The organism is Streptomyces nojiriensis (assembly GCF_017639205.1).
GTDB lineage: Bacteria > Actinomycetota > Actinomycetes > Streptomycetales > Streptomycetaceae > Streptomyces > Streptomyces nojiriensis.
On the sequence record NZ_CP071139.1, the window covers coordinates 8,182,347 to 8,238,383 of the forward strand.

General features: G+C 73.2%; 51 protein-coding genes, 1 pseudogene and 4 riboswitches (2 of these 56 running past the window's edge). Of the genes and pseudogenes, 19 read left to right on the plus strand and 33 right to left on the minus strand.

Going from position 1 to position 56,037, the window contains the following annotated elements; all coding sequences use genetic code 11:
• Nucleotides 1–984, plus strand: the 3' portion of a protein-coding gene (locus JYK04_RS36975; protein ID WP_189745309.1) for a hypothetical protein. It extends 234 nt beyond the left edge of the window; only the last 984 of its 1,218 coding nucleotides appear in the window; its start codon lies beyond the left edge, outside the window; it ends in the stop codon at nt 982–984.
• On the opposite strand, the gene JYK04_RS36980 is transcribed toward JYK04_RS36975, so the two are convergent.
• Nucleotides 981–2,015, minus strand: a complete 1,035-nt coding sequence (locus tag JYK04_RS36980; RefSeq protein WP_189745308.1) for an NADP-dependent oxidoreductase — start codon at nt 2,013–2,015, stop codon at nt 981–983. The genes JYK04_RS36975 and JYK04_RS36980 overlap by 4 nt on opposite strands.
• Before the next feature lie 111 nt (nt 2,016–2,126).
• On the opposite strand from JYK04_RS36980, the gene JYK04_RS36985 reads away from it, so the two are divergent.
• The gene (locus JYK04_RS36985) at nt 2,127–2,699 is read left to right on the plus strand and encodes a TetR/AcrR family transcriptional regulator (RefSeq protein WP_189745306.1); all 573 of its coding nucleotides are present in this window, start codon (nt 2,127–2,129) and stop codon (nt 2,697–2,699) included.
• 33 nt (nt 2,700–2,732) lie between these two features.
• On the opposite strand, the gene JYK04_RS36990 is transcribed toward JYK04_RS36985, so the two are convergent.
• From JYK04_RS36990 to JYK04_RS37005, 4 genes are all read right to left on the minus strand, one after another.
• On the minus strand, nt 2,733–3,218 hold the full coding sequence (locus JYK04_RS36990; protein ID WP_189745304.1) for a hypothetical protein: 486 nt from the start codon (nt 3,216–3,218) through the stop codon (nt 2,733–2,735).
• Between the two features lie 95 nt (nt 3,219–3,313).
• Nucleotides 3,314–3,796, minus strand: a complete 483-nt coding sequence (locus tag JYK04_RS36995) for a VOC family protein (protein WP_229876740.1) — start codon at nt 3,794–3,796, stop codon at nt 3,314–3,316.
• 75 nt (nt 3,797–3,871) lie between these two features.
• On the minus strand, nt 3,872–4,501 hold the full coding sequence (locus JYK04_RS37000; RefSeq protein ID WP_189745303.1) for a SpoIIE family protein phosphatase: 630 nt from the start codon (nt 4,499–4,501) through the stop codon (nt 3,872–3,874).
• 472 nt (nt 4,502–4,973) lie between these two features.
• Entirely contained in the window at nt 4,974–5,189 is a 216-nt protein-coding gene (locus tag JYK04_RS37005) for a hypothetical protein (protein ID WP_189745300.1), read from the minus strand.
• 478 nt (nt 5,190–5,667) lie between these two features.
• Here JYK04_RS37005 and JYK04_RS37010 point away from each other — a divergent pair, with 478 nt between their 5' ends.
• Nucleotides 5,668–7,713 (plus strand): nuclease-related domain-containing DEAD/DEAH box helicase, encoded by a 2,046-nt coding sequence (locus JYK04_RS37010; protein WP_189745298.1) that lies wholly within the window; start codon nt 5,668–5,670, stop codon nt 7,711–7,713.
• Nucleotides 7,714–7,810: 97 nt separating this feature from the next.
• A complete protein-coding gene (locus tag JYK04_RS37015; RefSeq protein WP_189745296.1) occupies nt 7,811–8,605 on the plus strand; it encodes a peptidoglycan recognition protein family protein in 795 nt (264 codons plus the stop codon).
• A gap of 30 nt (nt 8,606–8,635) precedes the next feature.
• Here JYK04_RS37015 and JYK04_RS37020 read toward each other — a convergent pair whose 3' ends face one another.
• Together JYK04_RS37020 and JYK04_RS37025 are read right to left on the minus strand one after the other, a co-directional pair.
• Nucleotides 8,636–9,094: a hypothetical protein gene (locus JYK04_RS37020; protein WP_189745294.1), complete on the minus strand. Its 459-nt coding sequence runs from the start codon at nt 9,092–9,094 to the stop codon at nt 8,636–8,638.
• Nucleotides 9,081–9,569, minus strand: coding sequence for an Ohr family peroxiredoxin (locus tag JYK04_RS37025; RefSeq protein WP_202185956.1), 489 nt, complete (start codon nt 9,567–9,569; stop codon nt 9,081–9,083). Before JYK04_RS37025 ends, JYK04_RS37020 begins: the two co-directional genes overlap by 14 nt.
• Before the next feature lie 75 nt (nt 9,570–9,644).
• Nucleotides 9,645–9,707: riboswitch (guanidine-III (ykkC-III) riboswitch) on the minus strand.
• Between the two features lie 122 nt (nt 9,708–9,829).
• On the opposite strand from JYK04_RS37025, the gene JYK04_RS37030 reads away from it, so the two are divergent.
• Entirely contained in the window at nt 9,830–10,045 is a 216-nt protein-coding gene (locus JYK04_RS37030) for a hypothetical protein (RefSeq protein ID WP_373297505.1), read from the plus strand.
• Nucleotides 10,046–10,067: 22 nt separating this feature from the next.
• Here the strand turns inward: JYK04_RS37030 and JYK04_RS37035 are convergent, their stop codons facing one another.
• The 6 genes and pseudogenes from JYK04_RS37035 to JYK04_RS37060 all read right to left on the minus strand — a co-directional run bounded on the left by JYK04_RS37035 (nt 10,068) and on the right by JYK04_RS37060 (nt 15,775).
• Complete coding sequence (locus JYK04_RS37035; protein ID WP_189745290.1) at nt 10,068–10,259, minus strand: hypothetical protein; 192 nt, start codon at nt 10,257–10,259, stop codon at nt 10,068–10,070.
• Nucleotides 10,260–10,420: 161 nt separating this feature from the next.
• Nucleotides 10,421–11,605 carry a vWA domain-containing protein gene (locus JYK04_RS37040; protein WP_189745288.1) on the minus strand — a complete coding sequence of 395 codons (1,185 nt, stop codon included), beginning with the start codon at nt 11,603–11,605 and terminating at the stop codon, nt 10,421–10,423.
• Nucleotides 11,606–11,620: 15 nt separating this feature from the next.
• Nucleotides 11,621–12,820, minus strand: coding sequence for an AAA family ATPase (locus JYK04_RS37045; RefSeq protein ID WP_189745286.1), 1,200 nt, complete (start codon nt 12,818–12,820; stop codon nt 11,621–11,623).
• Nucleotides 12,817–14,496, minus strand: a complete 1,680-nt coding sequence (locus JYK04_RS37050; RefSeq protein WP_308431123.1) for an ankyrin repeat domain-containing protein — start codon at nt 14,494–14,496, stop codon at nt 12,817–12,819. The genes JYK04_RS37045 and JYK04_RS37050 overlap by 4 nt, the downstream gene beginning before the upstream one ends.
• Nucleotides 14,493–15,629, minus strand: coding sequence for a leucine-rich repeat domain-containing protein (locus JYK04_RS37055; protein ID WP_189745284.1), 1,137 nt, complete (start codon nt 15,627–15,629; stop codon nt 14,493–14,495). The genes JYK04_RS37050 and JYK04_RS37055 overlap by 4 nt, the downstream gene beginning before the upstream one ends.
• Nucleotides 15,630–15,702: 73 nt before the next feature.
• Nucleotides 15,703–15,775: pseudogene (locus JYK04_RS37060) on the minus strand.
• A gap of 202 nt (nt 15,776–15,977) precedes the next feature.
• Here JYK04_RS37060 and JYK04_RS37065 point away from each other — a divergent pair.
• The 7 genes from JYK04_RS37065 (at nt 15,978) to JYK04_RS37090 (ending at nt 27,723) form a co-directional block, all read left to right on the plus strand.
• On the plus strand, nt 15,978–18,293 hold the full coding sequence (locus JYK04_RS37065) for a bifunctional serine/threonine-protein kinase/ABC transporter substrate-binding protein (protein ID WP_189745282.1): 2,316 nt from the start codon (nt 15,978–15,980) through the stop codon (nt 18,291–18,293).
• A 374-nt stretch (nt 18,294–18,667) separates the two neighbouring features.
• Nucleotides 18,668–19,726, plus strand: a complete 1,059-nt coding sequence (locus JYK04_RS37070) for a 3-oxoacyl-ACP synthase III family protein (protein ID WP_189745280.1) — start codon at nt 18,668–18,670, stop codon at nt 19,724–19,726.
• A gap of 3 nt (nt 19,727–19,729) precedes the next feature.
• Nucleotides 19,730–20,584 (plus strand): beta-ketoacyl-[acyl-carrier-protein] synthase family protein, encoded by an 855-nt coding sequence (locus tag JYK04_RS37075; RefSeq protein WP_189745278.1) that lies wholly within the window; start codon nt 19,730–19,732, stop codon nt 20,582–20,584.
• 5 nt (nt 20,585–20,589) lie between these two features.
• Entirely contained in the window at nt 20,590–22,650 is a 2,061-nt protein-coding gene (locus tag JYK04_RS41650; RefSeq protein ID WP_229876739.1) for a fatty acid CoA ligase family protein, read from the plus strand.
• Entirely contained in the window at nt 22,635–23,792 is a 1,158-nt protein-coding gene (locus JYK04_RS37080) for an NAD-dependent epimerase/dehydratase family protein (protein WP_229876738.1), read from the plus strand. The genes JYK04_RS41650 and JYK04_RS37080 overlap by 16 nt, the downstream gene beginning before the upstream one ends.
• A complete protein-coding gene (locus tag JYK04_RS37085; RefSeq protein WP_189745274.1) occupies nt 23,789–27,010 on the plus strand; it encodes a non-ribosomal peptide synthetase in 3,222 nt (1,073 codons plus the stop codon). Before JYK04_RS37080 ends, JYK04_RS37085 begins: the two co-directional genes overlap by 4 nt.
• A complete protein-coding gene (locus JYK04_RS37090) occupies nt 27,007–27,723 on the plus strand; it encodes a formyltransferase family protein (RefSeq protein WP_189745272.1) in 717 nt (238 codons plus the stop codon). The genes JYK04_RS37085 and JYK04_RS37090 overlap by 4 nt, the downstream gene beginning before the upstream one ends.
• On the opposite strand, the gene JYK04_RS37095 is transcribed toward JYK04_RS37090, so the two are convergent.
• Together JYK04_RS37095 and JYK04_RS37100 are read right to left on the minus strand one after the other, a co-directional pair.
• Nucleotides 27,692–28,093: a hypothetical protein gene (locus JYK04_RS37095; RefSeq protein ID WP_189745270.1), complete on the minus strand. Its 402-nt coding sequence runs from the start codon at nt 28,091–28,093 to the stop codon at nt 27,692–27,694. The two genes, JYK04_RS37090 and JYK04_RS37095, sit on opposite strands and share 32 nt — an antisense overlap.
• A gap of 95 nt (nt 28,094–28,188) precedes the next feature.
• Entirely contained in the window at nt 28,189–28,968 is a 780-nt protein-coding gene (locus JYK04_RS37100) for an NAD(P)H-dependent oxidoreductase (protein ID WP_189745268.1), read from the minus strand.
• A 138-nt stretch (nt 28,969–29,106) separates the two neighbouring features.
• On the opposite strand from JYK04_RS37100, the gene JYK04_RS37105 reads away from it, so the two are divergent.
• Nucleotides 29,107–30,033, plus strand: a complete 927-nt coding sequence (locus JYK04_RS37105) for a helix-turn-helix transcriptional regulator (protein WP_229876737.1) — start codon at nt 29,107–29,109, stop codon at nt 30,031–30,033.
• A 38-nt stretch (nt 30,034–30,071) separates the two neighbouring features.
• Here JYK04_RS37105 and JYK04_RS37110 read toward each other — a convergent pair whose 3' ends face one another.
• Nucleotides 30,072–30,824 (minus strand): ferritin-like domain-containing protein, encoded by a 753-nt coding sequence (locus JYK04_RS37110; RefSeq protein ID WP_189745266.1) that lies wholly within the window; start codon nt 30,822–30,824, stop codon nt 30,072–30,074.
• Between the two features lie 81 nt (nt 30,825–30,905).
• Entirely contained in the window at nt 30,906–32,342 is a 1,437-nt protein-coding gene (locus JYK04_RS37115; RefSeq protein WP_189745264.1) for an amidase, read from the minus strand.
• A gap of 127 nt (nt 32,343–32,469) precedes the next feature.
• On the opposite strand from JYK04_RS37115, the gene JYK04_RS37120 reads away from it, so the two are divergent.
• The gene (locus JYK04_RS37120; protein ID WP_189745262.1) at nt 32,470–33,063 is read left to right on the plus strand and encodes a TetR/AcrR family transcriptional regulator; all 594 of its coding nucleotides are present in this window, start codon (nt 32,470–32,472) and stop codon (nt 33,061–33,063) included.
• Between the two features lie 22 nt (nt 33,064–33,085).
• Here JYK04_RS37120 and JYK04_RS37125 read toward each other — a convergent pair whose 3' ends face one another.
• From JYK04_RS37125 to JYK04_RS37135, 3 genes are all read right to left on the minus strand, one after another.
• Nucleotides 33,086–34,030, minus strand: a complete 945-nt coding sequence (locus JYK04_RS37125) for a 5'-nucleotidase (protein WP_189745260.1) — start codon at nt 34,028–34,030, stop codon at nt 33,086–33,088.
• Between the two features lie 202 nt (nt 34,031–34,232).
• Complete coding sequence (locus JYK04_RS37130) at nt 34,233–34,628, minus strand: hypothetical protein (RefSeq protein WP_189745258.1); 396 nt, start codon at nt 34,626–34,628, stop codon at nt 34,233–34,235.
• 325 nt (nt 34,629–34,953) lie between these two features.
• Entirely contained in the window at nt 34,954–35,175 is a 222-nt protein-coding gene (locus JYK04_RS37135; RefSeq protein WP_202185957.1) for a S1 domain-containing protein, read from the minus strand.
• A gap of 279 nt (nt 35,176–35,454) precedes the next feature.
• Between JYK04_RS37135 and JYK04_RS37140 the strand changes: the two genes are divergently transcribed.
• Nucleotides 35,455–36,171: a hypothetical protein gene (locus tag JYK04_RS37140; RefSeq protein ID WP_189745257.1), complete on the plus strand. Its 717-nt coding sequence runs from the start codon at nt 35,455–35,457 to the stop codon at nt 36,169–36,171.
• A 31-nt stretch (nt 36,172–36,202) separates the two neighbouring features.
• On the opposite strand, the gene JYK04_RS37145 is transcribed toward JYK04_RS37140, so the two are convergent.
• The gene (locus JYK04_RS37145; RefSeq protein WP_189745255.1) at nt 36,203–37,126 is read right to left on the minus strand and encodes a LysR family transcriptional regulator; all 924 of its coding nucleotides are present in this window, start codon (nt 37,124–37,126) and stop codon (nt 36,203–36,205) included.
• Nucleotides 37,127–37,215: 89 nt separating this feature from the next.
• On the opposite strand from JYK04_RS37145, the gene JYK04_RS37150 reads away from it, so the two are divergent.
• The gene (locus JYK04_RS37150) at nt 37,216–38,136 is read left to right on the plus strand and encodes a zinc-binding dehydrogenase (RefSeq protein ID WP_189745252.1); all 921 of its coding nucleotides are present in this window, start codon (nt 37,216–37,218) and stop codon (nt 38,134–38,136) included.
• The gene (locus JYK04_RS37155; RefSeq protein WP_189745250.1) at nt 38,133–39,137 is read left to right on the plus strand and encodes an alpha/beta hydrolase family protein; all 1,005 of its coding nucleotides are present in this window, start codon (nt 38,133–38,135) and stop codon (nt 39,135–39,137) included. The genes JYK04_RS37150 and JYK04_RS37155 overlap by 4 nt, the downstream gene beginning before the upstream one ends.
• A gap of 91 nt (nt 39,138–39,228) precedes the next feature.
• Here JYK04_RS37155 and JYK04_RS37160 read toward each other — a convergent pair whose 3' ends face one another.
• Nucleotides 39,229–40,572, minus strand: coding sequence for a YhgE/Pip domain-containing protein (locus JYK04_RS37160; protein ID WP_189745248.1), 1,344 nt, complete (start codon nt 40,570–40,572; stop codon nt 39,229–39,231).
• Nucleotides 40,573–40,711: 139 nt separating this feature from the next.
• Between JYK04_RS37160 and JYK04_RS37165 the strand changes: the two genes are divergently transcribed.
• A complete protein-coding gene (locus tag JYK04_RS37165) occupies nt 40,712–41,386 on the plus strand; it encodes a MerR family transcriptional regulator (protein WP_189745246.1) in 675 nt (224 codons plus the stop codon).
• Nucleotides 41,387–41,404: 18 nt separating this feature from the next.
• Here JYK04_RS37165 and JYK04_RS37170 read toward each other — a convergent pair whose 3' ends face one another.
• The 9 genes from JYK04_RS37170 to JYK04_RS37210 form a co-directional block, all read right to left on the minus strand.
• Entirely contained in the window at nt 41,405–42,229 is an 825-nt protein-coding gene (locus JYK04_RS37170) for an ABC transporter ATP-binding protein (RefSeq protein WP_189745244.1), read from the minus strand.
• On the minus strand, nt 42,226–43,221 hold the full coding sequence (locus tag JYK04_RS37175) for a FecCD family ABC transporter permease (protein WP_189745436.1): 996 nt from the start codon (nt 43,219–43,221) through the stop codon (nt 42,226–42,228). Before JYK04_RS37175 ends, JYK04_RS37170 begins: the two co-directional genes overlap by 4 nt.
• Nucleotides 43,222–43,316: 95 nt before the next feature.
• Nucleotides 43,317–44,303, minus strand: a complete 987-nt coding sequence (locus tag JYK04_RS37180) for an ABC transporter substrate-binding protein (protein ID WP_189745242.1) — start codon at nt 44,301–44,303, stop codon at nt 43,317–43,319.
• Between the two features lie 63 nt (nt 44,304–44,366).
• The gene (gene tsaD / locus JYK04_RS37185) at nt 44,367–45,437 is read right to left on the minus strand and encodes a tRNA (adenosine(37)-N6)-threonylcarbamoyltransferase complex transferase subunit TsaD (protein ID WP_229876736.1); all 1,071 of its coding nucleotides are present in this window, start codon (nt 45,435–45,437) and stop codon (nt 44,367–44,369) included.
• A gap of 72 nt (nt 45,438–45,509) precedes the next feature.
• Entirely contained in the window at nt 45,510–46,322 is an 813-nt protein-coding gene (locus JYK04_RS37190) for an ECF transporter S component (protein ID WP_189745240.1), read from the minus strand.
• Nucleotides 46,319–47,974, minus strand: coding sequence for an ABC transporter ATP-binding protein (locus JYK04_RS37195; RefSeq protein WP_189745238.1), 1,656 nt, complete (start codon nt 47,972–47,974; stop codon nt 46,319–46,321). The genes JYK04_RS37190 and JYK04_RS37195 overlap by 4 nt, the downstream gene beginning before the upstream one ends.
• Nucleotides 47,971–49,167, minus strand: a complete 1,197-nt coding sequence (locus JYK04_RS37200) for an energy-coupling factor transporter transmembrane component T (protein ID WP_189745236.1) — start codon at nt 49,165–49,167, stop codon at nt 47,971–47,973. Before JYK04_RS37200 ends, JYK04_RS37195 begins: the two co-directional genes overlap by 4 nt.
• A 4-nt stretch (nt 49,168–49,171) precedes the next feature.
• The gene (locus JYK04_RS37205) at nt 49,172–50,110 is read right to left on the minus strand and encodes a RodZ family helix-turn-helix domain-containing protein (RefSeq protein ID WP_189745234.1); all 939 of its coding nucleotides are present in this window, start codon (nt 50,108–50,110) and stop codon (nt 49,172–49,174) included.
• Nucleotides 50,107–52,878, minus strand: coding sequence for a prenyltransferase/squalene oxidase repeat-containing protein (locus tag JYK04_RS37210; RefSeq protein ID WP_189745232.1), 2,772 nt, complete (start codon nt 52,876–52,878; stop codon nt 50,107–50,109). Before JYK04_RS37210 ends, JYK04_RS37205 begins: the two co-directional genes overlap by 4 nt.
• A 171-nt stretch (nt 52,879–53,049) precedes the next feature.
• Nucleotides 53,050–53,119, minus strand: a riboswitch (cobalamin riboswitch).
• Nucleotides 53,120–53,242: 123 nt separating this feature from the next.
• Nucleotides 53,243–53,371: riboswitch (cobalamin riboswitch) on the plus strand.
• A 115-nt stretch (nt 53,372–53,486) separates the two neighbouring features.
• Between JYK04_RS37210 and JYK04_RS37215 the strand changes: the two genes are divergently transcribed.
• On the plus strand, nt 53,487–54,899 hold the full coding sequence (locus JYK04_RS37215; RefSeq protein WP_189745230.1) for a prenyltransferase/squalene oxidase repeat-containing protein: 1,413 nt from the start codon (nt 53,487–53,489) through the stop codon (nt 54,897–54,899).
• A 63-nt stretch (nt 54,900–54,962) separates the two neighbouring features.
• Here JYK04_RS37215 and JYK04_RS37220 read toward each other — a convergent pair whose 3' ends face one another.
• Together JYK04_RS37220 and JYK04_RS37225 are read right to left on the minus strand one after the other, a co-directional pair.
• Nucleotides 54,963–55,451, minus strand: coding sequence for a DUF4430 domain-containing protein (locus tag JYK04_RS37220; RefSeq protein WP_189745228.1), 489 nt, complete (start codon nt 55,449–55,451; stop codon nt 54,963–54,965).
• 148 nt (nt 55,452–55,599) lie between these two features.
• Nucleotides 55,600–55,742: riboswitch (cobalamin riboswitch) on the minus strand.
• Nucleotides 55,743–55,803: 61 nt separating this feature from the next.
• Nucleotides 55,804–56,037, minus strand: the end of a protein-coding gene (locus JYK04_RS37225; protein ID WP_189745226.1) for a cobalamin-binding protein. The gene runs 687 nt beyond the window's last position; the window shows 234 of its 921 coding nt (coding positions 688–921); its start codon lies off the right edge, out of view; it ends in the stop codon at nt 55,804–55,806.

Here is a 56,037-nt window from a genome sequence, read left to right on the forward strand (position 1 = left end):
CTGCTGGGCCTGCTCGCGGACCGCTCCGAGCTGCTGCCCTGGCTGCGGCACGAGGACCGGCAGCAGGACGGCGCGTACGGCATGGCCGAGGCGGTTCTGGGGGCCCGCGGCGCGCTCGGCGACCTGACGGCGGCGGGCGCCCTGGCGACGCTCGCCTTCAACCCGTGGCGTCACCGGCGGGAGACCGGCGAGGCGGGGCTGGACGCACTGGCCGCCCGGTACGGGTGCGAGGCGGTGCTGGCCGAGCTCGACGGGGCCCGGCCCGAGGACCGCTCCACCGGCGTCCGCCTGCGCCACCACGCCGGCGAGGACGTCACCGACGCGCTCGCCGATCCCGACCGCGCGGTCGCGTACCGCGCCCAGGAGTTCCTGACCGACCCCGAACGGCTGCGCGGCTACCTCGCCGGGGCGCCGACCGAGGAAGCGAAGCTGTGGGCGGTGTACGCGCTGCACCGGCTGACCGAGGACACCGCCGAGACCCGGAGGCTGTACGAGGAGCTGGGGCGGCCCCGCGTCGAGGTGCCCGGCCTGGACGAGGAACTGCGCACGGCGATCGTCCACGAGTACGGGCAGTGGGCCGAGGAGCGGAGCGATCCGCGGTGGCGGATCGAGGCCGTGTGCGCGGAGCCGCCGCAGGCTTACGACCCGGCCGGGCCGCTGCTGCGGGCCACGGCCGCCCTCACCGCCGCGGGCCTCGCGCCGAAGCCGCCGGTCTCCTGCGGAGAGGACAACGGGTCGGGGGACGGCACGTACCACGTGATCGGCTACGGCGAGAGCGACGTCGCGGTGTTCATCAGCACCCTCGGCCGGTTCGCGACCGGTGACGACGAGGATCCGGACGTGCGCCGAGCCCTCGAATCCGCCGGGTTCCGCTGGATCGACCGCGCCGTCGCCTCGATCGAGGTCACCGGCCTCTGCGTGTACCACTTCGGCAGCCGTAACCCGTTGAAGGTCGACACCCTGCTCTTCTACTGGCAGGACTAGAGGGACCGTGTGGCCCGTCCCTGGGCGACCGTGAGCACGATCTTGCCCTGGATGTGCCGTCGGGCGGCGCGTTCGTGCGCGGCTCGGGCGTCCGCGAGCGGGAACGTGCTGTCGATCGCGACGCGGACCGTGCCCGTGTCGAGCAGGCGCCCCAGCTCGGCGAGCTGCGCGGCGTCCGAGCGGACCTGGGTGCCCGTGACCGTGACGCCCAGCTTCGCGGTCTCTTCTTCGTCGAATTCACCGAAGAACACGGGGAAATGGGAGCCGCCGCGCTTGAGCGTGCGCAGGAACCGCTTGCTGTGGGGGCCGCCTACGGCGTCGACGACGAGGTCGAGGTCGTGCGCGAGTTCCTCGGGACGCTCCTTGGTGTAGTCGATGAACTCGTCGGCGCCGAGCCCACGCAGGAACGCTTCGTGCTTGCCCGACGCCACCGCGATGACACGTGCCCCCTGCCACTTGGCCAGCTGCAGGGCGAAGTGCCCCACGCCGCCCGCAGCGCCGTTGATGAGCACCGTCTTGCCGGTGTCGAGTGGCACCGGGCGATGCTGCGCCGCCTGGAAGGGCGAGGGGTGATCGTGTCCGAGCTCGATCAGGAACTGCCACGCGGTGAGCCCGGCCATCGGCGCCCCGGCAGCGTGCACGTGATCGATGTGGGCCGGCTTGAGTGCGAGGTCCGAGGCGGGCGCGGCTACGTACTCGGCATAGGTGCTGCCGTCGAAGCCGGGGAAGCGAAGGAGGCCGAAGACCTCGTCACCGACGGAGAAGTCCGCCACGTCCGCGGCGACGGCCTCGACGACACCGGACAGGTCCGTTCCCGGAACCACGGGCAGGCTGAACTTCGGTCTCACCTCAGGAGGCAGGTTGGACATCCCGTCCCGCAGGTACCAGTCCGGGGGGTTGACGCCGACGGCGTGCACACGAACGAGCACCTCACCCGGCCCCACCTCGGGGACGGGCACCTCTTCGTATCGCAGGACTTCAGGGCCGCCGTGCTCATGGAGCCGGATCGCCCTCATCGTGTGTGCCGACATCGTTTTCCTCCGGCCCGCGCTGCGGGATAGGCTTAACGGATCAGTGATCCATATAAGTGGACCACTGATCCGAATATATGGACCAGTGATCCGTTTAGTCAAGAGGGACAGATGCGCGCCGACGCCAGGAAGAACCGCGACCAGCTGCTCGCGGCAGCGGGCACCGCCATCACCGAGCAGGGTGTCGACGTGTCGATGCGCGACATCGCGCGCAGGGCCGACGTCGGACTCGCGACGCTGCTGCGTCACTTCCCGACGCGCGAGGCGCTGCTCGACGCCCTGCTCCGCACGAGCTTCGACGAGCTGACCGCCAAGGCGGACGCGCTCGCGGCGTCCGGCTCGCCCGACGATGCTCTCGCTTCGTGGCTGCGCGACTGCGTTGCATGGACGACGGAGTACCGGGGTGCGGTCGCGCTGATGGCGGCCGCCCTCGAGGATGCCGAGTCCGCACTCCACGCTTCGTGCGTCACCCTGCGCGCCGCCGGTGCCCGGCTCCTCGCCCGCGCCCAGGACGCAGGCGCGGCGCGGACCGACATCGATGGCGCCGATCTGTTCGCGCTGGTCGCCGCGCTCGCCTGGCTCGGCGACCAGCCCTCGCTCGCACCACGCGCCGAACGTCTCTTCGGCGTTGTCGCAGGCGCGATCCTGACCGGCACGGCGGGCAGTGATGCCGTGGGTGGCTGAAAGCGGCGCGTACGCGGACGGGTGAACCGTCCGTCAGCTCTGGAGGTCCGCTGCTTCCAGCTTTTCGATGACGCGGACCGTGACTACCGCGAAGATGCCGTGCGGGATGATGTCCGAGACCCAGTCCGAGGCCGTCCAGGTCCGTGGATCCGAGATTCCCAAAAGAAAAATCGGCAGATTCGTGACAGTGAGGGCGAAGAGGGACGCGGCGGCATAGCGGGAAGCCTTCGTCGGAAACAAGCCGGCAGCCTGTGCCAATGACAGCGCCACCCCCATGCCCATCCCCACCGTGTATCCGGTCAAGGGACCGAGGCCGGCGATTCGGTTCTCGCGGATCTGATCGTCCCCGGGAATTCGGAGATGAAGTTTCTCGGCAAGGGTGCGCACTGTGATCTCAGGCGTATCGCTGATGGGCCGGCCTCGAAGCACGATATCGACATAACCCGCCATATTGAGCGCGGTTGTGCCGACGAGTCCCGCAGCAGCGCCGTAAAGAATCGGCCGTACAACACTGGTCATGGGCGGTCCTCCCGGTCCCCCTGCTGAGTGATGAATCCCGGGTCGGCGACCCGTTCGAGGCCGAGCCTCAAGTCCTCTCTCGGTTCTGGCGGCCGTCATCGTCCAGGCAGTCGCTCCCGGACCTCCTGGAGCAGCCACCCGTTTCCGTCCGGGTCGCTGAACGTCGCGTACGAGCCGTAGCTGGCGCCGTTCGGAGCCGGGCCGTCCACCTGTTCCTGGGTGCCGCTGTCGTAGACGCGGTGGAAGATCTCGCTGACCTCGGCACCCTGGCCGATCAGCTGGGCGCGGGCCTTTTCTAGGTCCTGGACGACCAGGTACGTTCCCTGGACGGAGCCTGCTGCCGCAGGGGTTACTCCGCGGCCGATATGGATCGAGCATCCCGAGCCCGGCGGGGTCAGCTGCACGATCCGGAACTCCGGACCCGTCTCGAAGTCCGCGTCGACCCTCCACCCCAAGCCCTGGTAGAAGCGCAGGGCGCGATCGACGTCAGCCACCGGTATCACCACGACCTCGAGACTCATGTCCATGGTCGACCCTTCGTCGACGTTCGTTGCGCCGTCCTGGATTGCGGTGCCCATAACGACCTCCCATGCGAGGGGGTTCATGGCCTCTGAAAGCCTGCGACTGGCGGAATAACCGCGGAATAATCATCGTCACCAGGGGATGCGCAGGTTGATGACCGCGCCGGTTCCTGCGGCTCGCCGGACGCGCGCACGCGTCGGCTCATGCTCGCGGAACGTGATCTCCAGCCTACGCTCGCGGTCCGCGAACTGCTCGCCGACCTGTTCCTGGCAGCGGGTGCCCCGTTGCTCCGCAAGGCCGGCGATGAGTTGGGCCGTGTACGCCGTCTCCTCGTCCACGCCCCAGGCGTCCAGTTGACGACGGACCGCCGAGCGGGCGATCGGTGCGGTCGCGGGTCGGGATCCGCTCCGGGCAGGCTGGCCGAGGTGCCGTCGGGGAGGACGGCGACCGGCCCTGGCAGGCCGGACCGTGGAGTCGCTCAGGCGGGCGAGCAGCTCGTCGGGCTGCAGATCGAGGGCGGCAAGTGTGTGGATGGCCGTTCGCAACAGCCCCGTCGTGATGGCCGCGATGATGCCTTGCCCCGTCACCTCGCCGACGATGGGCGCGGTCCGTGCGCCAGGCAGGTCGATCACATCGAACCAGGCTCCACCTCCTTCCGGGTCGGGGAGGTGAAGGTGAGAAATGTCCACGGTGTTCTGCGTGGCCGGGTGTTCGGGGAGCAGCCTGCGCTGGACGGTCGGCGCGACGCCCCATTCGCGCATGTGGCGGCTGGCGTTGTCGATGCAGAGCGCAGCGTGCGCGCCACGAAGCGGTCTTGTGACCGGTCGGCCCCGGCCGGGTCCGCGGCCGGCCACGCGCGCGAACCCGGTGTTTCGCCGCCCCGGACGAGCCGGTTCACCACCGGCTCCCCGGATTCCAGGACCCCGCGCGCAACGGCGGCCCGGGCATTCGACGTCACTCCCCTCGAACGGCGCCCAACGCGTGCCGTCGGACTCGGCCCCGGCGTCCATCTCGGCGGTCCGCCGGTCACCTGGTCCGGGCCTCCGCCCGGTGGATGGCCCAGGCCGCGTTGACGAGGAGTTCGCCTGCCGCCGGTTCGACTTCCTGGTCCGCGATGGGCCGGTCGTTCATCTCGGGCACCTCCGCGGTTGCGGGAGTCGCATCCGTGCACTTCGCCGTACGCAGGTGAAGCTGTGCGGCCGGACGCGCCGCACAGCTTCACACACTGTCTGGTCAGCAGTCGCCGCCGTAGCCTCCGCCCCAGTCGTCATCGTCGTCGTACCATCCGTGGTGGTCGTCATGGTCCCAGCCACCACCAGCGACGTAGGTGGCAGCGTGGGTGGGCGTTGCCGCGGAGGCGGTACCTGCGGCGCCGAGGGCAGCGCCTCCTGCCAGCAGAACGCCGATGGCAGACGCCGCGAAGAGACGCTTGATTCTCAGGGCTTGCATGATTCAGCACCCTTCTCGTTGTGTTCTATGCCTTTTCGGTCCTCGCCGGTCGAGCGCACGTCGAACCCCTCGGAGCAACACGTGAGGAACGGCAGCCCGGCCGGTACGGAACTGCCCGCAGAGCAGGCCGACAGGACCTGGCATGCTGCGCACGGCCCACATGCCTCGTGCACTGATGTCATGAGAGCTTGTCGGCCCGTACGCCGAGGTGAGGCTGTGGCCGCAGCCGTTGTCACGCTGTGTCGACCGGCCGCGGACGTCGGACCAGCGCGTGGACGTATCGCCGTCGCGCTCTGGCGCGTAACCACGGGATTCGGGTGCTCCCGCAGTTGCGGCCCCCACCTCCTTTCGAGTGTAGTCCTCCGCCCGAGGGCTGTCCCACGCACGTTCCGAGGCCGCTCGCCGGCCCGGTACGCGCCCTGCCGGTGCGCTTGCGTTGCGCCCTATGATCGTCACTCCGCGTACGAGGGGGGCTGGTATGGGGGCAGGCGGGGCGGGATCGCAGCGGGCGCAGGACGCGCGGCGGCAGGAGCGGTTGCTCCGGGAGCAGTGGGAGGCCGCCCGTCGGCAGGCCCTGCGGTGGAGCGCGGTCGGCGAGGGCGAACAGCGCGTCCTCGCCCAGCTGTTGGTACTGACCGCACGCGGATGGCGGCTGCTCGTCGACCGGCAGTGGTCCGGGACCCGGACCGCCGACGCGGACATGCTGCTCGTCGGGCCCGGCGGTGTCTTCGTCCTCCAGGTCACCGCCGGCGGCGAGCCGGGCGACGGACGGGCCACCGGCCTGCTCGCCGCCACGAAGGCCGCCGAGAGCGCGGTGGCGTCCCTCGGCATGTCACCGGTGGCGGTCCAGCCGCTCATGGTGCTCGCCGGGCGGCGTCTCGACGCGAGCCGCGGCCGGATCCGGCTGCTGGGCGAACGCGAGATCGGCCCCGTGCTGCTCTCGCAGCGGCACCGGCTGCGCGCGGAGTCGGTCCGGGCGATCGCCGACCATCTCGAGCGGGTGTTCCCGGGCTACGCCGGATCGGCGGTCGACCAGCCGCCGCCGGCGCCCGAACACCACCGACCGGGCTCCCCGGACGGGCTGTTCGACCTGGATGGGCTGCGCGACGCGGTCTTGAAGGGGGCGATGGAGGCGCCGATCGAGCAGTGGATGACCTTCCTCCACCCCGATCAGGTGGCGCTGGTGCGCCGCAACTGGGCGGGCCCGGCCCGCATCAGCGGACCGGCGGGTACCGGCAAGACGGTCGTCGCCCTGCACCGTGCGGCCCACCTGGCCCGGCGGACGACCGGCCGCATCCTGTACGTCACCTTCGCCAACAACCTGCCCCGGGTGCAGAGCACCTTCCTCAAGGCCATGGCCCCCGCCGTCGCCGACCGCGTGGACTTCCGCAGCCTCCACTCCTGGGCGCAGGAGTTCCTGCAGGAGCGGGGGATACCGGTACGGCTGCACGGGGACAAGGCCGAGACCGCCTTCAGCCTCGCCTGGAAGAACGTCGGCCGCCGGAGCCCCCTGGCCGACCTCGACCCGGCCCCCGCCTACTGGCGCGAAGAGATCGACTACGTCATCAAGGGGCGGGGCCTCACCCGCTTCGAGGAGTACGTGACCGTCCCCAGGCGGCGCCGGAAGGCGCGCCTGCACCGTGCGCACCGGCAGTCGATGTGGGAGCTGTACGAGGCGTACGAAGCGCTGCGCGGCGAGCGCGGCGTCCACGACTTCAACGACGTCCTCTCCCTGGCGCTGGCCGAAGCGGTACGCCGGCGCGAGCGGCCCCTCTATGCGGCCGTCGTCGTGGACGAGGTCCAGGACCTCACGCTCGTCGGCGTACGCCTGCTGCACGCGCTCGTCGGCGACGCACCGAACGGTCTGCTGCTCGTCGGCGACGGCCAGCAGACCGTGTACCCGGGCGGCTTCCGCCTCACCGACGCGGGCATCGACATCCGCGGCGACCGCGGACAGGTGCTGCGCACCAACTACCGCAACAGCAAACAGATCCTGGACGCGGCCCTCACCGTCGTGGCCGACGACGCCTTCGAGGACCTCGACGGCGAACGCACCCCGGGCCGCCGCGACGTCGACCTCACCTACCACGACGGGGACGTCGTACGCGTCACCCGGCCCACGGTGGAAGCCCACGACGGGGAACTCCTGGACGCCCTGCGTTCCCTGCCCGACGGTGCGCGGGCCGACACCGCCCTGCTGTGCCCCTCCATGCGTGCCATCGGCCACTACCAGCGGCTGCTCACCCAGGCGGGCATCCCGGTGTGCCAGTTGGAGCACTACGACGGCCGTGCGGTCGACGCGGTGAAGATCGGCACCTATCGCAGGGCCAAGGGCCTGGAGTTCAAGAACGTCCTCCTGCCCCGGTACGACGCGGTGTTCACGAACGGGACGCCGGCCGGCACGGCGGGCGGCACGGAGACCTCGGAGACGGCCCGGGAGCGTGCGGAACTGCTCCGCAGCCAGCTCTTCGTGGCGATGACCCGGGCACGTGACCTGCTCTGGCTCGGCAGCGTCACCGCGTAGGGGAGCCGTCCCGGCGCGGCCGGTCGGGGACAGTCCGGGGGGTCGCGCGGTGTGTCTGCGCGGCCGGTGGAGGGGGAGTCCCCTTCAATGGCGCCGCATGACCTTCTCCGCACTGCACCAGCCGGCGGCGCGCGCCGCGGCCCCGTACACCCGCCGGTCGGTCCTCACGGGAGCCTTCGCCCTGACCGCCGCCGCGGCACTGCCGCTCGCCACGGCGGGGCGGGCGTACTCCGCCGCCGCCCCGGACATCATCGGCTGCGCCGCCTGGGGTGCGCGGGAGGCGTCCGAACCCGTCGTCGTCCTGGACAACGGCCCGGAGCGGATCATCGTCCACCACACGGCGACGGCGAACGTGACGGACTACTCGAAGCAGCGCGCCGTCGCCCTCGCCCGCGCGATCCAGACGTACCACATGGACGCGCAGGGCTGGATCGACACGGGTCAGCACTTCACCGTCAGCCGCGGGGCCTTCGTGCTGGAGGGGCGCCACAACAGCCTGGCGGAGCTGCGCGCCGGCACCCGCCAGGTCCGCGCGGCGCACTGCGTCGGGCAGAACACCGTGTCGATCGGCATCGAGAACGAGGGCACGTACACCTCGCAGGACCCGCCGGCGGCGCAGTACGCGGCCCTGGCCGACCTGTGCGCCCACATCTGCGACCAGTACGGCCTGTCCGCGTCGGAGATCTACGGCCACCGCGACTTCAACGCCACCTCCTGTCCCGGCGACCGCCTCTACGCCCTGCTCCCGACCCTCCGCAAGGACGTCGCCGCCCGCCTCGGCGCGCCCGCGCCGCAGGAGGAGACCGACCCCATCGACGACCTGGTCCGCCAGGCCACCGGCCGGCCGGCCTCGGAGTACGCGGAATACCTCCCGGCGGGTCTCCTGCCCTGACGGTGCGCCGCAGCCCCGGGCCCTCCGGGGCTACAGCCGCCAGTACGTACCGGCACGGGAATCGACATGCACCACGTGGTGGCCGACGCGCACCACGTGGTGGTCCGGGCCGGACCAGGAGCCGCAGGCGCCGTCGGCGCCGGCCAGCGGGGTCCAGATCTCCAGGAAGGTGCTGCCGTCCGGGTTGGTGCCCCGCTCGACGAGGTTCGCACCGTCCCACCGGAAGGTGCCGGCGTCTTCGCCGGGCTCGCCCGTGAGGTGGTGGAAGTGCACCCGGGAGCCGTCGAAGGACGTCGTACCGGCGAAGCCCCGGCTGTCGGCGTAGTACGACCCGGCCTGCAGCCACACCACTTCGCGGTCCTCGACGAGGGGTCCGCCGTCCCGGCTGATGCCCCGCCGCAGCCAGGCGCCGTGCTCGGGCACCGGAACGCCGGGGCCGTCGGAGCCGTCGGGGACCTGCCCGCCCGGCCCGGGCTCAGGCGCGGTCATCGGCGGCGGCCTCGGCGTTCTCGGCGGTCTCAGCGGTCTCGGCGGTCCCGTCCACGGCCAGGAGCGTCAGGGGTACGTTGCCGCGTACGGCCTGCGAGTACGGGCAGACCGCGTCCGCCCGGTGCAGCAGGGGCTGGAGGTCCGCCTCCCGCCACCCGGGCAGGGCGACGGTGAGCGTCACCGCGAGGCCGTAGCCGGCGGGCGTGTCCGTGGTGCCGAGCCGGACCTCGCAGGCCACGCGTGCGGTGGAGGCGTCCGCCCCGAACTCGGCGGCGACCTCCGCGAGCGCGGAGGTGAAGCAGGCGGCGAAACCGGCCGCGAACAGCTGCTCGGGGTTGGTGGTGCCGGGCACCTTCTTGCGCGGCGGGGCGAGGCGGACGTCCAGACGTCCGTCGTCCGTGCGGACGGATCCGGTACGTCCCCCCGCGGCGTGCGCGGTCGTCCGGTACAGGCTGCTGGTGAGTGGCACGGTCATGGCGTACGGCCCATCTTGCTCGACGAGGACGCTGCCCGGGTGCGGACAGCGGACGGCGCCGCTGGTGCGGCACCTCGTGCGTCGTCGTGCGTAACCGGGTACGGCGCATCTCGTCCGGGGCCTTGGACCGGCCGCCGGACAATCTAGCAACGCGGGCCGCGGTCCGCGGACATCCTCCGCGGTGAAGTTCCTCACGGGCCGCGGAGCCGGCCCGGCCGCCGGCGCCGCGGCCCCCTTCCTACACTCGTCCCGTGGACGCGATGAGATGTACGTACTGCGGTGGCGTCGGCCTGGAGCCGGGTTTCGTCGAGGACGCCGGGGAGGGGGCCCGGGGGTACGCGCGCTGGATCGCCGGAGCGCTGGAACGCGGCATGTTCGGCGGTGCCAAACGGCTGGGGAAGCCCCGGCGGCGCATCGAGGCCTACCGCTGCCCGCACTGCGCCCACCTGGAGCTCTTCGCCACCGAAACCGTCTGACGGCCGGCCGCCGTGCCCGGGGTCAGGGCGCGTGGTGCTGGACGCCCCGCTGACCGGGCACCCGGGTCGACCGGGGAGCGTCCGAGCGGCGATGGCCGGCTCGCTGTCGCCGGCCCGGGAACGGGTTGCGCCGCACGGTGGCGCTGGGGGCCGCGATCAGAAGGCCGACAAGTGCGAGGACCGCGACGAGGATGAGCACGTTGACGAGATTCATGGTCCTGCCTTTCGTCGAGTATTGACTTCCTGTCACTACATCTTGTTACCGAATTGCGGGACGTTAAACACAGAGGGTGACTGGAGCTGCCGTGGAGGCCGCGACGGCGCCCGCGCCGGTGCCCGTGCCGGCAAAGGCCGCCGCAGGCGCGTCACTTGGGTTCACACGGCCAGGTCGACGCGTACGGTCTCCACCCAGGACGGGGGCGCGGGAGGGGTGTTGCCGATCAGCGCCGCGATCAGCCGGCAGGACGGCGTCTCCTGCGGCCACGGCGTGTAGCCGTCGGTCAGCACGATCACGACGTTCGGCCGGTCGGGCAGGGCCAGGGCCGCGCCGATGCCGACGCGCATGTCCGTGCCCCCGCCGCCGGCCAGGGTCACCTCGCCGGCGCTGCGCACCCGGGTCACGGCATGCACGTCGGCGTCGCACGCGAGGACGGCGACCCGGTTGCCGCCGACGCCCACCTCCCGCAGGACGCCGGTGACTTCGGCGAGGGCGGCCGCGAGGTCGTCGGGGCCCATCGATCCGGAGGTGTCGATGACGACGGCCACCCGCGGCAGCGGCCTGCGCAGACTGGGCAGCACCACCCGGCCGCCGAGCGCGGGTGTCCGGCGCGAGGGGCGGCGGTAGGTGTAGTCCACCGCGCCGGCCGCCCAGGCCGCGGCCTCGCGGACCGCTCCCGCCAGGGCCTGGCGCCAGTCGACGGACGGCTCCAGAACTTCCTCGGCCCACCGGGCCCAGCCCTCCGGGACCCGTCCCCGGCTGCGCCGGTGGGCCCGTACGGCCTCGGCGGTCTGCCGGCGCAGGGCCTCGGCCTCCACCGGGCCGACCCGGGCGGGGCCGCCCTCCTCGCCCAGCTCCCAGGGCCGGGGGGTGCCGTGCGCACCGGAACCGCAGTCCGGGCCGTGGGGCGTCGGGGGAATCGCCGGCAGGTAGGTCTCGAACAGGCCGCCCGTGGGCAGCCCGTAGAGCCTGGGCTCCATCCGGCCCTCGGGCAGCACCAGTCCGTCGGCCAGCAGGTCGTCGTTGATCTCGCAGTCCTGGGCGATGTTGATCCGGACCTGATCGCGCTGGTCGGCGGCGGGCAGGCGGTCGGCCCGGCCGTGGTGGTCGCGCAGCAGGTGCGCCACCTCGTGGATCCACACCCCGGCCAGTGCGGCCACCGGGGTCGCCTCGACGAAGGCGGGCGAGACGTAGCAGCGCCAGTGCCGGTCGACGCCCATGGTGCGCACGTCGGCCGAGGGGACGACGGTCAGGGCGTACAGCGCGGAAGCGAGGTACGGACGGGTCTCGGCGGCCTTGTAACGGGCCGCCAGCAGCTTCGCGCGGTCCAGCTCCGGGCGCACGGCGGGGGACCGGGCTCAGCCGCCGCCCGGCAGCGAGCCGGACAGCTGGAGCAGTTCCACGAACGCGTCGATGCCGGCGGGAACCGGCCAGTCGAGGTCGCGCATCGCGGCGAGGTCGGCGGCGGCTCGGGCGGCGACGTCGGGCACGCCCGCGTCCACGGCCTTGGCGAGGACCACCCAGCCCGCTTCCCACCGGGGGCGGGTGAGCTCGCTCTGCACGGCCGCGACCACGGCGATGAGGAAGGCCAGTTGCCGGTCGCCGCGCTCGGGCAGGGCGAAGGCGTCGGGGTCGGCCAGCACCCGGTCCGGGTCGGGCAGGTCGAGGTGTTCGAGGTACGAGAGCAGTTCGATCCCGGCGGCTTCACCCACGGCGCCGGTGAGCGCGGCTGCCAGTGCCTCCCGGCCCGTCGACGCCGCGTACCCCGTGGCCAGCAGCCGCAGGGCCATCTCCCAGGTGCGCGGGGAGGGCCAGCCGCGGCCCCGTCCGGCGGCCTCGGCCGGCATGTGGTGGACCAGGCCCGGCCGGGCGGTGAGGAACCCGGAGACGGCGCCGCGGGCCCGGGCGACCGACCCGGAGGTCTTGGCGGGATCGACGGCCGGGATCGCCACCTCGGGCCAGGTGCCTGCCATGCCGCGGGCCACGGTGCGCGGGTTGTGCGTCCAGTCGAGGTGGACGAAGCGGTTCGCGAGCGGCGGGCTGAGGTGCCAGCCGTCCGCGGCGCTGGCCGGCGGATTGGCCGCGGCGACGATCCGTACCGCCGGCGGCAGTTCGAGGCTGCCGACCCGGCGCTCCAGGACCACGCGCAGCAGGGCCGCCTGCACGGCCGGCGGGGCGGAGGACAACTCGTCGAAGAACAGCAGTCCGTGGCCGGTGCGGGCGAGGCGTACCGCCCAGTCCGGCGGGGCCATGGGGACACCGGTGGTGGCCGGGTCCTCACCGACGATGGGCAGTCCCGCGAAGTCGGAGGGCTCGTGGACGCTGGCGATGACGGTCTCCAGCCGCACGCCGAGCGCGGTGGCGAGCTGCTCCATGCCGGCGGACTTGCCGATGCCCGGCTCACCCCACAGGAGCACGGGCTGATTGGCCGTCACGGCCAGTGCCAGTGCTTCCAGTTGGGGGTTGGTGGCGGGCTCGGTGCGGGTGGCGCCCAGCCGGGCACCCAGGGCGTCGGCGGCGGCCAGGGCCCGTGCGGGCTGCGGCTGGGGCGCACTCATGCGTCGTCCTCGTCCTCGTCCTCGTCCGCGTCGTCCTCGCGGTACTCCAGGTGGTCGTCGTACCAGTCGGCGCCGATCCCGGGGAACTCCTCGTCGGCGCGGTCCCGCAGGAAGGTGAGGTCGGTGCGCCTGTAGCGGCGGATCTCCTGGGACAGCGACAGTTCCATGTCGTCGACGACGTCGATCCGGGAGCCGGCCGCCAGCAGGGCCCTGACCAGATCCGCCGAACCGCCCCAGTGCACGGCCGACAGCAGCGGGGTGCGTTCGTTCTGGTCCCGTGCCTCAAGGTCGAGCCCGGCCGCCAGCAGCCGGGGCAGCAGCACCTCGTGGTCGAGCAGGTGGAGCGCGTGCAGCAGGCCGCGGCCGCGGGAGTCCCGGATCCGGGGGTCCATGCCCGCGTCCAGCAGCGCCACCACACCCGGGGTGTCACCGTGCTGGGCGTGCAGGAAGAGTTCGCGCCGCTGGACCTGGAGCGCGCGCGGCAGCCGCCCCTCGCCCGTGGTCCAGCTCTGCTGCACGGCGAAGCAGCCCGAGACGGCCCCGCCGAACGCCCGCATGGCACGCTCCCGTTGCTGCTCCTCGGGGGTGTGCGGAACGTCGAGCACGCCGCCCCGCGAGTGCACCTCGTGCCACCCGCCACGGCAGCGCACCCGGGCCGACCCGCCCGTGCCGGGTCCGGGCGGGCCCACGGCGGGTCCGGCGCCGGGGAACAGCGCGGCGGCCACCAGCGGGTGCAGCTCGCGCGGGGAGACCAGGCCGGTCCGCACCAGTTCGAGATCGGGCAGCCGCTGCCAGACGTACCCGGGCAGGGCCGGGACGGCGAGTGCCTCGGCCTGTTCGACGACACGGGCGCGCAGTCCGTCCGCTCCGGTGTGTTCGAACAGGACGTACGTGCGCCAGCCGGCCGCGAGCCGGTAGCGGCTTCCCGCTCCCGCCGTCACGAGCCGCGCCACCTCCGGCGCGAGCCGGGTGAGGTCGAAGGCCATCCCCGCGAGGACCGCCTCCGGGTCGATCGGTCGCTGGTACTGCTGCTGAGCGGGGACGGTCAGGTCGCACTCGATGCCCGCCGCCGCGTAGGCCCCGACCACGTCCTTGCGGGCCCACAGGGTGGCGATCCGCTCGCGGAGGCCGTCCGGGTCGGCGAAGCGCGCGCCCAGCTCGGACGCGTGGCGGGCGTCCCAGAACGGCCGGACCGCGGTCCAGTCCTGCGAGATGAAGCCGCTCCCGGTGTACAGGTTCCACTTCTTGGCGGTGACCGGCGCGCAGTGCAGGCGCAGCCGCTGCGGGCCTTCGCTCATGTGGGGGGTGGTGACCGACAGGGTCGGCCCCCCGGGACCGCCGTAGGAGGCGAGCAGGATCCGCAGGTCGGTGGCGATGGTGGTGCGGCCGCCCAGGTACCGCGGCAGGTGCCAGCGCAGCAGGTCCGGGGCGAAGTGCCGCAGGTCCTCCGCCACCGCCTCGGCCACGGCGGTGCCGTAGCGGGCCTCCACCGCGGGCAGCTCGAACTCGACGTCCACGGCGGCGGCGGCGCACGCCGCCCGCCAGTCACCGGCCAGCCGGAGCGCGGTGGCCTGCTCGATCATCCAGCCGGGCACGGCGTAGCGGCGGATCCGCCGCCATACCGGGCGGTCCTCCGGCCGCAGGCCGCCGGGCAGTTCGGTGTCCTCCACGCTCACCGGTACACACTGCCGATGGCGCGCAGGTCCGGGTGGGCCGCCCGGGCGGGGCGGAGCCGTTCGGTGAAGGAGCGCTTCACGCGGCGGGGCAGGCCCGGGCCGAGGCCCACGTACTCCAGCGGGCTGTCCGCGGGCACCGCCGCCAGCAGGCTCTTCGCACCGCGCCCGGTGAGGCCGGTGTGGCGCAGCTCCAGTCGGCGCAGCGGGCTGCCGGGGAGGGCTGCGGCCAGGGCGTACGCCCCTTCGTCGCCGGGGGCGTTGCCGGGGGAGCCGAGGCTGCGCTCCGACATGGTCCGCCCGAGGTCCAGCGCTTCGATGCCGCCGAGGGAGGCGGCCAGACTGCGCGCTCCGGCGGCGCCGATGCCGTTGCCGCCGAGCCCGAGACGGACCGGGTGGGCGGAGTCGGCCGCGGCGGAGGCGAGGGCCGCGGCGCCCTCGTCGCCGAGGTGGTTGGCGGGGACGTACAGCTCGCGCACCCCGGCCTCCCGGATCAGGGCGGCCAGCAGCGGGGCGGCGTCCGGGCCCAGGCCGTTGCCGCCGAGGAAGAGCCGTTCCAGGGGCTGCTCGCGCTCCAGCAGGGCGTCGAGCAGCAGGCGTACGCCGTCGGTGCCGATCCCGGTGTTGACCAGGTCGAGGGTGCGCAGGGCGGTGTTGCGGCGCAGCAGCGCGGCCAGGGTGCGGGCGCCGTCCCCGAAGAGGGGGTTGCGCTTGAGCCAGAGGGCGCGGACGGCCGTGTCGTCGCCGAGGGCGCCGGCGAGCGCGCCCACCCCGTCGGGGCCGATCCGGTTGCAGCCGAGGTAGAGGGTGTGCAGCCCGTGGTCGCCCGTGAGGGCCCCGGCCAGGGTGGCGGCGCCGGCGTCGCCGATGGCGTTGGTGCCGAGGAGCAGGTGCGTGGCGTGCGCGGAGGCGGTGGCGGCCGGCAGCAGGCGGGCCGCGCCGGCCGGGCCGAGTCCCTGCTTGCAGAGGTCGACGCGGCCGTCGGTGCGCAGGGTGCCGAGCGGGAAGGTCTCGTCGGCCTCGACGGGCCGGTCGGCGGCGAGCCGGGCGAGCAGCGGGTCGAGGAGGGCCGGGTCGGCCGGTGGCAGGTCGGGGTGCTCGATCGCGGGGCACCGTACGGGTGTCGGCTGTGTCATCACCACTCCACCGGTTTCATTCGCCGGTGCCCGGCGTCCATCACGACTTGAAGGGGAACTGCGCAAGTAGACGCAAGACCGGTCGGATTCGAACCGACGTCCTCCAGCTCGATGCGTGGGCGCGACGACCTCTGCGCTACGGCCTTGCTGTCGGCGATCATACCCACCCGACGGCCGAAAATCGATCACCAGTTTGGCCGCCCGGTTCGGCACGTGACCGCACCGGCCGTCGCGGGCGACCGCTGTCGCCGGCACCGCCCGCGGGGCACATCGCGCCCTCGGGTCCGTGGGCGTGATCAAGCCATCTTCTTGTCACCTCATCGGCCCGGCAGGACCTACAGTGTGCGCGTGACCGAGCAGAATCCCGAACTCATCGCCGGCCGGTACCAACTGGTCGAACGCATTGGCCAAGGCGGCATGGGCCGGGTCTGGCGGGGCTTCGACCAGCAGCTCTTCGGACGCGAGGTCGCCGTCAAGGAGATCCTCTTCCCGCCGGGCCTGGAGGACGGGGACCGCGCCGCACTGCTCGCGCGGTTCACCGGGGAGGCCCGCGCAGCAGTCACTCTCAGCCATCCCGGGATCATCACCATCCATGACGTCGTGGAACACCGCGGCGCCCCCGTCATCGTGATGGAGCTGATCCGAGGGCAGTCCCTGGCCGACGAGATCCGCAGCCGGGGCCGGCTTCCGGTGCGGCGCGTGGCCGAGATCGGCGCCGCCCTGCTCGGTGCGCTGGCCGAGGCGCACGGGGCGCGGATCGTCCACCGCGACATCAAGCCGGACAACGTGCTCCTGGCCAAGGACCGCGTCGTCCTCACCGACTTCGGCATCGCCCATCTCGCGGACGCCACGACCAAGCTGAGCCGCAGCGGGATCGTCATCGGCACGCCGCAGTACATGCCGCCGGAGCAGCTGGAGGGCAAGCGCGCGACCCCCGCCAACGACCTGTGGGCGCTGGGCGCGACCCTCTACCACGCCGTCGAGGGGCACCCGCCGTTCGATGCGGAGGGGCTCCACGCCCTCGCCGTGGCCGTGTTCACCCGCCCGCACCGGCAGCCGGTCCACGCCGGCCCGCTGGCGCCCGTGCTGGACGCGCTCCTCACCAAGGACCCGGAGCGGCGCGTGGGTGCCGCGGAAGCGGCCGAGATGCTGGCGTCGGTGCTGCGGTCCTCCGCGCTCCCGGCCGACACGACTGCCGGGCACGGGCCGGGTCAGGAACCCTCGACGACCCCGTCATCGCGGACCGCCACGGCCTTGGACTCCGGTTCCGCCGCAGGTACTCGACCGCGCCCCGTGCCGGACCGGCCGACCGGCCCGCCCGGGCCCGTACCCCCGCCCGTACCCCCGGCCGGGGACCCGCTCACGTCCGGGGCGGAGCACCGCGAGGGGACGTCCGCCCGGCGCCGGGGCCTCACCCGGCGCTCCGCGATCCTGGGCGCGGCGCTGGCCACGCTCACCACGGGCTCCGTCCTGACCTGGACCCTCACCCACGGCGATGGCGCACCCGGCGGCGGAGCGTCGGCCGGCAGCGGGTCGGGGGCCTCCTCCGTCACCGTGGTGATCGGGGTGGACGCACCGCTCAGCGGCGGACTGTCCTCGATGGGCGTCGGCATAGGGAACTCCGCCGACCTGGCGGTCAGGACGGCCAACGAGACCCGGCACGTCCCCGGTGTGAAGTTCGAGACCAAGGTCCTGGACGACGGGTCCGACCCCGCCAAGGGGGAGGCCAACGCCGCCCTGTTCGTGTCCGACGAGAAGGTACTGGGGGTCGTCGGACCCCTCAACTCCGGTGTCGCCCGGACCATGGTGGCACCGCTCGCACGGGCGGGCCTGGCCAACGTGTCGCCGGGCAACACCGACCCCGTGCTGACACTGGGCCCCGACTGGGCCGGGGGCACCGCGTCCCGGCCGTACTCCACCTACTTCCGCACCATCGCCACGGACGTCGACCAGGGGCCGTTCGCCGCCCGGTACCTGCACGGCGCGGCGAAGAAGACCAAGCTCTACGTGGTCGACGACGCGAGTGCCCACGGCACCGGCCTCGCCTCCGGTTTCACGGCCGAGTTCACGAGGCTCGGCGGGACCGTCGTCGGTACGGAGCAGGTCGATCCCGCCGAACGCGCCTTCGCGGGCCTCGCCGAGAGGGTGCGGTCCTCCGGCGCCGACGCCGTCTACTTCGCCGGCTACTACGACACGGCGGCGCCGCTCTCCCGGCAGCTCAAGGAGGCGGGGGTGAACGTCCCCCTCATGGGCGGCGACGGCATCTTCGACCAGCAGTACCTCACGGCGAACCCGAAGGCCGACGGCGACCTCGCGACCAACATCGGCGTATCCGCCGAGGAGTCGGCGGCAGGGCAGGACTTCCTCGCCCGGTACCGGAAAGCGGGGTACCCGGAGGCGGCCGGCTGGTACGGCCCCTACGCGTACGACGCGACCTGGACGGTGATCGAGGCGGTGAAGGCCGTCGTGGCGGCCAACGGCGGCACCCTCCCCGGTGACGCCCGCGCCAGACTGCCGCAGGCGGTGGCGCGGCTGTCCTTCGACGGGGTCACGGGCCGTGTCGCCTTCGACGGGAACGGCGACACGGCAAGCCGCCTGCTGACGGTGTACAAGGCGGAAGACGGCGGATGGGCGGCCGTGACGAGCGGATCCGCCCGCCGATGACGCCTGCCGGGGCGAAGGCCTGACCGCGCCCGGCCCCACGGGACGGGCGGCCCCGGCGTCGTCCGGCGGTCCGCCACGGTCACGCCGGGCAAGGTGGACCGAGTGGTTCCGGACAGGTTTTCGAGGGCGTGGGCGCCGCCGAGAGGGGCGGAGGCTCTGATTCTGCTCGGTGTTGCGACGACGACGAGCGACGACGAGTGGCCGATATTCGACCATATCTTCCTGATTTGCGAAGCCCTGATACATCGTCGACATCTCCGTACGCTACGGTAACTTGACTGTCCGTTATTCCCCGGACGTCCTTTGAATCCCTCTGTCAACCACCGCCCTGGCACTCCCATGCCCTGAGCGGACCGCTACGGAGAGCGACACACATGAGCACCACCGCACACAGCCGAATAGAAGCCTTAGGCATCCGCCTTCCGGCAGGAGTCCAGACCACTCCTCAACTCGCCGCCCTGGTCCCGGGGCTCGGGGACGTGGACATCGAGAAGATCACCGGAATCACCGAGCGCCGCGTGTACGACCCCGAACCGACGGCCGGCGAGGACTCGTTCGGGATGGCCCTGGCCGCCGCCCGGGACGCGCTGGAGGCCTCCCGCTACCGCGCCGAGGACCTCGACATCGTCATCTCCGCCTCGATCACCCGCTTCAAGGACGGCAGCCGCTTCACCTTCGAACCGTCCTTCGCCGCGATGCTGGCCGGGGAGCTGGGCGCCCGCTCCGCCATCCACTTCGACGTCTCCAACGCCTGCGCCGGAATGATGACCGGCGTGTGGCTGCTCGACCGGATGATCCGCTCCGGCGCCGTGCGGCGCGGCCTGGTCGTCAGCGGCGAGCAGGCGACGCGCGTCGCGCAGACCGCCGCACGCGAGATGGCCGACTCCTACGATCCGCAGTTCGCCTCGCTGTCCGTCGGCGACTCGGCGGCCGCGGTCGTCCTGGACGTCTCCGCCGACGAGGCCGACCGCATCCACTACATCGAGCTGATGACCTGCTCCGAGTACTCCCACCTGTGCATGGGCATGCCCAGCGACCGCACCCCGGGCATCTCCCTCTACACGGACAACAAGAAGATGCACAACCGCGACCGGCTCAAGCTCTGGCCGCGCTTCCACGGGGACTTCCTGGCCAAGAGAGGGCGGGAGTTCGCCGGTGAGGGGTTCGACTACGTCATCCAGCACCAGGTCGGCACCCGCTTCATCGACTACGTCAACCAGACGGCCGAGGCCGAGTTCGGCGCCCCCATGCCCACCTCCCTCTCCGTGGTGGAGCGCTACGGAAACACCGCCACCACCTCGCACTTCCTGACGCTGTGCGAGCACCTCAGGGCGGGCGGCGCCCGCCCCGGAGCCAAGTACCTGCTGGTGCCGGCCGCCTCCGGCGTGGTCACCGGCGCCCTGTCCGCGACGATCACGAACGTGGGGGTCTGAGCCATGGGCATGATCATCACCGCGGCGGCGACCGCCCTGCCCGACACGTCCGCCCCGGCCTCCGGCGTGGACCTCGCGGGCCGGGCCGCACGAGACGCCCTGACCCGGGCAGGAGTGCCGGCTTCCTCGATCGGCACGCTCATCAACGTGGGCGTCTACCGGGAGCACAACACCTTCGAACCGGCCATGGCGGCCCTGGTCCAGAAGGAGGTCGGCATCAACCTCGACTACATCGCCGACCCCGAACCGGCCGCGGGCTTCTCCTTCGACCTGATGAACGGAGCCTGCGGCCTGCTGAACGCCGTCCAGGTGGGCCAGTCACTGGTGGAGACGGGAACCACCGAACGGCTGCTGATCACGGCTGCCGACGTCCACCCCGGCGGCGACGCGGACGGCGACGCGGACTACCCGTACGCGGACCTGGCCGGAGCCTTCCTGCTGGAGCGCAGCGCCGATCCCGGCGCCGGGTTCGGTCCGGTCCGCCACTACACCGCCGACCGGCCCACCGACGTCGAGGGCTACCTCGACACCGCCGCCATGGGCCGGCACGGGCGGACCACGATCACCGTCCGGCGCCAGCCGGACCACGCGGAACGGCTCGGCGAGTTCGCGGCGCGGGCCGCCGCCGACTACGCGCGGGAGATCGGCATCGACCTCGACCGGACCCTGGTGATCGGCCCGTCCGAGACCGCCGACGGCGCAGCGGGCCGGGGCGAGCCGCACACCGCGGCGCCGGTCCTCGGCTACCTGCGGGCGATGGACGGCGCACGCCGCGACGACCACGACCAGTTCCTCTTCGTGTCCGTCGGCGCCGGACCCAGCGCGGCCTGCGCCCTCTACCGGCCCGAGGGGTGGTGAGCCCCGTGCCGCAGACGAGGTTCACCGGTGACCCGGCCGTGGAGCGACCGGCCGCCGACCCGGCCGGTGTGGCCGGGTGGCTCGAACACAACGCCCGCGCCTTCCCCTCCAAGCCGGCCGTCATCCACCCCGACGGCCGCGGCTCCGGCGGCTACGCCACCCTCACCTACGGCGAGTTGCAGGACACGGTCGAGGAACTGGCCCGCGGATTCCGGCGGGCCGGGATCACCCGGGGCACCAGGACGGTGCTGATGGCCCCGCCCGGGCCGGAGCTGTTCGCCCTCTGCTTCGCGCTGTTCCGGGTCGGGGCCGTGCCCGTCGTCGTGGATCCCGGCATGGGCGTACGGCGCATGCTGCACTGCTACCGGGCCGTGGGCGCCGAGGCGTTCATCGGGCCGCCCCTCGCCCAGCTCGTGCGCGTCCTGGGCCGTCGTACCTTCGCCGGGGTGCGCGTGCCCGTCACCCTGGGGCGGCGCCGGCTCGGCCGCGGCCACACGCTGGCCGCACTCCGCGCCACCCCCGCGACCGGCCGGTACGCGGACGCGGACACGAACGGGGACACGGTCGCGCCGGCCGGCGGGGACGACCTGCTGATGATCGGTTTCACCACCGGAAGCACGGGCCCCGCCAAGGGGGTCGAGTACACCCACCGCATGGCGCTGTCCATGGCCCGCCAGATAGAAGCCGTCCACGGCCGCACCCGCGACGACGTCTCCCTGGTCACCCTGCCCTTCTACGGGGTGCTCGACCTGGTCTACGGATCCACCCTGGTCCTCGCGCCCCTGGCCCCCGCCAAGGTCGCCCAGGCGGACCCGGTGCTGCTCGTGGACGCGCTGGAACGATTCCGCGTCACCACGATGTTCGCCTCGCCCGCCCTGCTGCGGAACCTGGCCGGACACCTCACCGGCGCCGCCCGCGGCCGCCACCCGCTGCCCGACCTGCGCTGCGTGGTCTCCGGCGGGGCCCCGGTGCCCGACGCGGTCGTGGCCGCGCTGCGCTCCGTCCTCGACGAGAAGGCACGGATCCATGTGACCTACGGGGCCACGGAGGTCCTGCCGATCACCTCGATCGAGGCGGCCGAGATCCTCGGCGACGACGAGGCCGACACCGGTCACGAACCCGGCGGCACCGCGGTGCGTTCCGCCGCGGGCGAAGGGACCTGCGTCGGCCGGCCCGTCCCCGGCACCCGGGTGGCCATCGCCCCCGTCACCGACGGCCCGCTCGACCGCTTCGACCCCGCGACCGGCCTGCCGGCCGGGCGCGTCGGCGAGATCCTGGTCCAGGGCGACTCCGTCAGCCGGCGCTACCACCGCGCACCGCATTCCGACGCCGCACACAAGGCGACCGAGGAACGCCCCGGCGGCGAAGCGCCCCGCATCTGGCACCGGACCGGCGACCTGGGCCACCTCGACGCCGAGGGACGGCTCTGGTTCTGCGGGCGCGCCGCCCAGCGGGTCCGCACCGGCTACCGGGACCTGCACACCGTGCGCTGCGAGGGAGTCTTCAACGCCCATCCGCTGGTCCGGCGCACCGCCCTGGTCGGCATCGGGCCGGCCGGCGCGCAACGGCCCGTCGTCTGCGTGGAGACCGAGACCGGGGCGGACGGGGCGGAGCTCGGCGAAGGCGCGTGGACGGAGCTGGTCGCCGAACTGCGCACGATGGCCGAGGAACACGCCCCGACCGCCGGCCTCCAGGAGTTCCTGCGCCACCCCGGATTCCCCGTGGACATCCGGCACAACGCCAAGATCGGCCGCGAGGAGCTGGCCCGCTGGGCCGAGCGCCGGCAGGCCGGGCCCGTATCGTCCCCGGGCCGGCGGGCGGCCCGGATCGTGCCGCTCGCCGGATGGGCGTACCTCGTCGGCGGGGCGGTGTGGGCCGCGGCCGGGGAGGTCCCCGACGTCCCGGTGCTGCGCTGGCTGTGGTGGACCGACGCCTTCCTCAGCATCGGCGTCCACGCCGCGCAGATCCCGCTCGCGCTGCCGCGCGGCCGGGCGGCCGGACACGGCACCGCCGCCGTGGTCGGGCGCACCATGCTCTACGGCGCGACCTGGTGGCGGGCGCTGTGAAGATCCTGGTCACCGGAGCGACCGGATTCCTGGGCGGGCACCTGGTCGACGGGGCCCTGCACCAGGGCCACGAGGTACGCGCCCTGGTCCGCCCCGGCAGCGATGCCGTACGGCTGCGCTCCCTGCCCGGCGTCGAGGTCGTCACCGGCGACCTCACCGACGGCGCCTCGCTCGGGCGGGCGGCAGCGGGCTGCGACGCGGTCCTGCACAGTGCGGCCCGGGTCGTCGACCACGGCAGCCGCGCCCAGTTCGAGGCCGCCAACGTCACCGGCACGGAGCGGCTGCTGGCGGCGGCGCGGTCGGCGGGGGCGCGGCGGTTCGTGTTCGTCTCCAGCCCGAGCGCGCTGATGCGGGTACGGGAGGGCGACCGGCTCGGCATCGACGAGAGCACCCCGTACCCGCAGCGGTGGTTCAACCTCTACTGCGAGACGAAGGCGATCGCCGAACAGTACGTACGAGCGGCCGACGGCCCGGAGTTCACCACCTGCGCCGTACGCCCGCGCGGTATCTGGGGGCCGCGCGACCACGCCGGATTCCTGCCGCGCATGGTCGACGCCATGCGTGCGGGCCGGCTGCCCGACCTGTCGGGCGGCAAACGGGTCCTGGTCTCGCTCTGCCACGTCGACAACGCGGTGGACGCCTGCCTGCGGGCCGCGCTCGCCCCCGCCGGGCGGGTCGGCGGCAAGGCCTACTTCGTCGGGGACCGCGAGGAGACCGACCTGTGGCCGTTCCTGGCCCGGGTCGGCGCCCTCTTCGACTGCCCGCCGCCCGCCCCGCGCATCCCGCTCGTCCTCGGCCGCGCCGTCGCCGCGGCGGTCGAGACGGGCTGGCACCTGCGCCACCGGTCCGCGCCCGGCGCCGGAGGCGGCGGCGGGGGCGGCGGTACGGACGCCGGTCCTCCGCTGAGCCGCTACATGATGGCGCTGCTGACCCGCTCGGCGACGTACGACACCACCGCCGCCCGTGACGACCTCGGCTACGCGGCTCCGCGCACCCAGGCCGACGGGCTGCGAGCACTGCGGGAGTGGGTGGCCGAGGTGGGCGGCGTCGCCGCCTGGACCGGGGGCCCGGCCGCCGCCGGCACCGCCGCACCGGCCCGCCCCGCACCCGACCACACCGAACAAGGGAACCCGAAGTCATGACATCCCAGCAGGTCGATGCCGACGCCGGTGCCGGCACCGGCGTCCGCTACCGGCGTCCGGTGTCGCCCACCGAACGCCTCTACCTCTCCGCCGGGGACGCCCGCGGAGCCATGGCCCTGCGCATCGTCGTCGAGGGCGAGGGGATACCCGACGCCCAGGACCTCCGGGCGGCCCTGGCACGGGCCGCCGAGTCCTGCCCCGGGTCACGACTCGTGCGCACCGGTGCGACGTGGAGCGCCGGGGGGCCGCCGCCGCAGGTGAGGTACGACGTACCGCGCACCGGCGCGTACGCCGACTCGGCTCCGGGGACGTTCGCACTGCCCGCCGGGCCGTCGCGGCGGACGGAGCCGCCGGGCTGCGAGGTAGTGGTCGTGCCCGGCGCGGACGGCAACGCGACCAGCACCGTCGTCTTCAGCGTCTCCCACGCCGTGATGGACGGTCACGGCGCCCTGACCTGGGTACGGGAGGTCTTCCGAGCCCTGCGCGGCGAACCCGCCCGGCCCGCGCTCGACCCGGACACCGACGCCGGGCTGCTGCGCCGGCTCGGCAGCACCGGACCGCGGCCCGCGCCGGGGCCTCCCCGGCGCTCCCCGCTCGGCCCGGCCGACGGCCGCGGCCGCCCGCTCCGGACGCTGTGGCTGCGCCGCACCCTGCCCGGCCGCCACCCCGCGCTCACCGCCCGCCTCGCCCAGGCCCTGGCCGACGCCGCAGGGCTCGACACCCGGGTCATGGTCCCCGTCGACCTGCGCCGCCACCGGCCCGGGATCGCGGCCACGGGCAACCTGAGCCTGCCGCTCTTCCTGGACCTGCGCCCGGGGGCGGAGTGGACGGCCGCGCACACCCACCTGCTGACGGCCCTGGCCGGGAACCGCGAACTCGCCGCCGGATTCGAAACGGCCCTCGCGCCGCTCCCGCGCCCGGTGACCGCCGCCCTGCTGCGCACCGCCCAGGCCGTGGCGTCCCGTACCGACCGCCACCTCGCCTCCGCCGTCGTCTCCCACCTCGGCCGTCTGGACCTGGCGGACTTCTCCGGCGGCGGTTTCACGGCGTCCACGGCCTACGCGCTGCCGGTGCACGCCCCACTGGTCCCGCTCTCGCTGGTCGCCGCCGAGAGCGGCACGGCGACCGAGATCACGCTCGGCGTCCGGGGCGGGGGCCCGGATCTCGCGGCCCGCGCCGCGCGGTTGCTGGACACGGTCCTGGCCGGCCTCGAACCGACTGCGGGGCACGGCCCCGCCGAAGCGGATGCCGCGGCCCCGGACCCCGGACCCCGGGCGGCGGTCCCGGCTCCGGCGGTCCCGGCTCCGGCGGTCCCGGCTCCGGCGGTCCCTGCTCCGGCTGTCCCCGCTCCGGCGGTGGCCGAGCTCACCGTCGTGGACGCCTTCCGCGCCCAGGCCGCCCGCACCCCCGACGCGCCCGCGCTCGACGGACCCGAGGGCGTGGTCACGTACGCCGAACTCGACCGGCGCTCCGACACCGTCGCGGCCGGGCTCCGCAGCCGTGGCGTAGGACGCGAGGACCTGGTGGGACTGGTCGTCGACCGCACGCCCGCCGGAGTGTGCGCCCTGTGGGGCATCCTCAAGGCGGGCGCCGCCTACGTGCCGCTCGACCCCGGTCATCCCGGTGCGCGGATCGGAGAGATCCTCCAGGGATCCGCCACCGGTCTCTGCCTGACCCGACGACACCTGGTGGAGGAACTCGCCCCCTTCGTGCCGGGAACCCTGCTCGCGGTCGAGGACCTCCTCGACCGCGCCCCCGGCCCGGACGCGGACGCGGAGGGCACCCGTGAGGCCGACATCCGGCCCGCGGACCTCGCGTACGTCATCCACACCTCCGGTTCCACCGGCCGCCCCAAGGGCGTGCAGATCGAGCACGGCAGCCTCATGGGATTCGTCCGCTGGATGACCGGCGTCTGCCAGGTGACCGGTCGCACGCGCTTCGGCTTCGCCTCCTCCTACGCCTTCGACATCTCGTGCTTCCCCCTCTTCCTGCCGCTGCTGGCCGGCGGTACGGCCGTCCTCGCCCCCGGCACGCCCTCGCCCGCCGCCCTGCGCGGGCTGGTCGCCGGGCACGGCGCCGACACCCTCGCGCTCACCCCCTCCCACCTCGCCCTGCTCGGCACGGCGGGCGACGGCCCCGCGGGCGACGGCCCGGCGCACCGCCTGCGCACCCTGCTGCTGGGCGGCGAGCCCCTCACCCCCACCGCCGTGCGGTCCGCGCACGCCGCCTTCGGGGCCGATTGCCGTGTGATCAACGCGTACGGGCCCACCGAGGCGGCCGTCGCCGTACTCGCCCACACCGTGGACGGCGGCGAGAGCGGCGCCACCGTCCCGATCGGCCTCCCCGGCCCCTACGCCCGGGTCGACCTCGTCGCCGAGGACGGCGAGACCATCGGCAGCGGACCGGGCGACACCGGCCGCACCGGCGAGATCGTCGTACGCGGGGTCCAGGTGGCCCGCGGCTACCTCGGCCCGTCCGACGGCCGGCCCTCACCCTTCAGCACCGGCCCCGACGGCGCCCGCGCCTATCGCACCGGTGACCTCGGACGCCGACTGGCCGACGGCGCCGTCGAGTTCGCCGGACGCATCGACGAGCAGGTGAAGATCGCCGGGCACCGCGTCGATCCCGCCGAGGTCGTCGCCGCCCTCGAAGCCCACCCGGCCGTGCACCGCGCCGTCGTCGTGCCCCGCCGCCGCCCGCACTCCACGGCGGCCGTGCTCTGCGCGTACGTACTGCCGGCCGTCGAGGACCCCGCGGTCCGCGCGGAGCTGGCCCGCGCCCTGCGGACCGAACTCACCCGGACACTCCCGGCGTACCTCGTCCCCGCCCATGTCATGGTGATCGACACCCTGCCCAGCACGGTCAGCGGCAAGGCCGATCTCGACGCCTTCCCCGACCCCTTCGCCCACTCCGCACCCACGCCGCCGGGCGGACCCGCCCCCGCACCCGTCCCCGTCACCTTGGAGGCACGGGTCAGGCACCACTGGGCGGAGGTCCTCGGAGTCGACGGCGCGCTGCTGTCGGCGGACTCCGAGTTCCACGCCCTCGGCGGCGATTCCCTGGCCCTCGTCGAGATGCTCACCGCCGTCTCCTCGGACCTGCTGACCCCGGGGCAGGCCACGCGGTTCACGGGCCGTCTCGACTGCCTCGTGCGCAACCTGACGCTGGAGCAGGTCTGCGAGCACCTGGCCGCCGCCCGCGAGGAGGTGCCCGCATGATCTTCGTCGGAGAAGGAGCCCTGCTCCGCCGCGCCGTCACCCACGCGGCCACCCGCGGCCACCCGGTCGACCTGGTCTGCTCCGCCGACCCGCTGGACGCGGCGGCCGCCGACGCGCCCCACCTCGCGGCGGCGGACGTCAACGCCCACGCCGACTCGCTGGCCCGGGCCTGCACCGACGGCATCGTCTGGTCCCTCAACAACCGGCAGATCTTCCGGGAGCCCCTGCTCCGGGCCGACGGCCTGCGCATCCTCAACATCCACAACGGACTGCTGCCGCGCCATCGCGGACTGCCCTCCGTAGCCGTCCTGTTCGCCCTGCTGCACGGCGACACGGAGTACGGCGCCACCGCCCACGAGGTCGACGCCGGCATCGACACCGGCCCGGTCCTGGCCGAACACCGCTTCCCCATCGGGCCCGAGGACCGCTACCACCAGGTCATGCTGCGCGGCATCCGTGCCTGCCAGACCCTGTTCGAGCAGATCCTCCCGGCGGTCGCCGCCGGGACCGCCCATCCCGTACGCGGTGCGGCGGCGGAACCGTCCGCGTACTACGGCCTGCGCGCCCTGGACCGGCTCGACACCTATCGGGACCACCCCGCCTACCCGCGCGCGACGGACCTCGGTCCCTTCGCCGCCCACGCGCCCGAGCTCACCCGGGCGCTGAACCGCCCGCCGTCGCTCAGACCTCCTGGGCGGTGTTCAGCCGGGTGATCTCGGCGGCGTAGGCGGCGGTGCGGACCGCCGAAGTCCCGGACACGTACAGGCCGGTGCCGACCGTGGCCAGGGGGAGGGAGAGGAGCAGCGCGGCGAGCATCGGGCCAAGGTCGCGCTCGGCGTCACAGCGTTCGCCTTCGTCCCTCTGGTACGTGACCTTGAAGTCGGTGTCCTGGTGGAAGGCGCGGGAGTCGCACTCGATGGGCTCGGTGTTCTCGCCGCGGTCGATGCTGAAGGGGAGGACGAGCAGGTAGGCCACCCAGAGCCAGATGAGGGCGGCCGCGGCCGTCAGCCCCCGGCCCCATCCCTGCTCGCGCAGGCCGCGCACACGGAATTCCCTGTCGTACACCTGTGCCTGTGAATTCATAGGGGCGAAACTAGCGCAGACCGTCCGAACACCCGCCCCGAAGGCCCCCGCCCGGTCCGCGGCCTGCTGCCGGGCCCGGAGGCCGAGGGGCGGGCTCAGTCGCGTACGTGCAGGCCGAAGCCTGTGCGGCCGGCGGGCTCCAGGCCCTTCCTGAGGTGCAGGGAGGGGATCTCGTAGTCGCCGAAGTTCTGCCGCCGGAACGCGATCGGCTCGGTCGACTCCAGGGTGAGCAGGCGCTGCTGCCAGGCCTTGGCGGCGTCCGCGTAGTCCTCGGCGGTCATCCGGTCGGTGCCGTGCAGCACGAACGGGGGCAGCACCTCGATGCCCGGGTAGTAGAGGATGCCGTGCTGGAACGGGAACAGCAGGTCCTCGACGGGGCCGTTGATCCCGCGAGCCGAGTAGTGCGACTCCGGGCCGCCGATGGTCACCGACAGCAGGGCCCTCCTGCCCGCGAGGGTGCCTTCGCCGAAGCGCTCACCGTACTTGGTGTCGCTGTGCTCGCCGACGCCGTAGGCGAAGCGGTAGGTGAACACCCGGTCCACCCAACCCTTGAGGATCGCGGGCATCGTGTACCACCACAGCGGGAACTGGAAGACGATCGTGTCGGCCCACAGCAGCTTCTCCTGCTCGGCGAGCACGTCCGGGGTGAGTGTCCCGGCGTCGAAGGCCCGGCCCGAATCCAGGGCGACCCTCAGCGGACTCGACGCGTGGGAACCGTAGTCCGCGGCGTCCACGACCGCCTTCCAGTTCATCGCGTACAGATCGCTCACCCGTACCTCGTGCCCGGCGGCCTCCAAGGTGGACACCGCGAGGTCCTTCAGCGAGCCGTTGAGCGACTTCGGCTCCGGGTGGGCATGGACGATCAGTGTCTTCACGGGAACTCCTTCGGATCGGATGCCTCGATCCTGGCCGCGGCGACGCCCGGCGTTCAGGGGCGCGTCTTCCGTCGGACCGGACTTCCTGGTATCGGCAGGGCCACCCTCACGGGCGGCACCGAAGCCATACTGGGAGCCATGGACGATCTTGCGGGTTTCCTGCGGACCCGGCGCTCCCGGGTCGACCCGGCGGCCGCCGGCATCCCCGTCGACAGCCGCCGCCGGGTGGCAGGGCTGCGCCGCGAGGAGGTCGCGCACTTGTCCGGCGTCAGCGTCGACTACTACGTGCGCCTGGAGCAGGGCCGTGCCACCCAGCCCTCCGAGCAGGTGCTCGACGCGCTCGCCGGCGTCCTCGGCCTCGACGAGACCGAACGCGGGCACCTCTGCCGGCTCGCCCGGCAGAGCCGCCGCCGGGCGAAGGCGCCGGGCAAGGGGGTCCCCCCGGCCGGGGGCCGGGGGAGGGTCCGGCCGGAGGTGCTGCGCGTCCTCGACCTGGTCGCCGGTGCGCCCGCGCTGATCATGGACCACTGCCTGGACGTGCTCGCCGGGAACCGCCTCGCCGGGCTCCTCTACGGCCGGCCGGTGCCGGGCCTGAACACCGCCCGGCACATCTTCCTGGAGGAGGCTGAGCGCGGCCTCTACGCGGACTGGGAGACATGCACCCTCGACGTGGTCGGGCACCTCCGTCTGGCGGCCGGTCAACACCCCGAGGACCCCCGCCTGGCCTCGCTCATCGGCGAGCTGGCGATGGGCAGCGAGCGCTTCCGCCGGCTCTGGGCCCGCGCGGACGTGCGCGCCCGCACCCATGGACCCAAGGCGTACCGGCACCCGCTGGTGGGACGGCTGGAACTGCACCAGGAGAACTTCGCGCTGCCGGGTGAATCGGGCATGGAGCTGCTGGTGTTGTCCGCCGCTCCGGGCAGCCCCGCCGAGGACGGCCTGCGCCTGCTCGCGGGCCTGGGTGCGGACGGCAGCGGCGCCGAGCGGGTGTCACCGCGCCCGGCGGTCCCCCTGTCCACCCCGTCCACCCCGTCCATCCCGGCCCCCACCCGTACCCCGATGTGATGTCCGGCCCGGACGGGGCGGGCCGTCGGCGGACCGGGTCACACGCCTGCGCCGGCCCCGGCCCCCGCCCCCGTCGGCGCCGGAACCGGGCCGCCCGACATCGCGCGGGCCATCCACGCGGAGGAACGCAGGGTCTGCGCCACGAAGGCGCCGCGGCCCACCCCGAGGGTCCGCAGGGCCGGACCGTGGTCCACCGCGACCAGCCCGGCGGCCCCGGCCAGCAGTCCGCGCCACCCGGCCGTCACCGCCCGGCGGGCGGGTCGGGGCAGCCCGGCGAGCCCCTCCCGCAGGCGCAGGCAGTGGAAGGGGACGTGCCGCTCCTCGTCCGCCAGGATCCGGCCCGCGACCTCGGCGGTCAGCGGGTCGTCGGCGCCGTCGCGCAGCGCCTGGTAGTACCCGAGGGCCACGACCTCGGCGATCATCAGCACCAGCAGCTCCACCCGCAGTCCGAGGAGCCGCCGGATCCGGACGAAGGCCGCGTCGCTCCAGTGCCCGTCGAGGGTCTCGGCCCCGCCGGCCGCCAGCAGCAGCTTCAGCATCCGCGCGTGGTTCTGCTCCTCGGCGATGAAGAGCCGGACCGCATCGGAGTAGACCGGGTCCCCCGCGAGGTCGGCCTTGCCGGAGAGCGCGGAGCCGTCGCCGTCCTCGCCGACCTGGAACTTCTGGATGCTGCGGACGATTTCGGCCGGCAATCGCGCGCCCTTCTCCCAGTCGGGGTCGCCCAGGGCCGCCCGCCGCTCCCGCTCGGCCACGAACTCGCCCACCCATGCCCCGTACTCACTTTTGATCATGTTCAACAATCTAGCGATTGTTGATCGTGTTCAAAAGTGCTGGGATGTCATGGCCGCGTAACAGAACGGAGTTGTCCGGCTTCAGTGCGGGCCGGACCGGCCGCCCGCGCGCGGGTCGACCGGCGTGAGGACGCCGAGCCGGTCCTCGATCGCCTGGGCCGCGCCCAGGCACAGGTCCTCCCGGAAGGCCCGCCCGACGATCTGGACCCCGCAGGGCAGCCCGTCGGCCGTGCCGGTCGGCACGGCCACGCCGGGTACGCCCACGAAGCTGGTCACGGTGCACAGCCGCATCCCCGACCCGACCCGGTCCCTGCCCGCCCTGTCACGCGACTCCAGCCCCGGCTCGACCGGCGGCTCGGTGAAGACCGGACCGAGCAGCAGCGGGTACTCGTCGAGGAATTCGGCCCATGAGCGGCGGATGCCCAGCCAACTGCCCATCAGCTTCATGAAGACGTCCGCGCTCGCGGGCGGGGTCCGCTCCATCGCCATCCCGATGTACCGGTCCCCGCCCGTGCCGAGCAGCTTGCGCACCGCCGGCCAGCTCGGGGCGAACTCGGTCACGGTGATCCGGCCGTAGGCGTCGAGGGCCTCGTCCAACCGCGGAACGTCCGGCACCTCGCGCACGTCGTATCCGGCGTCGCGCAGCGCGTCGGCCGCCCTCGCGACGGCTCCGCGGACCGTCGGGTGGACGCCGTGACCGCCCGGGTCCGCCACGACCGCGACCTTCACGCGTCCGGGGAGCGGTTCGCCGTAGGCGGGTACGGGTACGGCGCGCGGGTCCCGCGGGTCGGTTCCGGCCAGCACCTCGTACGCGAGCCTCAGGTCGCCCACGCTCCGGGCCAACGGGCCGTCGGTGACCAGCATCTGGGACGCCGGGCCGGGGTCGTCCGGGCCGAGAACGCGGTGGTCGGCCGGGAATCGGCCCGTGGACGGCTTCAGCCCGGCCACACCGCAGAACTGGGCCGGGATGCGCACCGACCCGCCGGAGTCGTTGCCGAGTCCGAGCGCCGCCATGCCCGTGGCGACGGCCACCGCGTCGCCCCCGCTGGAGCCGCCCGGCGTCCGGCTGCTGTCCCACGGGTTGACCGTGTCGCCGAACAGCTCGCTGCGCGTGTGCATCCCGGCCAGGATCAGGGTGGGGATGTTGCTGTGCCCGATGGGAATGGCCCCGGCCGCCCGCAGCCGGGCCACCGGCGGCGCGTCGGCGGCCGCCACCAGATCACGGAAGCGCTCCGTGCCGAACGTGGTCGGCACGCCTTCGACGGCGGTGCTCTCCTTCACCGTGAACGGCACGCCCGCGAGCGGCCCCAGCACTTCACCGGCGGCCCGTCGGCGGTCGAGCTGTGCCGCGGCCGCGCGAGCGCGCTCCGCGAGGAGCTGCGTGACCGCGTTCACCCGCGGGTTGGCCTCGGCGATGCGATCGAGGTGACTGTCGATCAGTTCGACCGCCGAAACCTCCGCGGTGCGCACGGCCTCCGCCTGCGCGGCGGCCGCCATCTTCCACAGGGCGTCCTGCATGGCCCCACCTTCCTCGTCCACGTACCGATGCGCTTGCATCGGAACCGCATCGTACTCTTGGATCCGATACGTCCGCATCGAATAAACTGCGCTGCGAAGCGGAGCACAGGGGACAGGGAGGACGGGCATGCCCAGGCAGGTGGACCACGAGAGCCGACGCCGTCTCATCGCCGAGGCCGTCTGCGATCTCGCCGACGAGCACGGGCTGGAGGGCGTGACCCTGCGCGATGTCGCCGCCCGCGCCCAGGTGTCGATGGGAGCCGTCCAGCGGTGCTTCCGTACCAAGGAAGAGATGCTCGTGTTCGCTCTCGGGTACATCGGCGAGCGGATCGGCGAGCGGGTACGGGCCCGCCTCGTCCGGAGCCCGGCCCAGTCGGCCGGCACCGCCCTGGGGCTCGCGGCCACCGAGATCTCACTGCTCAGGGAGGAGCACCGCGCCGAGGCCAGGGTCTGGCTGGCCTTCGTCGCGCAGGCGGCCGTCAACGAGGCGCTGGCCGGCACACTGAGGGCGAACCAAGCGGCCCTGCAGGAGGCGTTCACCCGCCTCGTCGCGGAGGCCGGCGAGGGCGCCGACCGCGCGGTTCCCCTCGATCCGCAACGCGAGGCCCGCAGGCTCCTCGCGCTGGCGGACGGCCTCACCACGCACGTCCTCGTCGGTCACCTCACCCCGCACGAGGCGCACGACGTCCTCCACGCGCACCTGGCCGGCCTCTGGGAGTGACCGCTTCGGCCCCGGCAATCGCTCAGACCGCCGCGGCGGGTGGCGAGTTGACCGCCCCGAAGGGTATGTGGACGCTCGGAGTGCCCGGTGCGGTGCCGTTGAGATTGGCGACCTGGTCGTCGAAGAAGATGTGCGGGTCGAGGGCTTTCAGGACCGCGGCCTTGTCGATACCGCCGAGGAAGAAGGCGTCGTTGACCCGCAGCCCCCACTGCTTGAGGCTCAGCAGGGCACGTTCATGCGCGGGGGCGTCCCGAGCGGTGACCAGCGACACGCGCAGGCGGGGCCGGTACCCGGAATCCTTGCGGCGCCGCTCCCGTTCGAGGCGTTGGACGCGGTTGACTCCGGCCAGGAAGTCCCGTAGCGGTCCCGGATCGTGAGGGGTGGCGGCATGGCCGACCTCGTACGCGCGGAACTCGTCGATTCCGCCTCTCTGGTAGACCTGCTCGGCCGTGTCGCCGGCCACCACTCCGTCGAAGTCGAACGCGATGCGGAGTTCAGGATCGCTCTCGTCGTCGATCCGCCCCGTCTTGAGGACGTGTCCCGCAGGCAGCCCGGCCGCGACCGCGTCCCGTACGTCAGGCCCGTCGGCCGACAGGAACAGCGACATGTTGAGCGCGGGCATGAACTGGTGCGAGGGACGGCCCTGCCGGAAGACCGCCCGGCTGATCGGCAGGCCGTGCGCCTTGATCGAACGCATGACGCGCATCCCGGTGTCGGGGTCGTTACGGGAGAGGATGATGACCTCGACCAGGGGGTCGGCCTGATCCGCGAGGTCGTTGAGCGACAGCAGGCGTCTGACGAAGGGGAACGCCACTCCTTTGGCGAGCGGCTCGTCGACATGGGTCTCCTGGTGGGTCCGGTAGGCGTCCTCGCCCCGTTCCCGGAACACCGCCTCGCAGTCGGTCAGGTCGAACAGGGCGCCGGAGGCGATCCCCACCACCAGGCGATCGGACAGGTCGTACCGCATGGCGCCCCCTGCTGACACGTGTGCGACGTCGGGATGCTTATCACCCTTGTGCAGGGTCCGGAAACGCCTCCCGGGGTCCTGAATCGTGCCGACCCCACGGGGTGCGCCGACGCACTGATCCGCTGTCCGGAGGACGGCGGTGGCGAGAGCGGACCGGCGTCGTCCCTGCCCGGGGCGTGACCCCGGGCAGGGACGGGGAGCGTCAGGACTCCGCGGACTCCGCGATGGCGAACTCGGACTCGGCCACCGAGTAGTCGGTGTGGATGCCGGCGGTCACGCGTAACGAGCAGCTGGCGCGCAGGAGGTCACCCTCGTTCGCCGCGAGCTGCGGGAAGTCGACGACCAGCGGCGTGCGCAGGATCCCCCGGGTAGGGGTGAGGCTGCCCGGGACGGTGCACGAGGCGACGACGCCCGTACTGAGGTTCTGCACGTTCACGACGAGCTGGTAGGCGGTGGCGAAGCCGCGCAGCTCATTGCCTATCTCGATCTCGGCGCGGACGTCGAACTCCTTCCCGATGCCGAGTGTCGGTGCGATGAACTCGCCCTTGTCCACTGCGAAATGGAGCAGATTGATGCTCGCGTCCCAGGGTCCGGCCATGTGGGTGTCCCTTCTCGACGGTGACCTTTTGGTGCCGGGCGATCGGCCCGGGTCCATGCCTCCCCGGGAACAGGGCCTCGAACCTGCCGCCGGGGGGCGCACGGATGTGCGTGAGAAGTCCGAAAACTCTTCTCGCGCCCGTCGAATGCCGGGTGTGGAGCCGATGGGGTCACTGAGGTGGCGAGCTCGTCGCGCGAGCGTACTGACCGAGGCTTCCACTCTGGCTGTCACGCGGGGACGGACGGCTGTTCCCCGCCGCGTGGAGGGGCCGGGCGTCAGTAGCGGCCGCAGGCCTCGCCGCCGGCGGAGGGTTGCCGCTCCGCTGTCACCGCCCGGTTCGTGCGGCCGCCCACTCGGTGAGCGTGATCTTCACCTGGTGGTTGTGCTCGGCATGCCAGAGGACTTCGCCCGTGACGCGCGCACCAAGGTGCGGGAGTTCGGCCCCGTGAGGCATCGCCGTGATCTCGGCCAGCCCGACCGCGTCCGGAACGCCGTCGATCCGCAGGAAGACGCCGAAGGGGCGCCGGCCGATGACTTCGCCGGTCACCGGAGTCCCCACCGGCAGGGCCTCGCACGTCGCGGACCAGGCAGCCCGGGCTCTCGCTCCGACCCCAGCGCCGTCGTCAGGCCAGGAACACTCGCTCATGGCCACCGCTGCTCCTCTCACGTGCGGCCGGCGTGCGCCGCGGCTGCAAGCCGGCCCTTGTGACCATCATCGTGCCTCGGCTCAACCCCTATCGGATCCAGGCTGGGAGCGTTCCCGGAGGCGCCGGTCCGCCGATAGGGTCGGGGGCCGGATGCGAGGGCTGGGGAGTACGAGGTGGGGATGAAGATCCATCGCCCGGGGCGGCCGGAGGACCTTCCGGAAGCGGGCGTGTTGTGGGCGCGCTGGGCCGCGTTCGCCGTGGCGACCTGGGATGCCGAGGAGGAGAAGGAGCGCTTCCGGTACGGGTACTGGTTCGGCGACAGCGACAGCGACAGCGGCAGCGGCAGCTACGGCGAATTGCGTTACGACGACGGCGCGTGCAGCCGGTGGGTGTTGATCCGGGCCGATGGCGGCCGGGCCGTGCTCTTCGGGCAGAACGATTCCGGCAAGGTCGGGCGGTACGAGCCGCCGATCGACCTCCTCGCCGGAGCACCGGGATGGGTGCGCGGCGGAGCCCTGCACGACCGCCTGGAGCAAGGAAGGGCCGAGTGCGTCTACTGGTTCGAGGGCGGTTCCTGGCACCGTGCGCCGTACCCCGACGACCTCCACGATGACGGGCTCGACTGCGGGATCGGCCATCTGGCCTCGCGTGACCTCGCCACGGGCGCGCTCTGTGCGGTGTTCGAGTTCGACGAGGACTGCGAAGGCGCCGTGGAGGCCTGCGAGCAGTTCTTGGCGCACGCGGAGCGGGGCACGGTCACCGAGAAGGCCGTGCGCTCCTTCGCCGATGAGGTCTTCCGGATCCAGACCGAGCACGAACTGCTCTGGCCCAAGGCCCCGGTCGCCCGTTCGGAGTCGGACCTCGCCGCGATGACCTCGCTCGCGCGCCGCTGCTGACACCGCGGCGGGCGGCCGGTCGGCGTACGGCTCAGATCGCGGGTGGTTCGGGCAGCCAGTCGCGGCTCGGGTCGTACTCCAGCCATCGGCGCCGCCCCGCTTCCTCGGCGCAGGCAGCGGCGAGACCGGTCAGCGACGGGTGCCCGTTTCCCGACCGCCACAGCAGCGACCAGGCGTACAGCGGCGTGGGATCGACCAGGGGGACCGAGCGCAATCCGGGGACCCGCGGCAGTGGCACGTCGGCCGGCACCAGCGAGAAGCGTCGCGGGTCCTGTGCCACCTCGGCGAGGAAGTGGGGGAGCCCGAGGTTGACGCCCGCGGCCCTGTTCCGGATGCCGAACCGGTCGGCGAATCCGTGAAGGAAGTCGAGCCGGTCCAGCGCACCGGGTGCCCACAGCACGCTGCCCCGCAACTGGTCCGGCCGCAGGGCCGGTTCGGCTGCGAGCGGATGGTCCGCGCTCAGTACGGCGTCCACCGGTTCGAGGCGGACGAGGCGGTGTACCAGCCCGGCGGGCAGCGGGGGGTGCACTCGGCCGAAGGCCGCGTCGATGTCGCCGTGCAGCAGGGCCCTCGTCACCGACGGCAGATCGCGCCCGTGCCCCAGCGCCAGCTCCCCCGCTCGTCCGGCAACCCGGGCCAGCGTCCGCATCGGCGCGTAGAGGTGCCCCCAGACGTCCACCCGCAGCGGATGTTCCTTCCCGATGACCGTCGCGACCGCGGCGTCGGCGGCGGCCAGGGTCTGCCGGGCCGGCGCGAGAAAACGCCGGCCGGCCTCGGTGAGGCGCACCCCGGTGCCACCGCGCAGGAACAGCTCGGTGCCGAGCAGGGATTCCAGCCGCGCGATCCTCTTGGACAGCGCCTGCTGGGAGACCGCGAGCGTCCCGGCCGCCCGGCCGAAGTGCAGTTCCTCGGCCGTACGCACAAAGGCACGTACCTGCGCCAGGTCAAGATCCATGCCTCTCACCATAGGTGACAACCAAAAGTTGTCGGCCTTGCTCGTTCGTTGTTGGATCACGGGGCAGCCGTGGGGGTTACCTCCTCTCCATGCAAAGACTGATTCCCACAGGAGAGGCGGCGCGACCGGTCGCCTTCGCCGAGGTGCCCCAGCCCGTGCCGGAGCCCGGTGAGGCACTGGTCAAGGTCGAGGCGTTCGCCCCGAACCGGGGCGAGACGTTCCTTCTCGAACACCCCCGGCCGGGGCTGCTGACCGGCAAGGACATCGCGGGGCTCGTCGTACAGGCGGCGGCCGACGGCTCCGGCCCCGGCATCGGCACCCGCGTGGTCGGGCACCCGGCGCAGGGCGGCTGGGCCGAGTACGCCGCCGTGCCCGCGCAGTCGCTCGCGGTTCTCCCGGACGGCATCGACAGCGCACGGGCGGCGGCGCTGCCCCTGGCCGGGATCACCGCCCTGCGGCTGCTGCGTACGGCCGGTTCCCTGGCCGGCCGGCGGGTGCTGCTGACCGGCGCCTCGGGCGGCGTCGGCCACTACGTCACCGAGCTCGCCGTGGCGGCAGGAGCCGAGCTGACCGCAGTGACGGCGACGCCGGCGCGCGGCGAGCGGCTCGTGGAACTGGGCGCGACGGTGGTGCACGAGGTCGCGGCGGCTCAGGGGCCGTTCGATGTCGTGCTGGAGTCCACGGGTGGGCCGGATCTGGCGCTCGCCCTGTCGAAGGCCCGCCCGGGCGGCCTGCTCGTCTGGTTCGGCCAGGCGAGCCGCACCCCGGTGTCCCTCGACTTCTTCCAGCTCCTCGGCGGGCCCGAGCGCGTGACGATCCAGCACTTCCACTATGCCGGCGCCCCGTACGGCGCCGATCTCTCGACGCTGGTGAGCCTCGTGGAACGGGGCCGGCTGCATCCGGAGATCGGCCGCGTCGCCGGCTGGGAACGGGCCGCCGAAACCCTGGTCGACCTGCGCGAGCGCCGGATACGCGGCAAGGCCGTCCTGCTGACCGGAGGAGCACGATGAGCGCCGTCGAGTTCGCGGCCGCCCAGTGGACCCGTGCCACGGGTACGGGCGTGGACCCGCACGAGTACCGGCGCGTCACCGACGGTCTGGCCTCCGTGGCCGACTGGGGGCCGGCCTTCCTGCGCACCGGACACGGCTACGTGCGGCGCGCGCAGGACGCGGGATCGTCCCGTTCCGCGGGGGAGTACCTGTTGACGGCGGCCCGGTGGTTCCACCTGGCCACGCTGGCACCGCACCCGGAAGCACACCGTGCTGCCGTCGAGGCGGACCGCGCCCTGGGCAGGGCCCTCACCGTGCTGGAGCCCGGTGCCCGGCGGGTGAGCGGCGAGGGATTCACCGGCTGGCTGAGGGGCCCCGCCGATGCGCCCGGGACCGTGGTCGTCGTCCCCGGCCTGGACTCGGCCAAGGAGGAGTTCCTCGATCTCGTGTCCGCGCTGCTGGCCAGAGGACTGGCGGTGTTCGCGATGGACGGGCCCGGACAGGGAGTGCTCGCGGCCACCACGACCTTCGTGCCGGACTACGAGCGGATCGTGGGCCGTGCCGTCGACGCCCTCGGCGCCGCACGTATCGGGCTCGTCGGTCTGAGCCTGGGCGGCTACTTCGCGGCCCGGGCCGCGGCGCTGGAGCCGCGCGTGACGGCCGTCGCGACCGTCAGCGGGCCCTTCCGCCTAGACTGGGCGGAACTCCCTCCGCCGGTAAGGGACATCATGGCCCGGCGTGCCGGAGGAGCCGACGCCGCACGCGAGTTCGTGCGCCAGGTGGACCTCGCCGCCCTGGCACCCCGCATCGCGGCCCCACTGCTGGTCGTGGACGGCGGCCGGGACGTCATCCCCGGCGTGACGAACGGTGAGCGCCTGGCCCGCCTGGCGCCGCACGGCAGCTACCTGTCCGTCCCGCACGGGGACCACCTCCTCGGCAACGCCCGGCCGGACTGGCTGCCCCACGTCGGCGACCACCTCGCGCATGCCCTCAGGGGAACGCCGGCACCGGCGGCAGGCTGAGGGCCGCGGGTCGCGGGCGGGCGCAGGACCGCGCAGCGGCGGTCCTGCGCGGTTCTGCGCGTCAGCCCGTCTCAGCCCGTCTCAGCCCGTCTCAGGCCGTGGCCGGAGCAGGGGCCGGGGCCTCGGGGGTTTCGGTGGGGGCCGCGGCGTCGGATTCGGCGTCGGGGCGGGGGATGCGGTGCAGCCCCTTGCGGTCGTAGAGGCGGGTGACGGCGAAGCCGAAGAGCAGCGCGGCGACGAGGGCGACACCCATCGAGGCCCAGGCCCGGGTCAGGCCGGCGTCGGCCTGGGCCCCGTAGTAGAGGAGGGAGCGCAGCCCCTCCGTGATCTGGCGCAGCGGCTCGAACTTGGCGAGGGCGCGGAAGAACCCGGGGAGTGCCTGGACGGGCACGGTGGCGCCGGAGGAGGGTACGGCCATCGCCACGAAGACGATGGTGGCCAGGAGCATGCCGGGCGTGCCGAAGGCGGCGAACAGGGCCAGGCTGCCGATGCCGACCACCGCGATGGTGGCGACCGAGTAGAGCCACAGCAGGCCGAGGTGGGAGGCGTCCATGTCGAGGATGCCGACCGTGGCGACCTCGACCAGGGTGCCCATCACCAGCGACAGGCCGAGCATGAGCGCGATGCCGATGGCCAGGGTGCGGACGCGGCTGGTGTGCTGGACGGGCTTGCGCTTGCGGACCGGGCCGTAGTCGGTGTGCAGGTAGCCGAGCGCGGTGTCGACCTGGGAGTTGACCACGTTGGCGCCGAGCATGCCGCAGACGACCAGGACCAGTGCGTAGTAGAAGGCGCTCAGGCCCATGGCGCTGCGCTGGCCGACCGGGTGGCCGTCGGCGACCGTCACGGTCACCGGGTCGGCCAGCTTGAGCTGGGCGGCCGTCGGGAGCGGGGTCTTCTGGGCGCCGGCCTGCTTGAGGAGTTCCTGGCCGAGCTGGGCTGAGGCGGCGTGGGCGGCCTTCTGGGCGGCTTGGGAGGACATGGAGGAGCCGATGCTGCCGGCCGCCTGGTTGGTCAGCACGGTCATGGTCGGCGGTGCGGCCTTGCCCTGGGGTGCGGGCTGCGGGGCGGTGAGCGCGGCCACCGTGGCGGAGTAGTCGGCGGGTATGGCGAGGGCACCGAAGACCTTGCCCCGGCCCAGCCGCTTGTCGGCCTCCTCGCGGCTCACGACCTGCCAGTCGATGCTCTTCTCGCCCTTGGCGGCCTTCTGGATGCCGGAGACGACCTGCTCGCCGAGGTTGACGTGGCGGCCGTTGATCTCCGCTCCGCTGTCGCTGTTGACCAGGGCCACGGGCAGGTCGCGCAGGTTGCCCTTGGGGTTGACGTTGCCGCCGACGTAGAGCAGGGCGAAGACCATCGAGACCACTGCGGCGATGAGTCCCGTTCCGATCCACAGCTGGGGTCGGCGGAGCACGGAGGGGGGCGTGGGATGAGGCATCGATTCTCCGGTGCGGCTGCGTTCCAGGGTTGGATACTTATGGTATCCAGTCACTGGATAGTGGCAGTATCTTGCTGTGGTGTCCAATCGCCGACACCGGATGCCGGATGCCGGACCGCGTGACCAGCAGGGAAGCCGTATGAAGATCTCGGAGCTCAGCCGGCGGACCGGCGTGCCGGTCGCCAGCATCAAGTACTTCCTGCGACAGGGCCTGCTGCCCGCCGGGCGGGCGACGGCCGCGACCCTCGCCGAGTACGGGGAGGAGCACGCGCAGCGGCTGCGGCTGATCAAGGCGCTGACCACGCTCGGCGGCCTGTCCATCGCCGCCACCCGTGAGGTGCTCGGGGCCGTCGACCAGGCCCACAGCTCCGAGAGCGCCCTCGGAGCGGTCAGCTACGCGCTCCCGGTGCCGGTGGCGGCCCAGGGCGCCGCGGGCCAGGAGGAGGAAGCCGGTGCCGACGCGACCGCCGGTGCCGAAGTGGCCGGCCTCCTCACGGAGCTGGACTGGCAGGCACCCGTCACCTCACCGCATGTGAAGGGGCTGACGGCGGCGCTGGAGGAGCTGCGCCGGCTGGACGCCCAGTACGCCCCGGGAGAACTCGCCGCCTACGCCAGGCTGGCCGAGTCCGTGGCCCGGCTGGACCTGGAGCGCGCGGCCGGCCTGGACGATCCGGTGGCCCTGGCCGAGCGCGCCGTCATCGTCTTCGCGATCTGCGCCCCGGTGTTCGAGCTGCTGCGGCGCCTCGCACAGGAGGACCAGGTCCGGCGCCGGGTCGCGGGCGCCGCCCGGGGCGGGGACGCGGCGCCCCGGTAGCGCTCAGGGGGCCTGGGCCTAGCCGCGCTCCACGGGCCGGCCGTCGCGGCGTGCGTCGGGGACCACGGTGATCTGCGGGATCCCGGTGCCCGGATGCCGGGACACCTCCGCCTCGACACGGTAGACCTCGGCCAGCAGGTCCCGGGTGAGGACCGCCTGCGGTGTCCCGGTCGCGACCACCCGGCCACCGTCCAGCACACAGATCCGGTCGCAGAAGGACGCGGCGAGGTTGAGGTCGTGCAGGGCGATCACCGCGGTGACCCCGACCCTGCGGACGAGCCGGAGCGCGTCGAGCTGATGACGCAGGTCCAGGTGGTTGGTCGGCTCGTCCAGCACCATCGTCCCGGTGCGCTGGGCCAGCGCGCGGGCGATCAGTACCCGCTGCTTCTCCCCGCCCGAGAGGCGGTCGAACGGCGCCTGCGCCAGGGCGGCGACATCGAGCTCCTCCAGCGAGCCCATGATGATGTCGCGGTCCTCGGCGTCGTCGCCCTCGAAGGCGCGCTTGTGCGGGGTGCGTCCCATCGCCACCACCTCGTAGACGGTGAGTTCGAAGTCGCCCGCGGTCTCCTGCAGTACGGCGGCGAGGCGCTGGGCGAGCCGCTTGCCGGGCATCCGCCACACGTCCTCGCCGTCCAGCAGGACGTGTCCGGACGTGGGGCGCAGCACCCGGTAGAACGTGCGCAACAGCGTCGACTTGCCCGCGCCGTTGGGACCCACGAGCGCCAGCACCTCACCGGGTGCCACGTGCAGGGAGACGCGGTCGACCAGGGTCCGGCCGTTCACCACGACCGTGACGTCCTCGGCGCCGAGGGCACCGGGCCCGGGTACGGGTACGCCGGTCATCGCGGTGCCTTTCGTCGCATCAGCCAGAGGAAGAACGGGCCGCCGACGAGGGCGGTGAGGATGCCGACGGGTATCTCCTCCGGGCTCATGAGCGTGCGCGCGCCGAGGTCGGCGGCGATCAGGAAGCTCGCGCCGAGGAGAGCGGCGGCGGGCAGCGCGCGGCGGTGGTCGGCGCCCACCAGCAGGCGTACGACGTGCGGCAGGATCAGCCCGACGAAGCCGATCTGGCCGCTGACCGCGACGATGGTGCCGATCATCAGGGCGACCAGGGTGAACAGGGCGCCGCGGAAGCGGTGGACGTCCAGCCCCAGCGCCGCGGCGGCTTTCTCCCCGGCCAGCAGCAGGTTGAGGGACCGGCACACCCCGAGCAGGACGGCCGTGCCGAGGAGCACGGCACCGACGGGGATCCAGACCGTCGTCCAGGTGGTGCCGGCCAGCCCCCCGAGCATCCAGCGCAAGGCCGATTGCGTCTTCTGCGGGTCGTTGGAGGTGACGATCAGGAAGCTGGCCACCGCGGAGAGGACCTCGGCCATGGCCACACCCGCCAGCACCAGCCGTACGGTGGTCATCCGCCCGCCGGAGCGCGCCAGGAAGTACACCGCGACCAGGGCGGCCAGTGCTCCGCAGAACGCCGCCACGGGCAGTGAGAACATCCCGAACAGGGTCACGTGGAACACCAGGACCAGGACCGCGCCGACCGACGCGCCGGACGAGACCCCCAGCAGCATCGGATCGGCCAGCGGATTGCGGACCAGGGCCTGCAGCGCCATGCCCGACACCGACAGGCCCGCGCCCACCACGCCGGCCAGCAGCACCCGGGGGAGCCGGACGTCGACGACGATCGTCTCGCGGACCGGAGTCCAGGTCGGATCGGCGAGGACCGGGTGGACCCGGTGCAGCAGGATCCCCCACACCTGGCCGGCCGGGACGCCGATCGAGCCGACCGCGATGCCGGCCGTCGCGGCCGCGGCCAGCAATACCGCCAGGGCCATGAGCAGCAGGGGGTAGGGAACGGCCCGGCGGCGGGCCGCGGCCGCCGGGGTGCTCACCGGAGCGGCGACCGCCGTGCCTTCGTCCGTCGTCCCGGTCACCGGAAGCGGTCCGGGTGGATCTGGCGGGCCAGTGACTCCACGGCCGCCGGGACGCGCACACCGAGCACGGTCGACGACAGCGGAAGCACCGCGAACCGCTGGTTCTTGATCGCGGGGACGTCCTTCAGCGCCGGGTTGGCGAGGAGGAACTTCTTCTTGTCCTCGACGGACTGGTCGCCGTAGTCGTAGATGACGACGACCTCGGGCGCGCGCTCGGCCACCTGCTCGAACGACACGTCGCCGAAGGCTTTGTCCACGTCGGCGAAGAGGTTGACCCCGCCGGCCCGCCTGATCAGCTCGTTGCCGATGCCCTTGCCGCCCGCGGTGAAGGCGGTCTTGTCCCCGCTGTCGTAGACGAAGAGCTTGGCCGGGGCGACACCGGCCAGTTTGCCGTCGACCCGCTCCAGGGTGCCGTGCAGCTTGTTCACCTGCTCCTCGGCCCGCTCCGGTACGCCGAAGATCTTGGCGACGGTACGGATCTCCTCGTCGACGGTGGCCATGGTGACCGGCCCGGCCGGGCACTCCTCGATGTTGAGGCGGGTGTTGATCCCGGCCTTGGCGAACGCCGGCCGGCCGCGGCCCTCCTTCTCGGCGAAGGTGGAGCCGAACCCGCCGTAGACGAAGTCCGGTTCGGCGGCCAGCAGGGTCTCGAAGGACGGGTACTGCTTCGACAGCACCTTCACCGAGTCGAAGGCGGCCTGGTACTCCGGCAGGACCTTGTCGTCGAGGTAGCCCGTGCCCACCATCGACTTCTCCAGCCCGAGCGCCAGCATGACCTCCGTGGCGTGCTGGTTCAGGGATACCGCGCGCTGTGGCGGCCGCTGATAGGTGTTCTCCACCCCGCAGTTGGACACCGTGACGGGGAACCCTTCCGTCCCGGGTCCCGATGCGGCGGCTCGGTCCCGGGCCTTGCCGCCGCAGGCCGGGACGAGCAGTACGGCGGCCACGGCCAGGAGCGCGGACAGCGGGCGTATGCCCCTCATGTGGTGGGTCCTCTCAGGGGGTCGGTCGGGTGGTCACGGAACTTCGCGGAACCTCACGAAACTTCACGGAGCGGCGACCGGCGGGGCGGGGAGCGGGGTCAGGGAGGCGTACTCCAGCGGTGCGGACGGGTCGATGGACACGTTCAGCGGGGCCGGCTCCGCCCCGGAGCGGACCAGCAGGTCACCGACGGCCGCGATCATGGCGCCGTTGTCCGTGCACAGGGTCATGGGCGGAACGCGCAGTTCGATGCCGGCCGAGGCGCATCGGCGTTCCGCGAGGGCCCTGACCCGCGAGTTCGCGGCCACGCCCCCGACCACGATCAGCGTCTTCACGCCGTGGTCGCGGCAGGCCGCGAGGGCCTTGCGGGTCAGTACGTCCGCGACGGCCTCCTGCAGCGCGGCGGCCCCGTCGGCCACCGGCGGCTCCTCGCCGCGCTGCCGGTGCTGCTCGGCCCAGCGGGCCGCGGCCGTCTTCAGCCCCGAGAAGGAGAAGGAGTACGGGGCGTCCCCGGGCCGGGTCAGCGGGCGCGGGAAGGCCACGGCCTTCGGATCGCCGTCGCGGGCGGCCCGGTCGATGGCCGGACCGCCCGGATACGGCAGGCCCAGGATCCGGGCGACCTTGTCGAAGCACTCGCCCGCCGCGTCGTCGAGGGTGTCCCCGAGGTGCAGGATCGGCTCGCGGACCAGGTCCCGGACCAGCAGGAGCGAGGTGTGGCCGCCGGAGACGATCAGCACCACGCAGGGATCGGGCAGCGGCCCGTGCTCCAGGGTGTCGGCGGCGACGTGCCCGGCCAGGTGGTGGACGCCGTACAGCGGCACCCCGGCCGCGTACGCCAGCGTCTTCGCCCCGGCCAGGCTCACCTGCAGCGCGCCCGACAGGCCGGGCCCGGTGGTGACGGCGACCGCGTCGATCTGGTTCAGTCGCAGCCCTGCCTGGTCGAGGGCCTGCCGGACGACCGGGTTGAAGGCGTGCAGGTGCGCGCGGGCGGCGATCTCGGGCACGACGCCGCCGAAGCGGGCGTGCTCGTCCATGCTCGACGCCACCACGTGCGCGAGCAGTTCGCCGTTCCGCACGATTCCCGCGCCGGTCTCGTCGCACGACGACTCGATCCCCAGCACCACTGGTCCGCTCACTGCTCTCCACCCTTTTCTGCAGATGCACCGCAACTGCGAACTATATGCAATAAAGCGGATGGGTCGATCCGGTCAGGGGCGTGCACCGGGCCGGAAGCGCACCGGGGCCTCGAAGCGGGCCTTGCGGGCGGCCCGGCGGAAGGTGGTCAGGACGGCCGGTCCCGCGAGGGTGATGCAGATGAAGTTGGTGACGGCGCGGCCGGTGTCCCAGCCCAGGGACGTGGCGAGGTCGAAGGCGAGGTAGCGCTGGAACTGCTCGGTGAAGGGCAGGCCCGGCAGGTACGCGATGGAGCTGTCGGGGTCGAGGGAGAAGGGCCAGAAGGAGAGGTTGAGGAGGAAGCCGAAGAGATAGCCGGAGACGGAGCCGTAGAGGGCCAGCATGGCGATCTCGCGGCGGCCCGAGGCCTTCGGCAGGAAGCCGGCGAGCATGCCGACGAAGGCGCAGCCGAACATCTGGTACGGCATCCAGGGCCCGACCCCGCCCGTGATGAGGGCGGAGGCGAACAGCGAGGTGCAGCCCAGGGTGAATCCGAAGCCCGGGCCGTAGACCCGGCCGGCGAGGACGAGGATGAAGAACACCGTCTCGATGCCGGCCGTGCCCGCGCCCAGCGGGCGGATCGCCGCGTTGACGGCGGACAGGACCCCCAGCATGGCCAAGGCCTTGGAGTTGATCCCGCCCTCCGCGATCTCGGAGATCACCACGCACAGCACGATCACGAGCAGTACGCCGAAGATCAGCGGAGGGGCGTAGTGGGAACCGAACTTCCCGGGCGCGACGAGGAACGGCCAGAAGAACGCGACGACCCCGAGGAACGCGGCCAGGGCGATGACGACACCCGCCCGCGCGTTGATACGGATGGCAGCCGTGCGTGCGGCGGTGGTCATCGGGCCCGGTCCGTCTCGTCGTCGGGGAGGGCGGAGGCCACCTGGGCGACCGTGAGGTAGGGGAGCGGGGCGAGGATCTTCGCGGTCTGCGGCGCGAAGACGGGGGAGGCGACGATGATCTCGCCGGTCGGGCCGTCCGCGACGATGTCGCCCTCGGCCATGACCACGACCCGGTCGGCGGCGCGGGCGACGAACTCGACGTCGTGGGTGGAGATGACGACGGCGCGGCCCTCGGCGGCCAGGTCGTCGACGATGCGGATCAGTTCCGCCTTGGCGCGGTAGTCGAGGCCGCGGGTGGGTTCGTCGAGGAGCAGGACCCTGGGTGCGGCGGACAGCTGGATGGCGAGGACCAGGGCGAGCTTCTGCCCCTCGGACAGGTCGCGGGGGTGCGTGGCGTCGTCGATCCCGGGTGCGAGACGGTCGAGGATCTCGCGTGCGGCGGGGGAGTCCGTGCCGGCATCGGATTCGGAGTCCGCCTGGTCGAGTTCCTGCTGCACGCTCTCCAGGTACAGGAGGTCGGTGGGCGTCTGCGGGACCAGTCCGACGAGGCGGCGGGCTCCGGCGGCGGACAACTTCTGCGGGTCGGCGTCCTTGCCTCCCCCGGCGGTGGGGATGTGCACGGTGCCGGCCTTGCGCGGGCCGGAGCCCTGGAGGGCCCACAACAGGGAGGACTTGCCGGAGCCGTTGCGGCCCATGAGGGCGGTGACCTCGCCGCCGCGCAGGTGCAGGTCGACCGCGCGGACGGCCGGGACACCCTGGTACGTCACCGTCACCCCGCGGGCCTTCAGCAGCTCGGCCGGAGCCGCGGCGGGCACCGGCCGCACCGGCGCGGGAGCCGTACCGGCGAGCCGGGCGCGTACGGGCGCGGCCGCGCGGCGGGCGTCGCGGATCGAGAGGGGGAGCGGGTCCCAGCCTGCGGCGCGGCCGAGTTCCACGATGGGCGGCGCGATGGACGACGTACGGAATATCTCGGCGGGCGAGCCGCAGACGACGCGCCCGTCGCCGGGGAGGTGGATGACGCGGTCGGCGTACTGGACCACGCGCTCCAGCCGGTGCTCGGCGAGCAGGACGGTGACGCCGAGGTCGTGCACCAGGCGGGTGACGGCTGCCAGCACCTCCTCCGCGGCCGTCGGATCCAGCGCGGAGGTCGGCTCGTCGAGGACCAGGATCCGGGGGTGGGCGGTGAGCACCGAGCCGATGGCGACGCGCTGCTGCTGGCCGCCCGAGAGCTCGTACAGGGCACGGTGGCGGAGGTCGGCGAGGCCGAGGAGGTCCAGCGTCTCCTCGACGCGCTTGCGCATGGTGGCCGGCGGGATCGCCAACTGCTCCATGGCGTAGGCGAGTTCCTCCTCGACCGTGTCGGTGACGAAGCCGTCGAGCGGGTCCTGTCCCACGACGCCCACGACATCGGCGAGTTCGCGGGGCGGGTGCTCGGCCGTGTCCCGGCCGTCGACTAGGACGCGGCCGTGGAGGGTGCCGCCGGTGAAGTGCGGGACGAGTCCGTTGACCGCGCCGAGGAGGGTGGACTTGCCGACACCGGTGTGGCCGACGACGAGGCAGAGTTCGCCTTCCTCGACGGTGAGGTCGACGTCGCGCAGGACCGGTTCGGCCGTGTCCTCGTACCGGACGGTGACCTGGTCGAAGTGGATCACTTGGGTTCCTCGGTGCGCGGTGCGGGGACCGCCGGGCGGGCCGGGGCGGTCGGTGGCGGGGCCAGGAAGCCGGCCGTTCCGGCGAGCAGGATCGCCGCGGCCGGGACGAGCGGCAGGGTCGGCCAGCTGAGGGGGTAGATCGAGGGGTTCAACTCGGCCGCGTTGAAACCGGCGTTGGTGAAGAGCAGGACGGCGGACAGCACCCCGCAGCCGGCCACGGCCCATTCCGCGGCCCGCCACGGGTCGGGCCGGTAGGTGGTCCGGGTGATCCGGCGCCCGCCGAGCCGGAGCCCCGCGAAGCACAGCGACGCCCCCACGGCCATGGCCGGCAGGCCCAGCAGTTTCGGCGCGGTGGCGTCCAGGAGTCCGTAGGCCCCGGCGCACAGGCCGCACATACCGAGCAGCATGAGGGCGCCGGTCAGCCGGCGGGAGCGGCGGGTGGCGGTCCCGGCGCGCCCGTAGCCGCGGGAGTCCATGGCGGCGGCGAGCCGCAGCGACCGCTCCAGGGCGTCTTCGAGGACGGGGACGACGATCCCGCGCAGGGCGCGCAGGCCCCTCGTGCGGCCGGCCCGCAGACGCCTCGCCCGGTGGACGCGCTGGACGCTCGCCACCAGCTGGGGCGCGACGCTGATGGACACCGTGACGGCGACTCCGAGTTCGTAGAGGGCGCCGGGCAGGACCCGCAGGGCCCGTTTGGGGTTGGCGAGGGTGTTGGCCGCACCGATGCAGCACAGCATGCAGGCGAGCCGCAGTCCGTCGGTGGCGGCCGACAGCAGGGCTTCCAGGGAGACGGGCCCGCCGAGCTGGATGCCCGCGTACCAGTCGGGGGTGGGGATGTGGGGCAGGGAGAACAGGAAGTGGTCCCGCGGGGTGATGCCGGTGGCGAAGACGGCCCGGAACAGCACACGGATCGTCACGACCGTGAGTGCCAGGTACAAGTAGTACTTGAAGCCGCGTGCCCAGGGGGCCTCGGTGCGGCGCATGGTGATCACGTAGCCGAGGACCGCGAGGACGAGGAAGAGCAGCAGCGGGTTGTTGGTGCGGCTCACCGCGGTGGCCAGGGCGAGCGCCCAGATCCACCAGGCGACCGGGTGCAGGGTACGGGGCAGCCGGCGGCCGCCCGCGCCCGGCGCGGGGCCGGACGCGGGCGGGTTCGCAGCCTTCGCCGAGGTGGTGACGGTGGTGCGTGGCACGCGGCTACTCCGTACGACGGCGGCGCCTGGCCGCGAACGCGGCGCCGGCGCCGATCAGCAGCACCAGCGCTCCGGTGGCGACGGCGGGCAGGAAGGAACCCACGTCGTGCTTCGCGTCGGCCGCGGGCGCGGCCTCGACCACCTGGGAGCCGGGAGACGGCGCGGCGAGCACCGGATCGCCGGACGAAGGCGGCGCGGAGGGCGTCGGCGCGGCGCTCGCGGTGGGGCTTTCCGAGGCCGAGGGCGAGGCAGAGGCAGAGGGGCCGGGCGCCGGTGCCGTGGCGGAAGGCGCCCCGCCCGGCGGCGGGTTCCCGGGCCGGGGCCCGGTGTTGACGTTCGGCGGCAGCGGGGCCGCCGTACGGGTGTCCTTGGGCACGGGCCCGCCCTCGGGCCTGGTGTTCCTGGCGCGCAGCTGGTCGGGGGTGACCGTGGGCTTCCCCTCGGTGCCCTCGATGTTCGTCCCGCCGAAGATCCACAGGTCGACGCTGCCGGGCTTCGGCTTGTAGAGCATGGCGCCGAGCTGGCTGTACTCCCAGGTGTTCTGGCCGGGGTTCGCGTGCCAGTACGACCAGTAGGCGGAGGCGGGCGGGGTCAGGACGCAGTCGTCCTGCTGCGGGGTCGGGAACTGCCTGCCGCCCTGGTGGCCGCTGTAGCCGATCCGGCAGATGAAGGCGGGCCCGTCGTGGCCGGTGCCGGTCGTGGCCCAGCCGCCCTGGTTGAGCAGCTCGTAGCCGGTGGTGGGGGTCGTACCGCAGGAGCGGTAGACGGGTCCGCCCCAGCGGCTGAAGTCCACCGCGAGGACGACCCCGGACGACGTGGTGCACTGCCCCATGGGCTGCGGGGCGGCCCCGGCGGGGGCCGCGGTGGCGGCGGAGGCCGCCACCGTCAGCCCCAGCGCGGCCGCCGTACGGGCCAGGGCCCGCAGGGTGCGGTTGCGTATCACGCCCGGCCTCCGGTCGGCTCGCGGTGGCGCCGGCGGCGGGCGACGCGGGTCGTGCCCCAGCCGCCGAGCACCAGGACCACGGCCGCGGCGGCGAGGCCGGCGACCTGGGTTCCGGTGGAGGCGAGGGGGCCGCCCGAACCGGAGCCGCCGCCGGTGCCGGCCGTCTCCCCGCCCGGGGTCACGATGACGGGAGCACCGGTCGTGCCGGTGGGGACGGGCTGCGGTGTGGTGCCGTCCAGGCTGCGGGTGAGGGTGGCGAACGAGATGCCGGTGGCGCCGCCGACGGCCTGGGTGGAGGCGCGGACGTCGGAACCGGGCTGGCCGCCCTTGGCCACGTTGAAACCGCCGTCGGTGTTCTGCTGGGCCGCCAGGAACGTGCGGGCCCTGGCGATCCGCGTACGGTACCTGGGCTCGTCCAGGGTCATGCCCTGGACGGCGAGGGCGGCGGAGTTGACCGAGTTGCCGGAGGCACCGGGGAATCCGCCGTCGTCCTTCTGCTGCGCGGCCAGCCAGGCCAGCGCCTTGTCCACGGCCGCCTGCGCCTTGGCGTCCGGCAGCAGGTCGAGGGCCATGGCCGCCATGGCGGTGGAGTCGACCTCGGATTCGCTGGGCGTCCCGATCAGGCTGGGCCAGGCGCCCGACGGCTCCTGGAGGCTCTCCAGGTACGCGATCGGACCGGCCGCCGCGGCGCTCTCACCGGCACGGACCTGGGCGATGACGGCGAGGGACTGGGAGAACACGGACGGGGCGTTGGTGTACGCGCCCTTGGCGGCGCAGCTCCGGTCGGGCGCGGTGCTCGGGGCCGGGCAGACGGCCTTGGCGAGGGCGGCGATCAGGTCCTGGCCGCCGAAGTTGCGCGGATCACGGCCCACCGCCTCGGCGAGCAGGGCGGTCTTGCCGAGGGAACCGCCGCCGGCGTGCTCGGTGCCGATCAGGGTCCAGTCGTGGACGCCGCGGCCCTTGCCGTCCTTGCCGCCCTTGTCGAGGAAATCGACGATGTTGCGCAGGGTGGTGGTGTTCTCGCCGGTGGCGGCCAGGGCGTAGGCCCCGTCGATGGTCAGACCGTAGTCGGCGAAGCCACTGCCGGGGGCGTTCTCGTAGTAACGGCCCTGGACCAGCCGGGTGGTGTCGGTGAGGTACGCGCTGCCCTTCTTCAGGTCCGGCCCGCCGCCCGGGGTGGTGGGAGGTGACGGAGTGGTGGGAGGCGAGGGAGTGGTCGGAGGTGTGGGCGGGTCCGCCTTCTTGGTGGTCAGCTTCACCAGGTCGCTCCTGGCGGCCGCGACGAGGGCCGGCGCCGTGGGGTACAACTGCGGTTCGGTCAGGCATTCTTCGAAGGCGAAGGCCCCGCGGGCAAGCTGCTGCTTGGAGAGCCGGAACAGGCCCGCGTCGGCGTACGGGGTGTCGCCGAGGGCGCGCATGGCCTGGGCCGCCCAGCCGGTGGACCCCGGGCTGCCGGTGGTCATCGAGACGGCGGCGGGCCAGGCGCCGGTGGGCAGCTGGGACTTCCGCAGGTGGACGCGGGCCTTCTCGACGACGGCGTCGTGGCCGCCGGCCCGCTTGAGGGCCAGGGCGATCAGCGCGGTGGAACCCGCTTCGCTCTCGCACCATCCGCCGGAGCGGATGAGGATGCTGGTGAACCCGCCGTCCTCGCACTGGAGGCCGGTCAGCCGCTTCACGGCATCGGCGGGGGGCGTCACACCGCCGTTCAGCAGGGCGATGACCGCCATGGCCTGGGCATCGGACTGGCCGGTGGTGCGGAAGTCGCCCTTGGTGAGGCAGCCGTCGATCGTCTCGCCGTCGCCGATGTCCCTCGGGCAGACGTATTTGACCAGGTCCCCGAGCAGGTCGTGCCCGCCGAAAGCGCGGGGATCCTTCCCGGTGGCCTCGGCGACCAGGGCGAGCCGCGCGGCGGCCGTCGCGTCGGGGATCCCGGCCTTGCCGGCCGGGTAGGCGTACGCGTCCGTGTGCGCGGGCGTGGCCAGGAAGTCGGCGGCCTTGCGGGCCGCCGGGCTCTTGGGGTCGGCACCGGCCAGGGCGTACACGGCCTCCGTGGTGAGCAGGTAGTTCGGGGTGGTGGCACCCTCGTCGACGACGCGCTCGCCGTCGACCAGCCTCCCGGTGACCCAGCGGGTGGCGGCGGATACGTCCACGGTGCCCGGCGGCACGGGGGGCGGGCCCGTCGGGTCCGGGTCGGTGCCGCCGCCCGCGGCGCGGACGTCGTCGGGGGAGAAGGCGGGCTTGCCCGAGGTGCCGCCGATGTCGGTGCTGCCGAACACCCAGGCGTCCACGTCCCCGGCCTTCGGGGTCCGGGCCATCGCGCCGAGCGAGCTGTAGGTCCAGGTCTTCTGGCCGGGGGACGCGGTCCAGTACGACCAGTACGCGGTCGCCTGCGGGGTCAGGACGCAGTTCTCCTTGTCCGCAGTGGGGTACTGAGTACCGGAGTTGAAGGATCCGGTGCCGATGCGGCAGATGAAGGCGGGGCCGTCGTGCTGGGTGCCTTCGGTGGTGAAACCGCCGGTGTGGAGCAACTCGTAGCCCGTGGTGGGTGTGGTGTCGCAGCCCCGCTCGACCTTCCCGCCGAACGGGCCGAAGTCGACGGCGACGATGGCGCCGGTGGTGGACGTGCACCCCTCGATCGGGTCGGCCGCCGCGGAGGGCGTACCGGTGGCGAAGGCCACGCTCGTGCCGAAGGTCAGCAGCGCCGCCGACAGCAGCGACACCAGCCTCTGCTTCCCCGTGCGTCGCTCTGGTTGCTCTGCGGTCCCCACCACGGCCCCTCGTGTCGGCCGGGCGGACCAGTGCGTGGCACAGGGCTTCCCGTACACGCGGAGCGCCGAGCGCAGAACGCTGGGCGCGGCGCAGGACGCAGGACGCGGAAGAAGCCTTCGAACCACGCCGTAGTCCGCGACGGCGTTTCTCGCTGCAAAAACCTGGCTCCAGGCATTCCGGCTCGCCCGGCGGTACCGGGCCTACGGTTGCGGGTCAGCGCCGGATTCAGACCGGCTTCCCCTGGAGCTGAGTGCTTATCAGTCGGAGTGGAACACGCCGCTGAAGACAGCGTCAAGGTGGCCTGCGTCTCAGGGGAGAGGCTTCGGACGGCTCCCTGCGGACCGCTCCCGTCCGGCTGGCGGACCCTTGATCACTCAGGTAGCGTCCAGGGCTGCCAGATGGGGGAATCCGGTGGGAACCCGGAGCTGACGCGCAGCGGTGTGGGACGGCGGGGGCCGTCTCCGAGCCCGAATGCCCATACGGCGATGCAGCACAGGAAGCCGTACCACGCGTTCCGGACGGCGGCCCTCCGGCATGCCCGGCCGTGCGTCCGTACGGCGGCAGGGGCGCGGGAGCGGTCGGCGTCCGCCGATTCCAGGAGCAGGCCATGTCCCGTCCCCGCACCTCCCGCCGCCTCGCGCTCGCGGTGCCCGCCGCGCTCGGCGCCTTCGCCCTCACCGCGCTGCCCGCGTTCGCGACCTCGTCGCCCGCGCAGATCGCCACCTCGAAGACCAACGGCGTCGCCTACCTCAAGTCCCTCCAGGCGGCGGACGGTTCGTACGCCGGTTCCGGCCTCTCCAACGAGTGGGCCTTCAGCACCTTCGCCGCGACCGGCACGGCCGTCGTGGACGTCTACCCCGGTGGCGACACCACGAAGAACGCCCGCACCGTCTACCGCAACCTGCTCTCGACGGCGGGCTGGCCGTCCGCCTCCCCGGTGGTCACCGACTACGAGCGCGGCACCCTGAACGCGTACGCCGCCGGCATCGACCCGGCCCGCGTCTCCGCCTCCCGCAACCTCGTGGCGAACATCTACTCCTACTGGCAGACGGCGGAGGCCGGCTACTTCGGCTCCTCCGGAAACTTCAACGGCACGGTCTTCGCGGCCCTTTCGCTGGGCGGCGCCAGGACACAGGCCGGCGGCGCCCGCATCCCGCAGGCACTGACCGACGCGGTCGTCACCCGGATCCGCGCCAACCAGCACGTGGACGGCGGCTGGACCTACCAGAAGGCCGAGGGCAACCCCACCGTCCTCAACTCCGCCGGCGACGTCGACATGACCGGCGCGGCCATGGCGGCCCTGTGCGTCTCCGGCGTCCCCAACACGGACCCGGACGTCGTCCAGGCGAAGAACTTCCTCAAGAGCACGCTGCTCTCCTCCACCGGCGCCTTCAACTCCCTCTACGGGGTCAACACCAGCTCCAACGGCTGGGGCGTCGCGGGCCTGAACGCTTGCGGCTTCAACCCGCAGACCGGCGACTTCCTCACGGTCACCGGGAAGACCCCGATCGACTTCCTGATAGCCAACCAGTACAACCCGGCGGGCGGCTTCAAGTACAAGCCCTCCGACACCGTCCCCTCTGCCTACTCCTCGATCGACGCGCTGCGCGCCGTCGCGGGCGGGGGCTTCACCACGGCCCCGCCCGTCCCGGTCACCCCCGGCGCCCCGCAGTGGGTCGCCCAGTCCACCTTCACCGCCGGTACGGCCGCCAAGCTGGCCCTGACCGTCGACGACGGCGCCGGCAACCTCAAGGTCTGCTCGGTGGCCTTCACCCCGACCGGTACGACCACCACCCTCGGCGACGTCCTGAACGCGGCCACCACCGGGGCGACCCCGACCGGCTGCGTCACGAGCGTGACCCCCTCGTCGGGCACGGGCACCGTCACGGCCGTCAACGGCAAGGCCAACAGCGGCTCCAGCACCTGGAAGGTCAGCGTCGACGGCTCCGCGTTCGCCGGCGCGGTCCGCAACAAGGTCATCAACGTGGGCGACACCATCGCCCTGCGCTGGGGCGCCTGATCACCGAATGCCGGCGGGGCTGCGGACCTTCGCGGCCGCAGCCCCTGCCGGGCGGGCGGCCGGTTAGAAGGACGTCCAGGTGAAGGACACCCGGTCGCCGGCGCTGAGCTTGAACTGGCAGCCGCCGACCGGGGTCGGGGTGCCGTTGACGGCGATGCTCCAGTACGCCGAGCCGCCGCCGCTGACGTTCTTTATCGTGTCGACGGAGAAGTCGTCGAAGGACGCGTACCAGGTGCCGTCCCAGGTGAAGCCCTTCTTGTGGGCGGCGTCGTCGAGGGCGGCGGTCGGGGTGGGGACCTTGGACGGGTTGGCGCCGCCGTTGGTGCCGTCGCACTTGTGGGTGCCACCGGTCGCGGTGGTGACATCGTGGCCCTTGGTCTTGACCTTGCCCTGGAACAGCAGCCCGTCGGGTCCCTGGACGGTGAGGTCCACCTTGACGGCCGCGTTCGTGTTCGGCCTCGGCTTGGCCTCGGCCACGGCCGGAGCGGTGGCGAGGGCGAGAGCGAGCGCGAACGTGGTGACCACGGAGCGGCGGACGAGGGTCTGGCGCATGGAGTGCCTTCCTGAGCGGATCTTCGGGCCTGCTCACGCGAACCCTTCGACCCGCACCCGTGCACACCCCCTGCGGGCGTCCCTCAGGAGGACGCCCGGGGGCGCCGGGCCGGGCTGGGGCTTCGTACTGCAGACCATGACAGTGGGAAGCGGTGCACATCGCACCCCGGGTTCTCCGACTCACGGCGTTTCGGACACCGCTCACGGTTGCAGGTCAGCGCCGGATTCCCACCGGCTTCCCCCAGTTGTGCATGCATTCGGTTGTGGCCCGGGCCGCGGTGGGCCGGAGCAGAACGCATCGTACGGCCCGGGCAGAGGGGACCGGGCGAGAACCCGGAATCCGGGCCCGCCGTCAGCCGCGGCCGAGCCGGCGGGCCTCCGCCGGACTCACCGGGGCACCCGCCCCGACCCCGTGCAGGACGTGCGCCAGTACCTCCGCGCCGCGTACGACGCGGGGGCCCGGGCGGTTGAAGTAGGCGGGCCCGTCCAGCACCCACACCTCACCCGCGCGCACCGCGGGCAGCTCCTCCCACCCCGGCAGCGAGGTCAGCAGCTCCCGCTCGCGCAGCGTGCGTTCCGGGCCGAA

Bases quoted from the DNA above. Each gene is read 5' to 3' on its own strand.
- JYK04_RS36980 (WP_189745308.1), bottom strand. From the start codon at position 2,015: ATGTCGGCACACACGATGAGGGCGATCCGGCTCCATGAGCACGGCGGC.
- JYK04_RS36985 (WP_189745306.1), top strand. From the start codon at position 2,127: ATGCGCGCCGACGCCAGGAAGAACCGCGACCAGCTGCTCGCGGCAGCG.
- JYK04_RS36990 (WP_189745304.1), bottom strand. From the start codon at position 3,218: ATGACCAGTGTTGTACGGCCGATTCTTTACGGCGCTGCTGCGGGACTC.
- JYK04_RS36995 (WP_229876740.1), bottom strand. From the start codon at position 3,796: ATGGGCACCGCAATCCAGGACGGCGCAACGAACGTCGACGAAGGGTCG.
- JYK04_RS37000 (WP_189745303.1), bottom strand. From the start codon at position 4,501: ATGCGCGAATGGGGCGTCGCGCCGACCGTCCAGCGCAGGCTGCTCCCC.
- JYK04_RS37005 (WP_189745300.1), bottom strand. From the start codon at position 5,189: ATGCAAGCCCTGAGAATCAAGCGTCTCTTCGCGGCGTCTGCCATCGGC.
- JYK04_RS37010 (WP_189745298.1), top strand. From the start codon at position 5,668: ATGGGGGCAGGCGGGGCGGGATCGCAGCGGGCGCAGGACGCGCGGCGG.
- JYK04_RS37015 (WP_189745296.1), top strand. From the start codon at position 7,811: ATGACCTTCTCCGCACTGCACCAGCCGGCGGCGCGCGCCGCGGCCCCG.
- JYK04_RS37020 (WP_189745294.1), bottom strand. From the start codon at position 9,094: ATGACCGCGCCTGAGCCCGGGCCGGGCGGGCAGGTCCCCGACGGCTCC.
- JYK04_RS37025 (WP_202185956.1), bottom strand. From the start codon at position 9,569: ATGACCGTGCCACTCACCAGCAGCCTGTACCGGACGACCGCGCACGCC.
- JYK04_RS37030 (WP_373297505.1), top strand. From the start codon at position 9,830: ATGAGATGTACGTACTGCGGTGGCGTCGGCCTGGAGCCGGGTTTCGTC.
- JYK04_RS37035 (WP_189745290.1), bottom strand. From the start codon at position 10,259: ATGAATCTCGTCAACGTGCTCATCCTCGTCGCGGTCCTCGCACTTGTC.
- JYK04_RS37045 (WP_189745286.1), bottom strand. From the start codon at position 12,820: ATGAGTGCGCCCCAGCCGCAGCCCGCACGGGCCCTGGCCGCCGCCGAC.
- JYK04_RS37055 (WP_189745284.1), bottom strand. From the start codon at position 15,629: ATGACACAGCCGACACCCGTACGGTGCCCCGCGATCGAGCACCCCGAC.
- JYK04_RS37070 (WP_189745280.1), top strand. From the start codon at position 18,668: ATGAGCACCACCGCACACAGCCGAATAGAAGCCTTAGGCATCCGCCTT.
- JYK04_RS37075 (WP_189745278.1), top strand. From the start codon at position 19,730: ATGGGCATGATCATCACCGCGGCGGCGACCGCCCTGCCCGACACGTCC.
- JYK04_RS37085 (WP_189745274.1), top strand. From the start codon at position 23,789: ATGACATCCCAGCAGGTCGATGCCGACGCCGGTGCCGGCACCGGCGTC.
- JYK04_RS37090 (WP_189745272.1), top strand. From the start codon at position 27,007: ATGATCTTCGTCGGAGAAGGAGCCCTGCTCCGCCGCGCCGTCACCCAC.
- JYK04_RS37095 (WP_189745270.1), bottom strand. From the start codon at position 28,093: ATGAATTCACAGGCACAGGTGTACGACAGGGAATTCCGTGTGCGCGGC.
- JYK04_RS37105 (WP_229876737.1), top strand. From the start codon at position 29,107: ATGGACGATCTTGCGGGTTTCCTGCGGACCCGGCGCTCCCGGGTCGAC.
- JYK04_RS37110 (WP_189745266.1), bottom strand. From the start codon at position 30,824: ATGATCAAAAGTGAGTACGGGGCATGGGTGGGCGAGTTCGTGGCCGAG.
- JYK04_RS37115 (WP_189745264.1), bottom strand. From the start codon at position 32,342: ATGCAGGACGCCCTGTGGAAGATGGCGGCCGCCGCGCAGGCGGAGGCC.
- JYK04_RS37120 (WP_189745262.1), top strand. From the start codon at position 32,470: ATGCCCAGGCAGGTGGACCACGAGAGCCGACGCCGTCTCATCGCCGAG.
- JYK04_RS37125 (WP_189745260.1), bottom strand. From the start codon at position 34,030: ATGCGGTACGACCTGTCCGATCGCCTGGTGGTGGGGATCGCCTCCGGC.
- JYK04_RS37130 (WP_189745258.1), bottom strand. From the start codon at position 34,628: ATGGCCGGACCCTGGGACGCGAGCATCAATCTGCTCCATTTCGCAGTG.
- JYK04_RS37140 (WP_189745257.1), top strand. From the start codon at position 35,455: ATGAAGATCCATCGCCCGGGGCGGCCGGAGGACCTTCCGGAAGCGGGC.
- JYK04_RS37145 (WP_189745255.1), bottom strand. From the start codon at position 37,126: ATGGATCTTGACCTGGCGCAGGTACGTGCCTTTGTGCGTACGGCCGAG.
- JYK04_RS37150 (WP_189745252.1), top strand. From the start codon at position 37,216: ATGCAAAGACTGATTCCCACAGGAGAGGCGGCGCGACCGGTCGCCTTC.
- JYK04_RS37155 (WP_189745250.1), top strand. From the start codon at position 38,133: ATGAGCGCCGTCGAGTTCGCGGCCGCCCAGTGGACCCGTGCCACGGGT.
- JYK04_RS37160 (WP_189745248.1), bottom strand. From the start codon at position 40,572: ATGCCTCATCCCACGCCCCCCTCCGTGCTCCGCCGACCCCAGCTGTGG.
- JYK04_RS37165 (WP_189745246.1), top strand. From the start codon at position 40,712: ATGAAGATCTCGGAGCTCAGCCGGCGGACCGGCGTGCCGGTCGCCAGC.
- JYK04_RS37170 (WP_189745244.1), bottom strand. From the start codon at position 42,229: ATGACCGGCGTACCCGTACCCGGGCCCGGTGCCCTCGGCGCCGAGGAC.
- JYK04_RS37175 (WP_189745436.1), bottom strand. From the start codon at position 43,221: ATGGCCCTGGCGGTATTGCTGGCCGCGGCCGCGACGGCCGGCATCGCG.
- JYK04_RS37180 (WP_189745242.1), bottom strand. From the start codon at position 44,303: ATGAGGGGCATACGCCCGCTGTCCGCGCTCCTGGCCGTGGCCGCCGTA.
- JYK04_RS37190 (WP_189745240.1), bottom strand. From the start codon at position 46,322: ATGACCACCGCCGCACGCACGGCTGCCATCCGTATCAACGCGCGGGCG.
- JYK04_RS37215 (WP_189745230.1), top strand. From the start codon at position 53,487: ATGTCCCGTCCCCGCACCTCCCGCCGCCTCGCGCTCGCGGTGCCCGCC.
- JYK04_RS37220 (WP_189745228.1), bottom strand. From the start codon at position 55,451: ATGCGCCAGACCCTCGTCCGCCGCTCCGTGGTCACCACGTTCGCGCTC.